The 52,148-nt window shown below is 53.6% G+C and carries 72 protein-coding genes (1 of these 72 running past the window's edge); 14 read left to right on the plus strand and 58 right to left on the minus strand.

Annotation, left to right across the window (positions count from 1 at the left end):
* Positions 1-450 precede the first annotated feature (450 nt).
* The 5 genes from GHO41_RS11565 to GHO41_RS11585 all read left to right on the plus strand — a co-directional run bounded on the left by GHO41_RS11565 (position 451) and on the right by GHO41_RS11585 (position 5,046).
* Positions 451-669, plus strand: coding sequence for a hypothetical protein (locus GHO41_RS11565; RefSeq protein WP_153433631.1), 219 nt, complete (start codon positions 451-453; stop codon positions 667-669).
* A gap of 275 nt (positions 670-944) precedes the next feature.
* Positions 945-2,918, plus strand: a complete 1,974-nt coding sequence (locus GHO41_RS11570) for a hypothetical protein (RefSeq protein ID WP_153433632.1) — start codon at positions 945-947, stop codon at positions 2,916-2,918.
* Positions 2,919-3,402: 484 nt separating this feature from the next.
* Positions 3,403-3,612 carry a hypothetical protein gene (locus GHO41_RS11575; RefSeq protein WP_153433633.1) on the plus strand — a complete coding sequence of 70 codons (210 nt, stop codon included), beginning with the start codon at positions 3,403-3,405 and terminating at the stop codon, positions 3,610-3,612.
* 712 nt (positions 3,613-4,324) lie between these two features.
* Positions 4,325-4,543 (plus strand): hypothetical protein, encoded by a 219-nt coding sequence (locus tag GHO41_RS11580; RefSeq protein WP_153433634.1) that lies wholly within the window; start codon positions 4,325-4,327, stop codon positions 4,541-4,543.
* Between the two features lie 200 nt (positions 4,544-4,743).
* Complete coding sequence (locus tag GHO41_RS11585; RefSeq protein ID WP_153433635.1) at positions 4,744-5,046, plus strand: hypothetical protein; 303 nt, start codon at positions 4,744-4,746, stop codon at positions 5,044-5,046.
* A 22-nt stretch (positions 5,047-5,068) separates the two neighbouring features.
* Here the strand turns inward: GHO41_RS11585 and GHO41_RS11590 are convergent, their stop codons facing one another.
* The 17 genes from GHO41_RS11590 to GHO41_RS11665 all read right to left on the minus strand — a co-directional run bounded on the left by GHO41_RS11590 (position 5,069) and on the right by GHO41_RS11665 (position 16,950).
* A complete protein-coding gene (locus tag GHO41_RS11590) occupies positions 5,069-5,341 on the minus strand; it encodes a nicotinamide mononucleotide transporter (RefSeq protein ID WP_178126501.1) in 273 nt (90 codons plus the stop codon).
* Between the two features lie 608 nt (positions 5,342-5,949).
* On the minus strand, positions 5,950-6,207 hold the full coding sequence (locus GHO41_RS11595; RefSeq protein ID WP_153433637.1) for a hypothetical protein: 258 nt from the start codon (positions 6,205-6,207) through the stop codon (positions 5,950-5,952).
* Positions 6,208-6,306: 99 nt separating this feature from the next.
* Positions 6,307-6,711 (minus strand): hypothetical protein, encoded by a 405-nt coding sequence (locus tag GHO41_RS30090; RefSeq protein ID WP_218580254.1) that lies wholly within the window; start codon positions 6,709-6,711, stop codon positions 6,307-6,309.
* Between the two features lie 121 nt (positions 6,712-6,832).
* Positions 6,833-7,960, minus strand: coding sequence for a hypothetical protein (locus GHO41_RS11600; RefSeq protein ID WP_371928901.1), 1,128 nt, complete (start codon positions 7,958-7,960; stop codon positions 6,833-6,835).
* A gap of 12 nt (positions 7,961-7,972) precedes the next feature.
* A complete protein-coding gene (locus GHO41_RS11605) occupies positions 7,973-8,311 on the minus strand; it encodes a hypothetical protein (protein ID WP_153433639.1) in 339 nt (112 codons plus the stop codon).
* A gap of 39 nt (positions 8,312-8,350) precedes the next feature.
* Positions 8,351-9,421 carry a hypothetical protein gene (locus tag GHO41_RS11610; RefSeq protein ID WP_153433640.1) on the minus strand — a complete coding sequence of 357 codons (1,071 nt, stop codon included), beginning with the start codon at positions 9,419-9,421 and terminating at the stop codon, positions 8,351-8,353.
* Between the two features lie 205 nt (positions 9,422-9,626).
* On the minus strand, positions 9,627-9,911 hold the full coding sequence (locus tag GHO41_RS11615) for a hypothetical protein (protein WP_153433641.1): 285 nt from the start codon (positions 9,909-9,911) through the stop codon (positions 9,627-9,629).
* 234 nt (positions 9,912-10,145) lie between these two features.
* Positions 10,146-11,129 carry a hypothetical protein gene (locus GHO41_RS11620; RefSeq protein ID WP_153433642.1) on the minus strand — a complete coding sequence of 328 codons (984 nt, stop codon included), beginning with the start codon at positions 11,127-11,129 and terminating at the stop codon, positions 10,146-10,148.
* Positions 11,130-11,161: 32 nt separating this feature from the next.
* Positions 11,162-11,710: a hypothetical protein gene (locus tag GHO41_RS11625; RefSeq protein WP_153433643.1), complete on the minus strand. Its 549-nt coding sequence runs from the start codon at positions 11,708-11,710 to the stop codon at positions 11,162-11,164.
* Complete coding sequence (locus GHO41_RS11630; protein ID WP_153433644.1) at positions 11,710-11,943, minus strand: hypothetical protein; 234 nt, start codon at positions 11,941-11,943, stop codon at positions 11,710-11,712. The genes GHO41_RS11625 and GHO41_RS11630 overlap by 1 nt, the downstream gene beginning before the upstream one ends.
* Positions 11,944-12,284: 341 nt before the next feature.
* Positions 12,285-12,548 (minus strand): hypothetical protein, encoded by a 264-nt coding sequence (locus GHO41_RS11635; RefSeq protein ID WP_153433645.1) that lies wholly within the window; start codon positions 12,546-12,548, stop codon positions 12,285-12,287.
* Between the two features lie 367 nt (positions 12,549-12,915).
* The gene (gene mvaT / locus GHO41_RS11640) at positions 12,916-13,299 is read right to left on the minus strand and encodes a histone-like nucleoid-structuring protein MvaT (RefSeq protein ID WP_153433646.1); all 384 of its coding nucleotides are present in this window, start codon (positions 13,297-13,299) and stop codon (positions 12,916-12,918) included.
* Between the two features lie 342 nt (positions 13,300-13,641).
* Positions 13,642-14,073 carry a hypothetical protein gene (locus GHO41_RS30335; protein WP_256678733.1) on the minus strand — a complete coding sequence of 144 codons (432 nt, stop codon included), beginning with the start codon at positions 14,071-14,073 and terminating at the stop codon, positions 13,642-13,644.
* 168 nt (positions 14,074-14,241) lie between these two features.
* Entirely contained in the window at positions 14,242-14,553 is a 312-nt protein-coding gene (locus GHO41_RS11650) for a hypothetical protein (protein ID WP_153433647.1), read from the minus strand.
* Positions 14,554-14,636: 83 nt separating this feature from the next.
* Positions 14,637-15,002, minus strand: coding sequence for a hypothetical protein (locus tag GHO41_RS11655; RefSeq protein ID WP_153433648.1), 366 nt, complete (start codon positions 15,000-15,002; stop codon positions 14,637-14,639).
* 52 nt (positions 15,003-15,054) lie between these two features.
* Positions 15,055-15,603, minus strand: a complete 549-nt coding sequence (locus GHO41_RS11660) for a hypothetical protein (RefSeq protein WP_153433649.1) — start codon at positions 15,601-15,603, stop codon at positions 15,055-15,057.
* Positions 15,604-15,732: 129 nt separating this feature from the next.
* Complete coding sequence (locus GHO41_RS11665) at positions 15,733-16,950, minus strand: hypothetical protein (protein WP_153433650.1); 1,218 nt, start codon at positions 16,948-16,950, stop codon at positions 15,733-15,735.
* Positions 16,951-17,151: 201 nt separating this feature from the next.
* Between GHO41_RS11665 and GHO41_RS11670 the strand changes: the two genes are divergently transcribed.
* Entirely contained in the window at positions 17,152-17,937 is a 786-nt protein-coding gene (locus tag GHO41_RS11670; protein WP_153433651.1) for a hypothetical protein, read from the plus strand.
* 79 nt (positions 17,938-18,016) lie between these two features.
* On the opposite strand, the gene GHO41_RS11675 is transcribed toward GHO41_RS11670, so the two are convergent.
* Positions 18,017-18,241, minus strand: a complete 225-nt coding sequence (locus GHO41_RS11675; RefSeq protein ID WP_153433652.1) for a hypothetical protein — start codon at positions 18,239-18,241, stop codon at positions 18,017-18,019.
* A 273-nt stretch (positions 18,242-18,514) separates the two neighbouring features.
* Between GHO41_RS11675 and GHO41_RS11680 the strand changes: the two genes are divergently transcribed.
* Positions 18,515-18,700 carry a hypothetical protein gene (locus GHO41_RS11680; protein ID WP_153433653.1) on the plus strand — a complete coding sequence of 62 codons (186 nt, stop codon included), beginning with the start codon at positions 18,515-18,517 and terminating at the stop codon, positions 18,698-18,700.
* Between the two features lie 40 nt (positions 18,701-18,740).
* Here GHO41_RS11680 and GHO41_RS11685 read toward each other — a convergent pair whose 3' ends face one another.
* Entirely contained in the window at positions 18,741-19,154 is a 414-nt protein-coding gene (locus GHO41_RS11685) for a hypothetical protein (protein WP_153433654.1), read from the minus strand.
* A 145-nt stretch (positions 19,155-19,299) separates the two neighbouring features.
* Positions 19,300-19,680 (minus strand): hypothetical protein, encoded by a 381-nt coding sequence (locus tag GHO41_RS11690; protein ID WP_153433655.1) that lies wholly within the window; start codon positions 19,678-19,680, stop codon positions 19,300-19,302.
* Positions 19,681-20,316: 636 nt separating this feature from the next.
* Between GHO41_RS11690 and GHO41_RS11695 the strand changes: the two genes are divergently transcribed.
* Together GHO41_RS11695 and GHO41_RS11700 are read left to right on the plus strand one after the other, a co-directional pair.
* Positions 20,317-20,544 (plus strand): hypothetical protein, encoded by a 228-nt coding sequence (locus GHO41_RS11695; RefSeq protein ID WP_153433656.1) that lies wholly within the window; start codon positions 20,317-20,319, stop codon positions 20,542-20,544.
* 130 nt (positions 20,545-20,674) lie between these two features.
* Positions 20,675-21,193, plus strand: a complete 519-nt coding sequence (locus GHO41_RS11700) for a hypothetical protein (protein ID WP_153433657.1) — start codon at positions 20,675-20,677, stop codon at positions 21,191-21,193.
* 95 nt (positions 21,194-21,288) lie between these two features.
* Here GHO41_RS11700 and GHO41_RS11705 read toward each other — a convergent pair whose 3' ends face one another.
* The gene (locus GHO41_RS11705) at positions 21,289-21,537 is read right to left on the minus strand and encodes a hypothetical protein (RefSeq protein WP_153433658.1); all 249 of its coding nucleotides are present in this window, start codon (positions 21,535-21,537) and stop codon (positions 21,289-21,291) included.
* A 106-nt stretch (positions 21,538-21,643) separates the two neighbouring features.
* A complete protein-coding gene (locus GHO41_RS11710; protein WP_153433659.1) occupies positions 21,644-22,084 on the minus strand; it encodes a hypothetical protein in 441 nt (146 codons plus the stop codon).
* Between the two features lie 216 nt (positions 22,085-22,300).
* Here GHO41_RS11710 and GHO41_RS11715 point away from each other — a divergent pair, with 216 nt between their 5' ends.
* On the plus strand, positions 22,301-23,104 hold the full coding sequence (locus tag GHO41_RS11715) for a hypothetical protein (RefSeq protein ID WP_153433660.1): 804 nt from the start codon (positions 22,301-22,303) through the stop codon (positions 23,102-23,104).
* A 281-nt stretch (positions 23,105-23,385) separates the two neighbouring features.
* Here GHO41_RS11715 and GHO41_RS11720 read toward each other — a convergent pair whose 3' ends face one another.
* The 8 genes from GHO41_RS11720 to GHO41_RS11755 form a co-directional block, all read right to left on the minus strand.
* A complete protein-coding gene (locus GHO41_RS11720; RefSeq protein WP_153433661.1) occupies positions 23,386-23,709 on the minus strand; it encodes a hypothetical protein in 324 nt (107 codons plus the stop codon).
* Between the two features lie 41 nt (positions 23,710-23,750).
* A complete protein-coding gene (locus GHO41_RS11725; protein ID WP_153433662.1) occupies positions 23,751-24,650 on the minus strand; it encodes a hypothetical protein in 900 nt (299 codons plus the stop codon).
* Between the two features lie 39 nt (positions 24,651-24,689).
* The gene (locus GHO41_RS11730) at positions 24,690-25,304 is read right to left on the minus strand and encodes a hypothetical protein (RefSeq protein WP_153433663.1); all 615 of its coding nucleotides are present in this window, start codon (positions 25,302-25,304) and stop codon (positions 24,690-24,692) included.
* A 167-nt stretch (positions 25,305-25,471) separates the two neighbouring features.
* Positions 25,472-25,774 carry a hypothetical protein gene (locus tag GHO41_RS11735; RefSeq protein WP_178126503.1) on the minus strand — a complete coding sequence of 101 codons (303 nt, stop codon included), beginning with the start codon at positions 25,772-25,774 and terminating at the stop codon, positions 25,472-25,474.
* A gap of 91 nt (positions 25,775-25,865) precedes the next feature.
* Positions 25,866-26,291, minus strand: coding sequence for a hypothetical protein (locus GHO41_RS11740; RefSeq protein ID WP_153433664.1), 426 nt, complete (start codon positions 26,289-26,291; stop codon positions 25,866-25,868).
* A 119-nt stretch (positions 26,292-26,410) separates the two neighbouring features.
* The gene (locus GHO41_RS11745; protein ID WP_153433665.1) at positions 26,411-27,133 is read right to left on the minus strand and encodes a hypothetical protein; all 723 of its coding nucleotides are present in this window, start codon (positions 27,131-27,133) and stop codon (positions 26,411-26,413) included.
* Positions 27,134-27,303: 170 nt separating this feature from the next.
* Entirely contained in the window at positions 27,304-27,876 is a 573-nt protein-coding gene (locus GHO41_RS11750) for a hypothetical protein (RefSeq protein ID WP_153433666.1), read from the minus strand.
* Positions 27,877-28,050: 174 nt separating this feature from the next.
* The gene (locus GHO41_RS11755; RefSeq protein WP_153433667.1) at positions 28,051-28,281 is read right to left on the minus strand and encodes a hypothetical protein; all 231 of its coding nucleotides are present in this window, start codon (positions 28,279-28,281) and stop codon (positions 28,051-28,053) included.
* 175 nt (positions 28,282-28,456) lie between these two features.
* On the opposite strand from GHO41_RS11755, the gene GHO41_RS11760 reads away from it, so the two are divergent.
* The gene (locus GHO41_RS11760; protein ID WP_153433668.1) at positions 28,457-28,672 is read left to right on the plus strand and encodes a hypothetical protein; all 216 of its coding nucleotides are present in this window, start codon (positions 28,457-28,459) and stop codon (positions 28,670-28,672) included.
* A 25-nt stretch (positions 28,673-28,697) separates the two neighbouring features.
* Here the strand turns inward: GHO41_RS11760 and GHO41_RS11765 are convergent, their stop codons facing one another.
* From GHO41_RS11765 to GHO41_RS11830, 14 genes are all read right to left on the minus strand, one after another.
* On the minus strand, positions 28,698-29,438 hold the full coding sequence (locus GHO41_RS11765) for a hypothetical protein (RefSeq protein ID WP_153433669.1): 741 nt from the start codon (positions 29,436-29,438) through the stop codon (positions 28,698-28,700).
* 174 nt (positions 29,439-29,612) lie between these two features.
* A complete protein-coding gene (locus tag GHO41_RS11770; protein WP_153433670.1) occupies positions 29,613-29,804 on the minus strand; it encodes a hypothetical protein in 192 nt (63 codons plus the stop codon).
* Positions 29,805-30,028: 224 nt separating this feature from the next.
* Positions 30,029-30,502 carry a hypothetical protein gene (locus GHO41_RS11775; RefSeq protein ID WP_153433671.1) on the minus strand — a complete coding sequence of 158 codons (474 nt, stop codon included), beginning with the start codon at positions 30,500-30,502 and terminating at the stop codon, positions 30,029-30,031.
* A 142-nt stretch (positions 30,503-30,644) separates the two neighbouring features.
* Complete coding sequence (locus tag GHO41_RS11780) at positions 30,645-31,007, minus strand: hypothetical protein (protein ID WP_153433672.1); 363 nt, start codon at positions 31,005-31,007, stop codon at positions 30,645-30,647.
* Positions 31,008-31,304: 297 nt separating this feature from the next.
* Positions 31,305-32,426 (minus strand): hypothetical protein, encoded by a 1,122-nt coding sequence (locus tag GHO41_RS11785; RefSeq protein ID WP_153433673.1) that lies wholly within the window; start codon positions 32,424-32,426, stop codon positions 31,305-31,307.
* A gap of 233 nt (positions 32,427-32,659) precedes the next feature.
* Positions 32,660-33,697, minus strand: coding sequence for a hypothetical protein (locus GHO41_RS11790; RefSeq protein WP_153433674.1), 1,038 nt, complete (start codon positions 33,695-33,697; stop codon positions 32,660-32,662).
* 348 nt (positions 33,698-34,045) lie between these two features.
* Positions 34,046-34,249, minus strand: a complete 204-nt coding sequence (locus GHO41_RS11795) for a hypothetical protein (RefSeq protein ID WP_153433675.1) — start codon at positions 34,247-34,249, stop codon at positions 34,046-34,048.
* A 183-nt stretch (positions 34,250-34,432) separates the two neighbouring features.
* Positions 34,433-35,470 carry a hypothetical protein gene (locus tag GHO41_RS11800; RefSeq protein WP_153433676.1) on the minus strand — a complete coding sequence of 346 codons (1,038 nt, stop codon included), beginning with the start codon at positions 35,468-35,470 and terminating at the stop codon, positions 34,433-34,435.
* Positions 35,471-35,731: 261 nt separating this feature from the next.
* Positions 35,732-36,397 carry a hypothetical protein gene (locus GHO41_RS11805; protein ID WP_153433677.1) on the minus strand — a complete coding sequence of 222 codons (666 nt, stop codon included), beginning with the start codon at positions 36,395-36,397 and terminating at the stop codon, positions 35,732-35,734.
* A gap of 107 nt (positions 36,398-36,504) precedes the next feature.
* Positions 36,505-36,897, minus strand: a complete 393-nt coding sequence (locus GHO41_RS11810; RefSeq protein ID WP_153433678.1) for a hypothetical protein — start codon at positions 36,895-36,897, stop codon at positions 36,505-36,507.
* Positions 36,898-36,992: 95 nt separating this feature from the next.
* Complete coding sequence (locus GHO41_RS11815; protein WP_153433679.1) at positions 36,993-37,400, minus strand: hypothetical protein; 408 nt, start codon at positions 37,398-37,400, stop codon at positions 36,993-36,995.
* Between the two features lie 236 nt (positions 37,401-37,636).
* Positions 37,637-37,828, minus strand: coding sequence for a hypothetical protein (locus GHO41_RS11820; RefSeq protein WP_153433680.1), 192 nt, complete (start codon positions 37,826-37,828; stop codon positions 37,637-37,639).
* 336 nt (positions 37,829-38,164) lie between these two features.
* Positions 38,165-38,449, minus strand: coding sequence for a hypothetical protein (locus GHO41_RS11825; RefSeq protein WP_153433681.1), 285 nt, complete (start codon positions 38,447-38,449; stop codon positions 38,165-38,167).
* A gap of 173 nt (positions 38,450-38,622) precedes the next feature.
* Positions 38,623-39,303: a hypothetical protein gene (locus GHO41_RS11830; protein ID WP_153433682.1), complete on the minus strand. Its 681-nt coding sequence runs from the start codon at positions 39,301-39,303 to the stop codon at positions 38,623-38,625.
* Positions 39,304-39,881: 578 nt separating this feature from the next.
* On the opposite strand from GHO41_RS11830, the gene GHO41_RS11835 reads away from it, so the two are divergent.
* Complete coding sequence (locus GHO41_RS11835) at positions 39,882-40,091, plus strand: AlpA family transcriptional regulator (protein WP_153433683.1); 210 nt, start codon at positions 39,882-39,884, stop codon at positions 40,089-40,091.
* Positions 40,092-40,241: 150 nt separating this feature from the next.
* On the opposite strand, the gene GHO41_RS11840 is transcribed toward GHO41_RS11835, so the two are convergent.
* From GHO41_RS11840 to GHO41_RS11870, 7 genes are all read right to left on the minus strand, one after another.
* Complete coding sequence (locus GHO41_RS11840; RefSeq protein ID WP_153433684.1) at positions 40,242-40,670, minus strand: hypothetical protein; 429 nt, start codon at positions 40,668-40,670, stop codon at positions 40,242-40,244.
* Positions 40,671-40,693: 23 nt separating this feature from the next.
* Entirely contained in the window at positions 40,694-41,152 is a 459-nt protein-coding gene (locus GHO41_RS11845) for a phage protein NinX family protein (protein WP_153433685.1), read from the minus strand.
* Positions 41,153-41,470: 318 nt separating this feature from the next.
* A complete protein-coding gene (locus GHO41_RS11850) occupies positions 41,471-41,698 on the minus strand; it encodes a hypothetical protein (RefSeq protein WP_153433686.1) in 228 nt (75 codons plus the stop codon).
* Between the two features lie 82 nt (positions 41,699-41,780).
* Positions 41,781-42,107, minus strand: coding sequence for a hypothetical protein (locus GHO41_RS11855; protein ID WP_153433687.1), 327 nt, complete (start codon positions 42,105-42,107; stop codon positions 41,781-41,783).
* Positions 42,107-42,634, minus strand: coding sequence for a hypothetical protein (locus GHO41_RS11860; RefSeq protein ID WP_153433688.1), 528 nt, complete (start codon positions 42,632-42,634; stop codon positions 42,107-42,109). The genes GHO41_RS11855 and GHO41_RS11860 overlap by 1 nt, the downstream gene beginning before the upstream one ends.
* A gap of 172 nt (positions 42,635-42,806) precedes the next feature.
* Positions 42,807-43,190, minus strand: coding sequence for a hypothetical protein (locus GHO41_RS11865; protein ID WP_153433689.1), 384 nt, complete (start codon positions 43,188-43,190; stop codon positions 42,807-42,809).
* Positions 43,191-43,317: 127 nt separating this feature from the next.
* Positions 43,318-43,584, minus strand: a complete 267-nt coding sequence (locus GHO41_RS11870; RefSeq protein WP_153433690.1) for a hypothetical protein — start codon at positions 43,582-43,584, stop codon at positions 43,318-43,320.
* A gap of 448 nt (positions 43,585-44,032) precedes the next feature.
* Between GHO41_RS11870 and GHO41_RS11875 the strand changes: the two genes are divergently transcribed.
* Positions 44,033-44,332: a hypothetical protein gene (locus tag GHO41_RS11875; protein ID WP_153433691.1), complete on the plus strand. Its 300-nt coding sequence runs from the start codon at positions 44,033-44,035 to the stop codon at positions 44,330-44,332.
* A 217-nt stretch (positions 44,333-44,549) separates the two neighbouring features.
* Here GHO41_RS11875 and GHO41_RS11880 read toward each other — a convergent pair whose 3' ends face one another.
* The 3 genes from GHO41_RS11880 to bamE all read right to left on the minus strand — a co-directional run bounded on the left by GHO41_RS11880 (position 44,550) and on the right by bamE (position 46,061).
* Complete coding sequence (locus GHO41_RS11880) at positions 44,550-44,930, minus strand: hypothetical protein (RefSeq protein WP_153433692.1); 381 nt, start codon at positions 44,928-44,930, stop codon at positions 44,550-44,552.
* 185 nt (positions 44,931-45,115) lie between these two features.
* On the minus strand, positions 45,116-45,400 hold the full coding sequence (locus tag GHO41_RS11885) for a hypothetical protein (RefSeq protein ID WP_153433693.1): 285 nt from the start codon (positions 45,398-45,400) through the stop codon (positions 45,116-45,118).
* Between the two features lie 283 nt (positions 45,401-45,683).
* Positions 45,684-46,061, minus strand: a complete 378-nt coding sequence (bamE, locus tag GHO41_RS11890) for an outer membrane protein assembly factor BamE (RefSeq protein ID WP_153433694.1) — start codon at positions 46,059-46,061, stop codon at positions 45,684-45,686.
* Between the two features lie 1,388 nt (positions 46,062-47,449).
* Here bamE and GHO41_RS11895 point away from each other — a divergent pair.
* Positions 47,450-48,484 carry a hypothetical protein gene (locus GHO41_RS11895; protein WP_153433695.1) on the plus strand — a complete coding sequence of 345 codons (1,035 nt, stop codon included), beginning with the start codon at positions 47,450-47,452 and terminating at the stop codon, positions 48,482-48,484.
* Between the two features lie 909 nt (positions 48,485-49,393).
* Here the strand turns inward: GHO41_RS11895 and GHO41_RS11900 are convergent.
* The 4 genes in view from GHO41_RS11900 to GHO41_RS11915 are tightly spaced (at most 19 nt apart) and all read right to left on the minus strand, a layout consistent with a single transcriptional unit that may run on beyond the window.
* Positions 49,394-50,659 (minus strand): hypothetical protein, encoded by a 1,266-nt coding sequence (locus tag GHO41_RS11900; RefSeq protein ID WP_153433696.1) that lies wholly within the window; start codon positions 50,657-50,659, stop codon positions 49,394-49,396.
* A 13-nt stretch (positions 50,660-50,672) separates the two neighbouring features.
* A complete protein-coding gene (locus GHO41_RS11905; protein ID WP_153433697.1) occupies positions 50,673-51,359 on the minus strand; it encodes a hypothetical protein in 687 nt (228 codons plus the stop codon).
* Between the two features lie 19 nt (positions 51,360-51,378).
* Complete coding sequence (locus tag GHO41_RS11910) at positions 51,379-51,684, minus strand: hypothetical protein (RefSeq protein WP_153433698.1); 306 nt, start codon at positions 51,682-51,684, stop codon at positions 51,379-51,381.
* Positions 51,677-52,148: the 3' portion of a toprim domain-containing protein gene (locus tag GHO41_RS11915; protein WP_153433699.1), read on the minus strand. It continues 896 nt past the right edge of the window; only the last 472 of its 1,368 coding nucleotides appear in the window; its start codon lies off the right edge, out of view — the gene reads right to left on this strand; it ends in the stop codon at positions 51,677-51,679. Before GHO41_RS11915 ends, GHO41_RS11910 begins: the two co-directional genes overlap by 8 nt.

Consider the following 52,148-nt stretch of genomic DNA (forward strand, 5'->3'; position numbering starts at 1 on the left):
CAAGCGCTTGGGCTGGAAGACGCCGTACGAAGTGCATACAGGGGTGAGCGTTGCACTTATGTGTTGAATTCAGGCCTTGTATATCTTCCACTCGAACAAGCCAAAATAAAGGTAGCCGCATACTGCAACCGCGATGAGTAGCCATTGCTTAAAATCAAGAACTTGGGTGTCGATGAACACCATCGCGATGCAAGCAATGGTAAAAGCGAGGGTTTGCAATTTACGCTTTGGCGGGGGCGGGGACGAAATTCTCATTTTGTATCCTAGGTTAAGAGCACAATCACAATACTATGAATTGTCGTTGCGATCTTCAATCCAACTCGTTGCATAAGCTTGTTGGTTATTGATTGCAAAGACTCGTTGCCGACAGCACTTGCTGCTAGAAAGGGAAGCCGCTCAGCATCAGATTGCCGGTGTTGCGCTGTACGACAGAAAAAGGAATCGTGAACAATGATGGTCGATCCAAAATACAAGCTTGAGCTCCTAGTCGCGTTCACCATTGGTGCAACCATGACTGGGTGTGGTTTCGTACTTTCTGCGGCATCTGCTTGGATGATGGAAACCGGCTGGGCTGTGCCTGCTGTTACGTTCTTGGTGTTCCTGGTGCCGCTTAAAGCCGCCATTTCCACGTATCGTGAAGTAAAGCCCACACTGCCTGGGCGCGGGTAGCCGGCACCCCGGCAGGGTGGCGTGGATTCGTAATAAGCAATTCCCTTCTGTACCGCACCTTGCGCCCGCGTCCTGCTGGCGCCTCCACAGACTATTGCTGTGTGCGAGTAGTAGTCCTCGGTGCTCCCGGTGATCATGCGCGGCTGATAGTTGGGTGCGATCAAATCACTCAACCCCGAGTCTGGGTTGTGACGATAATCTTGGCAGATCGATGACACCGCGTTTCCTGCGGCAATCTGAACTCCCTAACCGAAAACTGAATTTCTGGAGCAGGTATGTCCAATGGGTTTGAACCAGCTGTCATCCCGATAGTTGAAGTGGAACGTGTGATCACCGACTTCGAAAAGGTTGAGCTTGGCCAGTGGTACTGGGTCAAGAACGATGACGACGAAATGAAGCCGAACCTTCGTTGCGTCATGGAGGTTGGCTCGAACTATGTGAAGCTCCAATCGCCTGAATCCCGTAATGGGTATTCGTACTGCCGAATACACCGGGACGATTTCAACGATGAGCTTACTTTCGAGCCTCAAGCTGATCAGCATATCCAGCGGATGGTGAATCACTGGCAGCAGGCGTTGGCCGACAACATGGCCCGTATCCAGAACTTAACAGAAAGCCTGGGCATCGCGCCCCAGATCGGCCATCAGAGCGGTAATGGCGAGGGTAAATCTCTAGCGTTATTGTCTGCTCAGGTGGACGTGGAGCAATTCAAAAAAGCACTCATCCTAGCCAAGGAAGAAACACTGCCAGAGCTGTTCAAGCAGAACGGAAAGCTAAGTGAGGAACTGGCCCGCTGGATGGGCGCCCCCGGCTTGCCTATGAAGGCTAAGTTTGGGCCGATGAAATCGTCGGTTGATAACATCGAAGACAGACTGTTCAACATCCAGTTGTATTCCGGGATTTTGGAAACGATCTTCACCTTATCCGAAGGTGCGCCAGCATCGCGTGATGAGAAGCTTCGCATCATGCAGCGCCGTTTATATATGGACGAAGAATGCCTACTAGCCTATGAGTTGGGCGGCATGGAATTCAAAGATATTCGTGAGTTCGACAAATGGCTGGCCAAGCCTGAAAACCGTGATCGAATTCTGCCGTTCCAGCGCTGCATGGTGTCAATGCGGGTGCGCCGCGATGGAAAGGATAGGAGCCATCTGAACCTCAATGCCTTCGTGAAATTCGGGCTATCAAAGGCTGACAAATTCACCTACCTGATCGTTCGTAATGGCGAGCAGCTTTACCGGGTTTGCACAGAGCAAGACTTCGGCGAGCATATGTTTCCTGAGCGTGCCACATTCGATCCAACCGAGCCGTTGATGATGAAAGTTCGGTTCGAAAAGGTTGAGTCGATGATGAGCAAGCGTGAGTTCGACAGCATCATTGAGGCTAAAGAACACAGGGCCGCGCTACGTGAAAAATGGCAGCAGGACAACCCGAGGGAAGTCTGGGAATCGAACAATCCAACGCTCGACTGGCACTATTACAATCCCTATCGCGAGGGTCACAGCGACTTCTACCATAGTGACTGGCAGCCATTCGACGATTCGAGCAGCTTTTACGATCAGGGTTTGGAGAAAATCCAGGCTGAAATCAAGGAATACAACCGAGTGGCACTGGTCGTCCAAGGCCTGTTTGACCGGACGCATACGCTCATACCCCATTCGCCAGTACAGATGTGGCGACCCGCATCCTTTGGGGCTTCCGTCGAACTCATCTACGACAATTCGATGGTCATTCACTGGGGTGAAGCACCCGACATTCAGGCTTACATCGAGGCGTGTAATGCCACTGCTGGCCCGCGCAGTGTTTTCTTTGGCCAGGATTACCTGTGGTCCGTGCGCGAGGCCGAGCGGCAAAATAATAAAGATGCAAACAACTGGCGGTTATCTGAACGGAGAGGGCCTGAATACAAGGTGCTTCGACCCTATGGCGATCCTGGGCCGGGCCGCGTGTCTATAGCGAAGACTTGGGCACCTCGAAGCAAAACGGCTACGTTTTGTTGGCTGCGTACGAGCTCACCTCACAGCGACAAAATGGTGAGGGCTACGATCAAGTTGCCACTGGACAAGCTTTTCAACGTGAGTGCTTACAAACCGGGCGATTTCAAACAGTTTTTCAAAGACCCGAGAACACGGGCCAGATACCTGGAGTGGGCTCCTATGCTTTTGAGTGCTGAGGAATTCCACGCTGGGAATTTGAAAGTCACGCAACCCTACGATGAAAACGATAGGTCGGAACTGTTCCGGCGCTGACAGCCCGCAACCTAAAACCCAAGCATCGGCTTTCACGAACCTCACCAGCTCCCTATGACACGCCAGAGTTGACCGCATCATGGGCAAACCTAATCACACAAAGGACTTGCCCATGAATACCTCCAACCCCCTGATCTTTGCTGGCCTTTCGTTGATTGCGCTGATGGCAGGCTGCTCGGGCACAATACCCTCAGCCTCTGAGCCAGTATCCGCAACTGCGGCGCCTGTTCGAATCGTCCCGGTGTTCATCGTTCCGAATTGCTAAGTGCTGGCAGCTGAGTGTCATTGCATCTGGATCGAGCCATGGGGTTATCAAGCACCGGCCCCAGCAGAGACAAGTAACAAGCGTCTAAGCGGCATCGCCATCTGATCTGAACATGAAGTGACCCAAGCATGACAATCATGACAACTCCCCAGTCAGCTGTACTGACTTGGAAGGTGCTGAGCAATCTGCCGATACTCTCGCCAGTTCTGGAGTCTGAAAATGAACACTAATCCCAAGGTAGCAATGAAAATCGCTGGTGCAGTTATCACTGCCGCGTTGGTGTTCTTCGTCGCGCTGACACTGGCTACCATCATTGCAATCGGTAAATCGCGTGACCGCAGTGCGTGCTTCCAGGCAGTTCAGGCTGTTAAAGAATGTCCTGGCCGTAGCGCATGGGAGAACCTACTCATTCGGGCTACTGGCCTGTAACCATCGGGAGCACGACTCAAGAACTGCTCGATGTAGGAGAGGTGAAGTTTTAAGAGGGCGACAGCAACTGCATAGGGTTCGGTTGCGATGCTGATGCGGTTGGCGCGAACCTGTCGATCAACCACAAGCTGAGGCTCTGACATGAGCGAACCCATTGTCATCGTCGCGCACATCTCCTACATAGAATGTCCGCACTGCTCACATCCTGCTATGGGGTTTGTGAATGACCCTAGAGGTGGGTCTTTCCAGTGCGATAGTTGTGGGAAAGATTTCGAAGTGCCTTTGGATGCAAAGATTGATTTCGGCGGTTAACTCAAGTGCGATTCTGGCTGTCACTCCCGTTAAGCTCTCAGAGCACGCTGGAACTTAGAAGGTTAGATATTTTGTGTACTGTTAGCAGAGTTTTGTTTTTTTGTGTCGCTAGTATGTTGAGCGCTTCCGCTACAGCTGTTGATGAAGATGCGTCTGAAATGTGGGCTGAGCCTGAACAGTCAGCCGCTGGATTCATAGCTCGGAGTTTCAGTGTCAAGCCAGAGCAGGTGACAGTCACGATTATCAATCGCGACAAGAACAGCGCAACCGCTATTTCGAAAGTGCCTGGGTGGCCAACATGCGTTCTCGATCTTGTTCTAGCATCAGAAGTGAGCGCTGATGAAGTCTGGCTGGTCGGTGATGTTGCGTGCGACAAGACCGTTCAGGAGGATCATGGCTGATGGTCGTGTGGATGCCCGAGTTGTTGATTGAGCTATATGGCACTCTGATCGTCATGGTTGCGCTAGCCTTGGCGCAGCTTTCCATGCGTTTAAAGGCTGTTGGCTTTGTGATCAAATCAATAGGGGATTTCCGCGCATGCGCGGGAAAACCTCAATCTCATTCGGGTGCCGAAAACTCATCTGCGCCCCGTCAACACAAGCATGTCAGCGGGTTTTGATTCTCAATATCAACCCTGATTTGTGCGCAAGCAACCTACCGCGCCTGTAATCACTACTGGCATTGGCAATAGTCGAAACCTGACTGCTGATGGGAGAGTAGGGAGCGGGTCAATATATTTGTTCAGCTCAAAGTTGTTTGCGGATGTGGCATAATTCAAATCTTGGTTCTTTGTGGCCGGCTGTACATATGGAGTAAGAATTGAACGAAGTGCAATCAGTTGCGGCGTCCGCCCCGATTGGCTATCTAATGTTGAGTATCGCTGTAGTAACCGCAGTATGCGCAATTTGCGACTTCCTAGAATTTGGGGTGAAGCGAGTGGCTGAGAAGAAAGGGTTTAGCAATCCACAACTCCACGAACTCATGGAGAGTTTTCGAATGTGGGGGATGCGTGCAAGTACCTACAGCTTGGTGAAGGGTATCTTCTTCACTGCCATGTTGGTGTTTACTCTCTATGCGGGCAAGCCTGCCATATCAAACTTATTTGCCAGTTGGTTTGGTTGATACTGGCATAAGTGCCAGGAGTTCAACCACAGGTTGGGCTATCTGGTTCGGCCTGCTGGCGGTTGCGAATATGCGGCAGCCACACCCTCCAAAGTCCTAAGCAGTTGGTGGCAACGAAGCATATGTTGAGAAGCATGAGCCCGTAGGCACCGATCTTGACTGCATACACGGCCATGGAAAGGCTGGAAATGAGGAACAGCCACCAACCCCAAGGCGAAAGGCGAACGTTGCTCGCAATCAGCGTTGCCCCGGCGATACCACAGACTGTCCCAGTCCACTCCAGCAATTCGTTCATAGTCATGCTCGCGTTGTAGTGTGTTGTTGAGCCAATAATCAGGGCAGGGCACCAGTGTCATTAATTAATTGTCAGCATTTCTCAATAACCAAGATTGGCAACAACGATAGGCTTATTGATTGCGCCTAAAAGCAAAACACCAGCCTACCACTGGTGTTTCTCTGATGGTTTAGAGCAATTACAATTTATTGTTTTCCCAATTCTCATCAACCTTTTTGGCCATTTTGCGCTGTGGTCGTTTGTAAATCCAGTAAGCGATATACATAACGACGAAAGTTGATATTGAAATGATTGCAAGCGTGAACAGCAAGTCCATTTTTTATCTCTAAATGGTGATCTTGAATTAATAATACAACATGAGGATAAGAGGATGCATCAATAGTTTGCAGTGTTTGACAACTCTTTTTTAATAGGTATACAGATAAGTTCGGCGGGGGTAGGAATCAGTGCGGTTGTTGTTAATGGCCTAGGAGGTACAGGCAGCTAAAGATTCAGCGTTACAAGACTACTGATTCCATGGGGTAAGCCACAGAAATTGGAGAAGTGGGTTGCGGACATAAAGGGGGTGTAGTGAAGCCCCTGCTTATAAGGCAAGGGCGTTCAGTTGTTCAGAATGACTTCTCGGTGTAACAGTCGCCGGGCACCGTGGCTTGGCGGAACTCATCCTTGGTGATAATCGCAATGCACGCCAGAACGCCTCCCCCTTTCTGGCGACCGCATGTTAGCAGTATGCGGCTGGGGTCAGAGTTCTCGGAAAACTCCATCGACTGCTTGTTAAACGCGTACTTGGCGCGTACAGACTCCCTGCCATTCACTTGAATCACTTCGCTTTCGTGATGAACCTCGAAGACGTAGGCGTCGGTCATTGCGCGCTCCTTTGAGCAGGGTTGAGATAACGATATGTGCAACCAGCCTGTGCTCTGGAACGATGATCCTTACCCACAGTTGACGAAGGCCAAGGGGCTTCACGATAGGGGCTGCACCGCTCTCATCGGTGCAGGCAGGGCAAGGACTGGGGCAACGGCCGTAGCCTTGACCTGGGTAATCTGATGCTGCCATTTAAGACCGCGTACAAAACCTGCCCGGTAGCCAACAAATGCACTGTCAGTATCGGAGTCCATATATTTTAGGAAAACGCCATTCAGGGTCACAACCCCAAGTGGGAATCGGTATTCCGTGGAGGATTTGCAGGCCAGCTCGAAACAACCCCGAACGTACCCGGAAGTAGGCTTTTCCGTGGGGATTGGACATTCCAACTCCTGCATAGCAGTAACGATTATGGCTGCGTCAGCAGGTGTTGGAGCATCAGCTTGCGCGGCATCAATCAGTGCCTTTAGATGGGTTCGAGTGATTGCTATGAAGGCGGTCATGATGGCTCCAGTTAAGATTATTGGAGCCATACTGTGCGACGCTTCGCTGTGTCATCGAGGAAGGTGCGGTGAGTAGATTAAATCCTCAAACCCTAATATCAGGGTTGGGGGGGGCAAACACTCAACCCAGCTTTCTGTTGCCTTGGCGCCCGGCATTCTTAGGGCAACGCTCAGGGGGCAGGTACTGTTCCTTCGCTAGACCAGAGCGGGGGACTGTGATGATGTGCATCAAATATGGAAGCATCCCAGCGCATCCAGCTGCGCCCATCAATATGCCGCAAGCGATGCGGGCTTCTACCCATTGTGCGGGCAAGAGAATCATCAGTACGAGGGCAGACAGAACGCCCACAATGGACAACTGCCAAACACGGTGATCAACCTTGACGCCTTTCAGGTCAGTCATTGTTGTCCGTTGTGGCTCGGCCTGGAACTCGTCGATAGCTTTGATCGTATCGAGGTCAATCACAGTCACATGCCCGTATACTGGATGCCCAAGCGGGGAATTGAACCGAGCAGTATCAAACATTGCTTGCAATACATCAGCCGGGGCCGGGAACGTTTTGGGCCAAGGGTTTTCAATGGACACACCGTAAGCGTCCATCAGCGGACTCGTCCAACTTGGATTGGGGACGAACTCAACCCAGCGTCCATCTAGAACTGCCCATGTGGCTTCAAAGGCGCTGTCTTTAACAGAATACAAAACAATCCTGTCTGGCTCGGCATATGTCCACTCAGTCACCATGGCTGGGATGGATTCGATTCGCTCGCCTCGGAAAAAATCTACTCGGTTCTTACCTTCGCCTGGGGCGATCAGGCCAAGCGGTTTTATCCATGCGTAGCTAGCCGTATCGAGCGTACCGTTGAGCAAAGCGGCCTCGTTGTCCAGCTCGGCTCGACACTTAGCCTTTTCAGCAACGTCGAGGCTGCCACGGCGCCACTTCCAGCTACAACCGAGGGTGTTGGCGGTAGGGACTCGGGCCAGTACCGGGCTGTTGCTGCGCTCCAGAGTGTAAGCAAAAGGTACGATGCGGTGCAGAAAGGGGAAAGGTTCGGCAGGGCCATAGCCACCATCATGAAGATCACCGGCCAACATTTTGGCATCGTATTCGGCTACGGCTGCGTCGATAAGGGTCTTGTTTTTCACGACCGCTTGGGCTGCCCGGTTCATGGTCGTCGAGATACCCAAATCTATCTGCTCAATCGTTTCCGAGAGCTGGCAACCGCTGGTGTTCTCCGATGTATTTGTCACTAAGTGCATCCTCTACATATCTGTCTGCGGGATAGATCGCAAAGCTTTGACCTCGGTGGCAAGGGCGTTGGCCAACTCGAATACCTGATCCAATTTGCGCTGGTCGATGGACAGTAAAGCGTTGATCCGACCTACACGGTTGATTTCTTCGATCAGCTTCTCAAGCCGAACTTTGAATTTTGTAGCATTCAGCCCATGGGTCTTGACCGCTACCTTGGTGTCCACCCCTTCAACAAGATGGTCGCAAAGAGCAGCGACCATGGACGGGGAGTAGTCACTGTCTGCAATAAACTCTTTAAAAACATCTAATGGCAGGTCGCCTGGGGCGACCTTTCTCAAGTCGATAAGCATGAGGGTTATCCAGGTTCATTATGCGAAGGCTTATGACGATCAGGCTGCTGCCTGAACGCCTTGATTGCCTTCCTCGGTATCAACTGGGGTTGCGTCTGCTTTCTCAGCTTCATCCAGCAGAAGCATGAATTTATCCAGCGCCAGTCGAGTCGTTTCCGACAGGTTATCGTAAGCCGGATCGGCCTTGATTGTGCGAGCAGTCTGGAACAGAGCCAAACCATGTTTGCTCACGGCCTTTTTGACGTGGGCATTCGAAGCATGACGGGCCGTTAGTCGAATCTTGGCCGGCTTGGTGGCGCCGTCCTGCTCTGCACTGGCAGCAGGCTCTGGATTGGACAGCGCTTTCGATTGTTGCTCAGCCACAGCGCGCTTACGCATCAGTTCTAGTTCTGCGACTACTTTGCCGTTGCCATGGGCACGAAGCATTTTAATCCCTTCGGAAGCAGACAACTCGTTGGAAATTACAGCGTCCACAAGCCCCTTCGGAGCGCTGACCAGTCGCAACAGTCCTTCAACGTATTGAGGCTTGATGTTCATGCGGCGTGCAATGGTCTTTTCATCGATACCATTTTTCCACTGGCGCTTGCACAGCAGACCAATTTCGAAAGGTGCCAGCTCTTTACCCTTGTTCAGGTTGTGAACCATTACGTATAAATCATCGAGGTTCACCCGCTTGCCGTCGGTAACAACCACGGGAAGGGTCTGGATCGTAGAGCCTTTAATAATGGCTCGTTTTGTTCCTTCCAAACGGCAGTGACCATCGTAGACGTAAATACCAAGCACGCCGTCAATTTCGAGTACCAGCGCTGCCAGAGGGCGGGTATGGTTGAATCCTTCCTCAAGGATGCTGCCGGTCAAATAGTCGATGTGTTCTTCGAGTTCTGGACTCGGTAGACGCACATTGAAGCCGGGCAGCACCTTGATTGCACTGACAGGCACTTTCCACAAATCCGAACTGCCACCCGCACCTTTGATTTTGAATTCTTCTTTTTCAATCTTGGTGTCGTACTCGGCCTTAATGCTGGCCATGACTTTCTTCACACTGCCTGATACCAGCGTGAGGTCGAAAGACTCGATGCTTTGTTGAATTTGTTCGTTGAAGGCAGACATTGAGCTAATCCCTGTGTGTGAAGTTGATGGAGTAATAGTACCCCTAGGGGTGCTGTGCCACACCAATTAACACCCACAAGGGGTTAACTCGTCGAATCCGAGAATTGGATTCGAGGCATAGACTTGTGAGCGGATGCACATGGCACAGTGGCTACGGCTTCGTCGAGGCCTCATTGCAGAATGGTGCTGCTCAATGAGGTGAGTGTTACTTAGTCGTGCGGTAGCTGATTGAGAGTTCGCCTCGGAACGCCATGATGCTTCCGATAAGAAAGGCAGCTACGGGCGGGGCCATACAGTACAGGAGGGGTGTAATCAGATCGTTCCTGTTCATGAGCAGGAAGTCATAAGCAGGTGAATCGGGTGCTTTGAGCGCTGCCTGTACGATTGCGTTGTTCAACTTCGTAACAGATAGCAAGCTTCCCACAGCGAGCAAGATTGTCACCACTGACAAGACTGCGCCGAAGGCCACGGCACTCACATTTTTGAACATTGGAAAGCTCCAGGGTGAGGGAGCGCTGCTGGATGAATGGGCAGGCCCTCAATGTGCGATATAGGTTTGAAAGGCACCCTACTGTCACTGATGCTTGGCCCCGCTTCAATACAACTCGATGCAGTTACTACATGTTCCTAGGGGGCTGCTTGGAAGTGAGCCAAAACCCAGACATAAGGTCTGGGCATTGGGCATTGAGCACGACCCTACGAGTGACATGGTATCCAGGGTGGATTACTGATTACCCTTCGTTGCAATGGCTTGCCGGTGAGTCACCTTGCGCTTGGTCCCGGTTAGCAGATTTCGAATGAAGAACTCGCCGGGGGTGCTCCCTGCAAACCTGCGATGAGCTGTGACCTCCCCACGGATGATGTGACGGCCAACCTTGAACTCTGCCTGCGAGGTGACGGGGTAGGCGCGCTGAACAGCCGTAGAGAGCGCCTTGGCTGCTGCCTCATACTGGATGTACGCGCCATCCGGGTTCAGATCATCACGAACACCATCTGCCGCGTCAGCGGCCCTGGCGCTGACTGGCTGCTGTGCGAGAAAGCCAGACACCTCATCCAGTAGAGCGACAGTTTTTGGATCGCTACCTTGCGAGGACGCCACCGCAATCCATTCGTTGCAACGTGCCAGAAGCTTTGTACCTACCAGTTGAGACGGCAAGTCCTGCTCGGCAGTTTCCAGTCCTTTGAAGTCAGGATGTTGGGAGTCAGCTAGGTAGATTTCCTCTGGCGCATCCGGCCACTCATTGCGCAGTGAGTCAAAGTTCCCTTCGTTCCAGCAGCGCAAAAACTCCATTGGTGACTCGCAAGGGTTTGCAAGCATGTAACTGATTACCGCGTTGTACGCATCTTGCGCCTGAGCAACACCATCGAGGTGGCTTTTGAGGGCGTGAGAAAACTTCAGCAGCTCAGGGCCGGTGAGCCCTACGCCTTCCCGAATGATCCCCGCTGCGGCAATGCATTCAACGAGCGCTTGGTCAATGTGCAGGTGTTGTTGACGCAAAAGCTCGTCGGAAAATAATCCTTTCCCCCGGCCCGAAGTCCCAATGTAGAGAGTGGAAAACTGGGGGCTGCTATTGTTCTGCGATGCCGCAGCTAGAAGTTGGCGCAGGTCTGCTGTCGAGACTGTTGCTGTTGTGGTGCCCTCGCGATGAGCCGCCTCATAGAGCCGTGAAGAGGCGTCGGTGTTATCGGCGTGAACTGAGGTGTTCATAGTGTGTCTCCTGCATGAATTTGCAGTTAATTTCAGTGGAGCACTGAATGGGGGGGCGGCCCGGCTAGGTGATTCTCGGCGGCAGGGCCAGGCTGCTGACGATAAGCAATTTTGAAGTTGATCATGACCTCGCTAAATGTGGCGGCATGAGACGTGACCCACTCGTACAGCACGTCATCATTACGGTCGGCTAACTCCAGTCGGGCCTGCAATCTCAGGAACTCAGTTCGCTTCATGCCAAGCCATTGATCGAATGTGTTGAGGTCGATGACTCCTGCATGACGGATGAAAGCGTCAATGGGCTGATCGGCCAGAAACTGGGTTACAGAAAGCATGCCCGCAGCCTTCATGCGAATATCCAGTGAGGCATTTGAATCTAGTGCGATGGACAGCTTGCGAGTGGCTGCCAACTCGCTTTCAAGTTCAGCTACCCGGAGTGCCTGTTGGTCAGATACGGAAGTGAGCGACTGTAATTCTGAGCGAGCAGTCAAAAGGTCGAGTTGCGTGCGTTCTAGATCACTTGCAAGCACGTCACTGTCTTGTAAGGCGGGGTCAGCAGCACTGTACCGCTTGGCGGTCATCAGGCATTGCCCCCAACAAAAACATCACCTCGCTGACCGTTGGCCAGGGTGATCGGGTAGTGATAATGCACGCCTGCCATCTTGCAGCGCCCTAACTCAGTTACTCGGGTGCCGGAGTGCTGCTCGATGGTTCGGGTAATGGCGTTGTGTACCGATTCGGAGTCGGTAGGGTTGGCCAGCAACCTGTTGCCGTTGAACAGAATGTAGAAATCCAGATTGTTCTTCTTCCGCATAATTCTCACCTGGGCAATGAATTTGGTGTGCCCATCTTCTGCGCTCCAGGCATGTGTCAACAAAGCGGTAACGCCCCGTAAACCTATTGCTCAAACCCGAAGCTGCGGTTTGGGAACACAGCTCAGAAAAGCGTATAGGTCATTCGTTGTGAATTCAGCTCAACTCGCTGTACTTGCAGATGGGGAGGCTGCTGACTTTTGGGTCGTAATAGCCAGCACAGTGCCAATAGACATTAATCGGCATACGTCATGAAGGGTGAAGTAGGACTGAGCGGAGGGGAGGGCGTCCATGCACTCGACCGTGAGACTGAACAGCGGGAGCCAGCAATGGGCCAGTCTGGTCATCGTCCAGCAAGTATGCTGGTTTCATTGATTTCGTAGGTCTCGGCGTAGTTCATCAGACCCAATGCAACTCGATCCAGGTAAATGCCACACTCAGGGCAGAACTGGAACTCCTGGAAATTACCGTGCGGCATTAGATTGGAATTGGCGATCTTGCTTGAGAGCTCTACCTGGGATACGTAAGCGGCAAGGTGAGTGTTCCAGTAGCTGGCCGTGACCAACACATCTTGCAAGTATCCAACGGGGTGTTCGCATGCGGACATGGGGGTGAAATCCTAAATGGGCATCGTGGCAGATGCTACAACTTGCCGAATGATCTTCTCTCGATCCGAACTTTGGCGTTTGGGTGAGGGAAGGCCGGCTTTCACTTCCTTGGATCGCAAGCGGCGAATTGGCATAGGCCATTTGATTTAAATCTGATCTTAGCGACCGGGGACGCTCTGTTCACTCCAACTCTGCGCACTTACTCGCTCCAAGCGATATGGCCAAGGCAGGTAGTAGGTAGGACAGGCGGGGAAATGATAGGCGGTAGGTTTGGGGCACTGGGCCATCAAGCCACTGCTGGGTTAAACAATATAGCTAGCATAAAAAAGGGGAGCTCAGAAGCTCCCCTTTGAGTGGTCAATCAGATCACTCGCTTACAGTGGCCCAGCTTTCGACCAGATCGGAACCGTGCTCTGCCTTCCATTCTTTCAGGGTCTTGTGGTTCCCGCCCTTGGTTTCAATAACTTCGCCGGAGTGCGGGTTCTTATAGGTCTTCACCTTGCGCGGGCGGCGAACACCCCCCGAGGATTGGTTGCTGACGGTATTTGCTTTCGGCTTGTAAGACGACTGAGGGTCGAGCAGTGCGGTAACGTCACGCAGGCTTTTCTGATACTCGCCCATCAGGTTGCGAAGCTTGGTCTCGAACTCCATTTCTTTCTGGAGGCCTTCGTTGTTCTTCAAGCTTTCGAGGCGTTCTTGAAGCTCTTTGATTGCGCCTTCGGTCTCGCGGTATTGATTAATTAGGGACATGTCACACTCGCATTCGATGGGAAGTTGGTGGGAATCAAAACAGATGTTGTTGTTGCCAGCAACACAACTTGTAGCAGTTGTGTGCTACAGCTTAGAGGTAGCCGCAACCATAGTTCGGAATGGACTAAGCCCCTACTAGATGAGCTTAGAGAGGCATTCGACACATTGTCAGTGCGCTACGAGCCACGCTCAGCGCTTGGTTAGGTGAGCACGCATCCAGTCGTCGCACATGAGTGCTGAACTAGTAGGGTGCATCACTGTGATTAACAAAGGGCATTATGCCCTCAGCTGACTTCCAGTGCCCATCATCGGACATTCATACATCAAATTCGCGATGTGTGGTCATAGGTAGCTCTCCGTCTTTGAAGTTGGTGCCGGCTGCGGGCCAAGCAGGTAATCGCCTTCGCCCAACCACGATTGCTCTGCACCGTTGAACGATTTGAATTTGCCAACCAACTTGTCCTGGTTGATCAGGACTGGACGCGGCTCACCGCCATTTTCGTAGTACCAGTACAGTCCGGCCTCTACGGGGATGGACGTGTGCTTGGGCAGGGGGATACCCGCAACAGCATTCACCAGCCCAAAGCCTTCCCATGCGCCACGCACCCACTCTACGGCGTAGCGGCCATTACGGTTGCGCTCGTTCAGAGATTTCAGCAGGGCATCGCCCTTGGAATACCCGAAACGTTCGACCGCGATTGTCTTGATCGAAGCATCAAAGTCTGGACGGAGGTGATCCAGCGGCTCCGGTGGAAAGGTTGCCCAAGTATCCATTATGAAATTCCTTTTGCGAGCCTCAGTGATGCTCGGGAGAGTTGGCTAAATGACGAAACTATCTTCCCACTGAGTGCCTAGTGTCATCGGCTCCGCTGAGTAAGGAGCGTGAAATGCTAAAACTCGGCCTTGGGTACTGAAACTTCGCGGAGCTTGAACGGAGTCTTGTCACAGGCTGAGAGAGGCAGGGTCAATCTGGAGTTTCTTGGCCCAGTCGTGCCCGTACTGTACAACCTCGGCGGCCTCTTGAGGCTCCAGCGTTTTGACCGCTTCAACCTTGTGCTGCAAGAAGGTTGCCTGACCCGATTCACGGGGCACGATGCGAATGAGTTGACCAGTAGTCGCTGGCTCAACCAATTTGGTGCCGACCCATACTGCGCCTTGAAAGGGCTGGCAGTCGATCACGATGCCTTCGCGTACAAAGAACTCGGTGAAGTCCTGGCCATTGTCTACAAAAGTGATTTTCTGTACGTGCGCCACTCGCTGTTTTCCTTTTTAGATTGCCAGACCCAGGCCCGATCCTGGGTTTCGGCGATAACTATGGTGTTTGGGGCCTTGGTTCATTACTGCTCAGTTGCGGTGAACGTTACTCGACCTTTGCCCCATCCAAGCAAGTCATTCGCTGAGGCTCGACGACGAGCTTCTTCGTTTGCCTCGCTCTTGCTGTCGGCCACGATTCCCCCGAACGGTACACCGTCTACTTCGTCCCACGCGGGGTGTTGGAAGCGCATCATGACGTTGAAGGACTTCTGCTGGGGGGCGGACTCTACAGGCGCAACCTTTTCACCTGCCAGCGCGGGCTCCTGTGGTGCCCGCAGGCCCAAAGCAACTTCTACTTCTTCAAGAGTGCCCTCGAAGGGCTCTTTGGCATAACTGTTGACGTAGGAGTAGAACCTGCCGTTGCTCAATTGACCGATTGATGGGTGCATTGCGGGTCTCCAGGGCGTTCAGTTTGCCCGGCGTACCGGGCGCTACTGGTAATTAGATTGACTGCTGAGCTAGAGCAGCCTGTCCGTCTTCCCACGCTTTGCTCAGCGTGGGATGGCGGGCTATCAGAGTTAGAGGCTTTAAGTTGCCGGCATAGAAACCGTGCAGGTATACCTTTTCCAGCAGCGGCTTTATTGGGTCGAGCGTCTTTACCCTGGACGGAAGGAAGGCAGCAAACTTTTGGATGGCCTTCATAGCGAACTGTGCCTTGGCAAGTTCGATGCAAATCATCATTACATCCGTGGTCGTCAACTCAGTCGGCGGTGCCGGCAATGGGTGGCGATCATTTCCCCAGGGCTCGCCTGTTGTGAAGTGCTTGCCAACCTCTTTGAGCAGCCACTTGTGGATAGAGCCGCCGTTCTTTGCAAGTTGCTCTAGGTGAGCATCAGCGGCTTGGCCAGCACTGTAGGCAGAGCTGTCGTCTGACCATGCGTAGTACCAGTCATGGTTCAACAGCTTGAGGTAAAACTCCGCAGGTGTGATCAACTGGGCAGTCGGTGGCTTTGGCTGGGGATGGTGGAACGAATGGGTTGCTGGATTCATGGGTCATAGCTCCGGCGCGGTACGCCTTGTTGATGGAGCTATCTTCCCTCTGGAGTTGCTGTGTCATTGCCGTGGGAGGCAACAACACGCAATTGCTCAAGGCCGGGAATCAGAAGCGAGATTGACGCGTCAACCCCGGTGGCCGAACTTTAAGCCCAGGGCCGATTGACGGAAGAAGTAAGGAGTCGCCCGGCATTGGTGGTGAAGCTCGTCCTTGGTGCCTATGAAAACGATTACCAGTCGATTCCGGTATAGATCGTGAAGGCCAAGTGTGAGGATTTGCCCAATGTCCTGCACCGTGAAAATCACCTTGCGTTCTCGAAGAGTAGGAAAGGATGCGCGAGTCCTAGCCCAGTCATACTGTGCTGCTTCTTCCACAACACAGATTCCGCTTGGAAGTTTGTTCGTGTCCAGGGGTTCCCGAGGCATGGGATTTAAAAGGTCACGATCCGGCAGTACGACTTTTCCGGGCAGAGCTCTTTCAAGCATAAAAGTTTTGCCAGTGCCACAGCGCCCAACGACCACGACTCCGTAACCGCACTTGGACAGCAGCTTAATGCGCAGGCCGTGCAAGCGAGCCCGGATCGCCCCAAACCACAATGGGCCACGGTTGAATGGACTGGCATACAGTGCCTTAGGGAATGCGTAAAAGACTTTTGGATGGTCTTCTTCTAACACACCGCGAGGTGCACCAAACCGGACTACGTTCTCGGCTTCTTGCTGTTGGAGAAGTGGGTTATCAGTAGTGGTCATATCGCCTCCTGTCGTACAGGAAATTTGGGTAGAACTCAGTCTATCCGCGCTTGCAGCTTCGCCGCCTTCCAACCCATTGCACTTGCTGACACCTCCAAGCAGGGCGCGTGTGCCACCGTTAATGAGATAGGCAGGTACTCGCACCATTGGTGATTGGGACTTCCTAACAAGGTGTTTGGCGATCATGAAGCGCAGCCCGGCAACGAGGATCGTGGGTCCGGTCAAGTAGCCCAGAGCCAGTTCCGGGTATTGGGGACTGTATTCAATCCACTCTTCAAGCTGACCGCTTGAGAGATTGCGGGAGTCCTGCGCCATCCATAGTCCACGCGGATGGTGGCCGGGCGAGTCAACGTGGCGAGTTTGGATGCTTTCGCGCTTAAGCAACGGGTGCCCAACATGCGGAGCGGTCGATGGAGAGTAGATTTCTCCAAACCCAGATGGCTCCTGGGTGCGCCGGACATGGGAACCATCAAATTCGACCTGAATCCCCTCCATAAAGGCCGTAAGCCAGTCGATCATGATGGGAGTAATGCAGCAAACTGAGACTTCGACCAGTTGGTTTTCGTCGTTTGCGGCTGTGTCGCTTATGCTCATGGCGCGTGCTCATTGGTTATTGGAATGAGCACAGATTGAGGTCGGGGATGGCGTGTCATCGGGAGCGCAGGTAATTTCTGAATACCTGCATTGGGAAACCGAGGGGATCACGGATTTAACAAGTTCGGGCCGCGTATTGCGGTTAATGATCACCACCCCCGTTTTGCCAACATAAGCGTATCGACTAAATGAGCAATGGCAATGGAAGATGATCGCGCAGTAGAGCTGTACACAGCGTTTCGCGGGAACTACCGGGATAAGCTAGTACGTACCATCGTTTCAAGTCCAGACCTTGCTGGCGGCGTAACTATGCCGGCAAGTACGTTGTTGATGTACAACCAGATTGTCTCAGACAACCTACGGGAGCTTTCGAACAGCATCAATGACTTCTGCCGTTGGATCAACATGCTTTCAGCCTGGGCGCCGATCTACGAAGCTAGTGAGCAAGATGAGCAGTTGAGCCTGCTGGTCGAACATATCTCGCCGTTCTCCGCCCTTGCCCTGGGAGCCCCGCAAGCACTTAAAGGCAGAATGATATTTGCTGCTGCAACTGCATGTGGCCATGCAAATTATCAACTCTCACCGGGTTCTCCTGAACTCCAATGGGATGGTAGAGGGCACCTGACTATGAAGAAGGCATCCACCCTCGGCCAGCCATGGGCAAATTGGCGGCTCTTGGCTCCAATTCTCGGCGAATTGGGCCACGGTCCAATATCGGAAGAGACTGATGATTACCGAAACCAAAAGGAGCATGGCCACCCACGTAATATTGGGCTGGGCATCACGGTGTTTGTTTCCGTAGAAGATCATGCTGAGGGCCGAACTATGGGGTTTGGCTCAAAAGATGCCATATCGTTAGAAACGGTCATCGGTGTTGCTGTCGAGCAACATGGCTTGGTAGTGAGGGCCTATGAAGCGCTTTGCAACCTTGCGCGTGAGCAGTTTGATGCTCTCATGGTGGCTGGCACACTCAAAGCCACCCTTTAAAGCAAAGATGCCTGGAGTGCGATTGCCGCCTTGGCCAATCCTCGCGGGAAAGCCCTCAGCCCAGGAGCAGGTATTCTGGTTAGCTGCCGGTAGTCCCGATGTGTTGTGCCAGCGCGGGATCAGACTCACTACCAAAACCGCTATCCAAGGCTGCACCTACGCTGGAAACAAAAGCAGGGATTTTGAGCCGGTTACGCTCAGCAGTGATGATTTGAACGTCAAATTGGCCTTCTGTTGCCAGTTCTGAGTCAGGCGCGTAGCCAAGCCGCTGACGAAGTGAGAAGGGGATTGAACGGGTCTGCATGGCGTACCTCACAAAAAGCGATGGCCCATGCTATGGACAAACTGTGGATGGTTCCACCCAACCCATCCCACTTGCTCAAGCCGCTAAATTTCCGCGCATGCGCGGAAATCTACCTTGACCAAGGCCGGGGCTGAGGGCGGTCCTATCATTATCAAGAACGGTTGTGCTTGATATTCATATCAATCTATATAATCAGCTTCAATCAGCCCGGCACCATCGTCGGCTTTGTCAGAACCAAGGCGCGGTTTCCGCGCCCGCGTAGGAGGGACACCCATGCAGACTGAGCAGCAAAAGGAACAAGAACGCCTCAAGTTCAATCGGGAGTATTTCGAGGATGGTTGTCTTTGCATCCTCACGTCGAAGACGCTGCAACCCTGCCCAACAAATATGCCCGACGACGAAGCGGTGGTGTTCTACGAGAAGAACTGTAAGTGCTCGCGAAACTACATGCCAACTTGAAAGGGTATCGCGTCAAGAAGAGTAAATCCCCGTTCAGCAACTATGTACTTAAGCTACCCCGGATGATGCCGGTGCTGTTTGGGATTAGGTCCGGCACTCGATGACCGTTCCACTGTTTGAGGTCTGATTTGACGTGCTGCACTGCCGCATCGATAGCAGCGCACAAACTGGGCTGGTTGCCCAGGCAGGCCATGGCCCGTTCGTGGAAGGTGTCGCACACGTAGAAGAACCAGAACGAGAGCTTGCCAGCATTGATGCTGACTGCAAGACCCTGCCAGTCGTTGGGGTACTCGACAAGTACAGCGGCATTGTCCGCAGCAGGCCCGTGGATGGACCCATCGCCGAACATGAAGGGTAGGGCTGTGTGGTTTGCCTGCTCCAGTAGCTTACGCTCGCACGGGAGTGTAGCCAGCACCTTGCTCAGTGCGACTTCGGCAATCTGGTAGTCAGTCATGGGGGCGATCATAGGGCATCCTTGAAGGGCTCTGCTTAAGAGAGTCCATGATCAAGAGTGATGCCCGGTGTCATCGGTCAAAGCTGCAAGTCGTCAGCCCCGAGAATTGGAATCGAAACGCCTGCAGAAGGCAGCAGTGTTGTTGTTAGGCAAAATGTTGGCCATTGACGCTTTCAGCTTGGGCCTTGTTTAGGGCAGCGGTGAAGCTGGCAAGTATTTCTACGGCTTCAAGGCCGGAGTACAGCTGCTCGATGCTTGCCCCAGGCGGTAGAGCAGTAATCGCTTCGTCGAGCGCGAGCTTTTGATCCGGGGATAGGGTCATCCCGGCAAACTGCTCCAGGAAGCGGGCTACAAACTCCCGGTTGTCACTCAAGCCGCCAGCCCGAAGTGGTGCAGCTGCTAGAGGAAAGTCTTCGGCACGAATACGACCGCTTTGAATACCTTCAAAGACATTTTCGAAAGCAGCATCAAGGCGTTTTTCGTCGTTCACGAATGCTTTCATTTCTGTGAAATCCTGCTTTTCCATCTGGTTGCTCTCCCAAGCCTGTTACCAGTTCAAACTTTGCTCAGCAGCGTAGGCGTAAATGGGGTTCAGCGCTACACCCTGCGGAGGTTGACTCATGGGAAGTGTACAGGCGCTGGCGTCCAACGGATAACCAACTCCAGCTAGACGGGACAACGCTGGTGCTTAGGTGAGGTGATATTTCGAGCAAACGCGGAAGTCGTCGAAGTCCAGCTGTGTTGCTTCACGCAACTCACAGTTCGGCCCGATGAACACCGCCCCGTTCATGGGGTTGTGGCCACCGCGACGGACACTCCCAGCCAGGACGCCGAGCATCGTTGGAGTCGCGTCGATCCGGTATCAGAGTGTATGGCCATTCAATACAACGTACTTGGCTTGTGGGGCAGCTGGAGTGACGTTGGTGGCTTCAATAGCGGTCATGGCGGAAACTCGTTTTGAGGTGGTCAGGCTTGGCCTTTGCGTGGCGACCATTCTCGCCGGATGGGTGATGTGTCATAGGGGGTTATCTCAAACTTCCTCACACCCAAGGTTTGGGATTAGGAAAGTTAGCTAGCCCATGAGATAGGGCCGTTGCTGTAAAGCACGTATGCTTCGAGTCGAGGTTCTGATTTGTTCAAAAACAGTCGTCAGGGGTTGGATATGTTGTCGAAAAAAGTGAATGACGGTATCGCACAATTGCTTGATCGTGTGAAGGTCGCCACCACCAGCACGGAAGTGGATGCACTGATCAAAGAGGCACATGCGTGGGTCTCGTTTGCAGAGATTGAAGAAAAAACTTCACGGATTACCAGGTCGGAAGGGAGAAAGATTTCTGACTGGATCGACCAAGTAGGACTCCACCGGACCATCCAATTGGCCAATTCTTGAATCCTATCTGAGGATTTGGTGGCATGGGGAAACCCCAATAACTGACCATGAACTACACGGGGTTGAGTGGTTCGGCCTGATAATGGATTGTTAAAATTCAGCCTAATCTTTAGCTGTCAGCGAGTGTTGCATGAGATTTTTCCATTGGGTCGCGTTTTACGTATTGATCTTGGGTGCGGGTATTCTGGCGATTACGGTTCTTCGCGTTTCGTTTTCGGGATTGGGTATCAATGATTTTTTGCTGTTCATTGCAACTACCGGCATCGCTTTAGCTTTGTACGCCCTGGGTTGTCGTGAACGCAGTAAGACGGTAGTGCTTGATGTTAGGCCGAACGAAATCGGCGTCGAGGGAGAGCAAACCTTTGGCTTTCCCTTCTCGGCGCACGGGCGCTTCGTTACCGATGCTGACTTGCTTGATAAAGCTTTTGACTCTGTAGCCGGTAGACTGGGCGCCAGTGGTGGGAAATTTATGTACCTTAAAGAGACACCACTTGTTCGGATTTGGCCCGGTGAACCTGGGATCACTAAACTGGAACTGGATGCTGTTGCCCATGCCGTTAGAACCCACTTCAATGAGCCCGAATTCGAGGTCATGGAAAGGGAGGGCCTGTTAATTCATCCCTCTCCGCAGTCTACGCCAGAGGTCTGAGCCTTTCTGGTCCAGGAGTTCACGATACTCGCTGACAGCAAAAAGCCCGCACGTTACGCGGGCTTTTCATTGGGGCGCTGGATGTGAACGTGGGCTCAGAACTCCAAAACGCCAAGTTCTACCAGAATGTCTTTGATTTCCCCGTATGCGCCACTGACTTGCTCATCAAGGTTTGTGCCGCTGGCCAGTGCGGATTTTTCTACCCGGCCCTTATCTACCTCATCGAAAACATCAGATGCCAACGCATCAATCGACAACCCATGTGCGTTGATGATGCGGTTCGTATGGCTATGGAGAACGCTTTCTACGTCATCTGCGGTTATTGCAAAGGCTGTGTGTGACATTGATCTTCCTGCTGTAGAGCTGTGAGATATTGAATCGTTAACCGCCACATCAGCAGCGGTCAGCAGTGAATTTTGGAGCGGCTACCAACATGCTTTGCTGTTAGGACTAAAGCTCACCGTCTTCGTCATAATCGGCCCAGATACCGCCACCCTCAGGTAAAGAGTCGTTCCCGTGGACGCCAACAAGGTATTCCCCCGCGAAGTTGTCGGCTTGGTTCTTCACCTCGCCGCCGCAGAAATTACAAACCACCTTTGCGATTTGAGTCATGAAACTGGCAAGCGAGGTGCTGGACACCAACTCGCCGTCAACCATGGGGTTGGTCAGAAGTTTGCTGACGATTTCGGCCAATTCAACAAGGTATTCCTCCGTGAAGTCGTCGGCTTGGTTCCTCACCTCGCCGCCACAGTAATCACAAACTACCTTAGCGATTTCAGTCATGAAGCAGGCAAATGTGGTGCCGGACACCAACTCGCGACTAGACGTGGGGTTGGCCAATAGTTTGCTGACGATTTCGGCCAATTCCGCTGCGTTGATTTGCTTGCTCATGCTTTTCCCTCAGGGCGATTTTTGATGTGGTAATTCTCAGCCACTCGCCGCTGTGTCATTGACGTATTGCCGAAGTCCTCGAATCCAAATTTAGGAACTCACACCCTGCGGGAGCCACCTCTGTAAGTTGCTTAGGTGTAAGTGGTGCGGATTGAGTGGCAGCGTCATCACACCGTTCATAGAATCAGAAATCGTTCATATCCCTAGACAACAGCCATGGCCAATATGCCGTTTGATGAACTATTTCAGGACGAAATCCATGACCTTATGTTCATGGTCGGTAGCCCATCGCACGCCGTGGTGTTGGGCCGGATCGTTGTCGCAATGCAAAAGTACCAAGTCGCATTGCGCAAGGCGCGGGTGGCGGGGAATGTAGATGTGCTGCGAGAGATTGCTTTGGTCACGCGCTTCCTAAAGTACGAAGCCTCGGACCGTGTGAGCATCAAATTCGAGTACCTAGTGGTTGAGGCGTTCGAGACGCTGTGCGGTTCAGATGCCGTAGGTGAGTTGCTGGACTACCAAAGAGGCTTCATTGCAGAGCATCAGGGTGCCGAGTGGGCGGCTGTGCCTGACTGCCACAAGCTTGAGTTGGAGTATGAGGAAGCTGGTCTTTGCCAGGTTCCCAGCTGGGGAGTTGAGAGTGGTAGAGCTAACATTTTCCAACAGACACGTCTGCGGCTCGGTCGGCATCATCGGTTCAGACTGGCCAGAGAAATGAACAGGGCGTATCTGAGTGGCGACCGTCATCTGGGATTGCGCCTGAATATGCGTTATCAGGTCGCTCGAAAGCTGATTGGCCCACTGGCGAATATTGAGTGCAAAAGTAATGCACTGACAATGATCAAGACAATGCACGGGGTGCTTACAAGTCAGCGGGTATTAACCTGGGTGAAAGCCAATAGCCTGCTTTCAGAGTACGAGGGTCTGAGGACTTCAATTCAGGCATACAGCTTTACAACACCAGAAGCTGCCGGGAAGCTAGGGGGCACTGCGAAACGCAATTCGTACTTCCCAGTCTGAGGTAAACGTCTGTATCCGCACGCCTCGATCATCAAGCGAGGGCTTTTGTAACGCAGGATTTTAGGCCAAAAAAAGCCCGCGTTTATGGCGCGGGCTTTTGTATGGTAGGAGGACGCTGAGGCTTTAGGCTGATCCGGTTAGAGCTATCCGATGGTTAGCAAGCCGGGCTCTAGGCTGTCCTCCACAGCCTGCAAACTGAATTTATACTCACCTTGGTGAGGCGTCAACGGAGTTGGCCCCAGATTTAGTATCTAGCGCCCCCCGGAGCTGTTGCTGACTGCTTACTCGGTATGGGCCAACCATTTCTGCACAGCAGCTGGTATGTCTACCGTATCGCTGTACAGGGCCTCTGCAAGGCTGCCTGACTCAATATCCATCAGTGTCTCAAGCCACACGCAGCCGTCCCAGTTGTCGCCCTCGTCAGCGTGCTGGAGGGCGATCTGAGCTGCTGCGGTCTCAGCGTTGGTCAACAGCACATCGTAGCCGATTGAAACGATCGATTGATCCAACCGTTCCTGATTGGCCTCACCGTAGCGAAGGATGGAGTGGAACAGCAGGCCAACATCGTAGGTGTCTTTCGTCGTGCGATTGTTGGTAGTGATCATGTTTAAACCCTCGGGCAGTTGCTTGGTTGAGGTGCCCAGTTTCAGGGTGTATCGGCTGTGTCATTGCAGATTGCCGAAAGTCGTGACCCCCCAACATAGGAGGTGACGACCGGCTTCGCGATTAATTCGGTGCGAGTGTCAGGCACCAGCTCCCGCAGTAGTGAGGGGATTACGACTGGCTGCTGGCCGAACAGATAGTCCTCGGCGCTGTCCTTGTCAGCTTGCTGGGGCTTGCTCAATGCCTCTTTGAACCGTAACGCGTTGAACTCGTCGCCTCGGTCGGTGGCTTCGTCCAGAGCGTTCTGGATCAACCATTGGTCAACACGCTTTATGGTATTGCCTGCTTTGCGCTCGGTGTCGATGCCGATCTTGGGGAATGACGTTGTGAGCCTGCCGGTGAGTGTGCGCACTACCTCACCTTCGGCAAGGCTCCCGCCTACGCGTCCTTTGGACACGCGGTTAATCCCGTGAGCTCGCGCATGTTTCTCGCTTTCAAACTCCGTATAAAAGCGCATCAGTTCAGCGGCGCCACTTTTAAAGGTGACGTGGATCGACAAGTGACCTGTCAGTCCTGCCAGATCGGCTCTGCATTCCTTCACCCACTTGTCACCATCAGCCCTCCAGTCACCGGCCCGAAGTTGCGTGTAACTCAGAACATGACGGCCAAAGTGATGATTTGCTGCCCCTTGACGGGCACGGCGCAGCCCCTCGGTATGGGCCGTAACGATGGTGTCAGGCTGAACTTCTAATGTGATGCCACTCTGGTGAAAGACACCCATGCCATCAGGCATGATCCAGCCTGAGAGTTGGTGGCCGCTTGTGGAGAAGCGGCACTGCACTCCGGCTTGATCGAGTTGATTGATGGTGTGTTGCAGCCATGTCATGGGAAAGCCCTGGTAGTGGATATTGCATCCATCATCAAGGGCAAACGGCTGTGTCATCAGGGTGAGCTTATGTTTCGTAGATAAACCACTGGCATATCAAGGCTCAAGCTTGGGAATCGCTAGAATTGCAGGAATGTTTGTCAGCACGTCCTCACTCAAAGTTGCAGAGTAAGAATCGAGCTTTCCTTCACGCGTAAGCCGCTGAGTCAGTGCGCCAGCCACGCCTACGATAGTAATCTCAAATTGCTCTACCAAGTCCGCTGAGCGTTTCCACAAACGGTCGTAGATTTGCTGCTTTTGCTCCGATGCCTCGTCGGGGTCAAGCGTTCCAGGGTGCTGGATATTACGGAGCATTGCTATTGCTTCACGGGCCTTGCCGTAGTCGCTTTCGCAAGTGATGCCCTTGATTATTACTCCTGCTCGTTCGCGATCCGCGCCTCGGATAGGACTGCTATCTCGCGGAAGTGTCTCTGCTATAGCGCCCGCGAAATTGACCACTACGCGCCTCTCAAGGTAGCGCCGTACTTGCTCAATCGACTCGAAAGGTTCTTCGAGGTAGATCGTGGCTCCGGCTTTGTGGCCATCATGACCTAAAAGCGTGAGTGTGACTTCGCCAGAGGTGAAACCCATGGCCTTGGCCATCACGTAGTGACCCATTTCATGCTGAGCAACTATGCGTGCCCTATCGCGTTGATGTGGTTGAATCATCATGGAAATCCGGTAGCCATTATTTAGATAGTGCGCCACCAGTTGCGGTGTCGCGGAGTGCCTTCATGTTGTAGCGCGATTCGCAGGTGCAGTGGATGAGGATGTTGCAACCTCTCAGATCCTCACTTCACAGGGCTAGGGTTGGGAATTCACGCCAGCCGGGCCATTGGCTATGCGGGAGTCCGTTCAGGACGGAACACGCATTTACTGTCGTCGAAGTGGGCGATGACCTTGCCGTTTTGATCGAAGTATTTGACGTTCCAGGTCGGATGGCAGTTGTGCAAGTTGTCACCGTGCTCTAGCTGATCGGTGAACCGCACGTCGAGGTTAGCGTTTCGGTTGATGCCCTCAATTGTACCCATGACGCCATTGACCTCGACCGTCATCCCCAGTCGGGCAAACTCAATGCTGCGACAGCGAATCATGTCTTCCAAGAACTGTTCGTCCTTGGTCATTTGCTGTGAGGTGGCCATTTCAAATCCTTGGAGTTGGGGCGCCGTCAAAGCGCCCCGTCTAACTACTTGGTTGAAGTTTCCCAAGTAGGGAGGGTTAGTGCGTGAACTTTCACGCCGCTACGCGGGATTGGCCGGAGCGGCATTGCTTTCGGTGGGCAGCGAATTTACCACGCGGCAAGCGATCTTTATTGCTGAGCTGGGCACTCCACTCCTTGAACGCCACGCTCGCCTCGCGTTCAACAGGTGCTACCGGCACTGGTTCAGCTGTCACAGCCTTGGATTGCTGTATTGCTTTGGCCTTTGGCGCCGAAGTGTCCAGGGCAGCTGCTACTGGTTCGGTGGCTGGCGTAGCTTTTACTACTGGTGCTGGTGCTGGTGACGGAGCGGTAGCGGCTGCCGGTGCTGCTGAAACGTAGGCTTCGGATTTGCAGCAGGTTTTGCAGGTCACATCAGCTGTGATCGAGGTGGCGTTAGCGCTGGTCGCAGCGCGGCCACAAGCGGTTTTCTCGGTGCTAATGGTGTAGTGCAGAGCCATGATTCTATTCCTATGTGCTATGTGCCCCTGTAGGGGCTGGTGGATCAGTAGTGTTGATCAGGCCATGCCTGTGTCATCGGCATGGCCAAAGGGTTTTCAGAAGATGCTCAAACCCCAGATTAGGCAGCGGCGGCGTTAATTGTACCTGCGAAGGAAATGCTTTCCTTGGGCGGGGTACTGGCCAGCACTGCCTGAATACTCAGGGCCTCGATGCGCACCAACTCGCGCTCAGCTCTCGCGGCGGCGTCCCGCGTTATGAATGTGAAGTCTCCGGGCTCGTTCAGCCCTTCCCGGCGTGGGTCGCAAGCGATGCGCCATTTACCATCTTCATAATTGTTACTCACGCACCCAATAGCACCGCTTGGATAGCGGACGTTGGTGACGTACCAGCCCCCATGCCGCCATTCAGAGTAAGACGGTCTCCATTGTTCATCGGTGTCCAGGGCATCAGTAAGGTTTGTCAGATTTGCTGAACGCCAGCTTGCAGCACCGGATTGGAATTTAACCGTGAGTACCAATGTGACAAGCCTGCTGGCTTCATTCGCGCTGCACATCAGCAGCATCGTGCCATCCTGCTCTAGCCTGACCTCGCCCTGCGAGCTCGGGCGAGTTGAGTAGTGTTCCAGCAGAAGTTTTGATGCAGTGGCGACACGGGCACGCATAAGTCCAACTTGATCGAGAGTGGCGATGGACTCTGGATCAAAGGTCAGTTGGCCAAATCCGGCGTAATCGACGCCGAACCCATCGGGCATGATCCAACCATCGCGTTCCGCACCCATACTTTGGAACTTGCATTTGGTGCCGAGGGTTTCGATCTGCTGGACTGTATACTTATGAGTCACGGGGGAGGCCCTATCTTTGATTGATAGGGCATATGTTGAGGGGTGAATTACTGTGTCATCGGCAGGCAGTAAAGAATGCTGCTAATAGTGAAACCCATTCTTGGGATTTGGTAGCGCTAGGTATGCTCAGCCTCAAATACAGCTTAAGAGGTAAAGGTATGGCATCGGGCCTATTGCTGTTCGGCATCATCGCGATTGAACAGGTAGCCACCGAGCGCTCTAAGATCACCCTTACCGCACGCAATCTCGTCGAGAATTTCGTCTGCTGCGTAATCGGACATTCGAGCCATGCCCTCAACCTCTATGCGCAGATAGTCCCTGCTGACACTTTTGTGTTTCCGTCGATAGAGAGACAGGTGGGCGAGGGTGCCTGCAAGCATTATCGCTTGGCCGCAATCATCAGTTGATAGGCCGAGTTGCTGGGCAGCGAGCAGGATGGCCATTGCATTCAGCTCAATGGTGCCCGCCAACCTATGCTGGGGCAGAGAGCCCCGCGACAGTAACTCCTGGGTTGCGTGGATCACGTAGCCCAGCGCAGGAGCTGTTTGGTGGTTTGTAGCGTACCACTCGCCCACCAATTTCATCTGAGACTCGTTGGCGCCGGTTTCTGCAAGTGGCGTGGACCACATGTCGTAAGAGGACTGTCGGAGCTGCCGTTCCTCTGGTAGATGTGCCAGTTGAGCTGCAAAAGCTTTTACCAGCTGGTAGCCCATCAGGCTCACTGGTTCTTCGAAGATATTCATTGATCTATTGCCTATGAATAATGGGCGAATCGCGAATGAGTAATGCGTTTCGTCCAATGGATAATTAGGAAGCAGTGCCGGGCTTGAGTTGCTTATTTACTGTCTAGCAATCGTGTAGGGCCGTGGCAAAACGAGACAGCCCTTACCTGAACATCACGCTTCCCCCTACGGGGTTTACAGCACACCAAGGTTTCGGAGGTTTTCGGTCTGGGAGCGGCGCCGCATTTCAAGCTGAACTTCCCACAATCCGGGGTGGCGGTCGCCCAGAACGTAGTGGGTGTTTTGGGTTTTCACTTCACCCTTACGGGCAAAAGCAATGGGTGAGGTCTGGATCACAACTCCGTCCACCTCGCCCATTAGGGACACGGTGTTACCCGTGGTAGGGATGATTCTCCAGTTGCTCATGTTCTTGGTCTGCAAGTTAGGGTTCCTGCAATGGATCGAGGGGGATACATCACAGTGGAACCCAGGTAGCCCCCAATCCAGAGATAGGGGTTTGACGCTGCTATGCAGCGGCTCGCTGCCGTGCAGCACTTGCGAGAATTTCGGGGCATACCACACGCCACACTGGAGCATCTGCATGACCTGCCACTTCTTTTCGGCCAGTGTCTTCGAATTTGCCGGAGGACAGATATTCCGATACCAATTCTTCCGGGAGATTCCACACAGGTATGCAGATTTCGTCTTCTGCCAGCTCAGCGTGAACGAGGTTGGTGGTGAGCACTCCCCATGGTTCGAAGCCATCTATCAGCTCCAGGGCCAGACGCATATTTCCGTAGAGGCGGGTGTTCAATGAGAATCGGTCAATAGTCACGCAGTGCTTACTCAGGTTGGTTGTCGATTGTGTTTTTACCGGATTTTGGCTGCTCGATAATCTGGGCGGGCGACTGGTTACGTAACGCCTCTATTCCGGTACGCAGCGCCATATCGTTGACATAGGCCTCCAACTCGATTTTGCCGGATGTGACCATCTTTTCCATGGCGCCGGCCATTTGCTTGTGCATGAACGCCATGCTGTTGGGCATTCCCACGCTTAGGTTGCTGGCAAGACCAAGCAACTCCTTGAGCGTGCTTTTGTTGGCCTTCCCGTCTTCTACCGCCGCTTTGAGGCGTTCAAGCAACTCGGTTGCGGTGGCAACATAGCCCTCGCAACGCTCCCGGATTTCGCGGTCGAATTCCTCGGTCATGGTTTCAGTTGAAGCGATGCCCGGCATTCGCTCAAGGACGCTTCCTTCTGGTGCCCGGCAGTCGAACGTGATTGGAACAGCTTCTCCGTTGTGCGAACTAACCATTGAAGCCCACTGGCTCTCAGACATGTGAAACGAACAAACCTGTGTGTCACTGTGAATCCAGTCACGATTCAGATGACGATTGAGGTGCGCGGTGTTCAGAGTGACAGTGATAACTTTGCGGTGGTTCAGGTCTGACCCGAACAGTTCCATGCCGCCAGCGGACGCATTCCCTTTAACGATGCTGATTGTGCCGAACGCTGGGTGAGTGTAGAGCTGACCGCCCATGGCGCCTTCTTGTTGCTCAACCTCAGGTGCTTGCTTCTCGAACATGCTGAATTCCTATGCCCAATTTCTGGGGCTTTATTTGTCTGTGAACAGCAGTCTAAAACCCCAATCTTCCCCTTGGGAATGCCGGTGTTTGGCGATTTCCGAGGGAGGGGAGAGCGAGCATTTCCCCATTGGCGGGACCACTCGCTGCGCCATAAGCTTTGCTGATCTGTAAGCTTAAGCGAGGTTGATCAGAAGGTCTGCAATATCGCTGATGCTCAAGCCGCCGTCGCGGTACTCGACGATTTCAGCCTTCTGAGCATCGGTGAACTTGCTCGGGTCGAACGGGACGCGCATCCCCAGCTTTTTCATTTCCTGCAACTCAAGGGTGACTTGCTCGATCAGTTGCTGAGATTCGTTATTGCTCATGGTAATGCCTCTGGAGTTGTTTGGTTGACGTGTCCACTCTCAACCCAGATTGGCTGTGTCACCGGGTAAGCCTCGAAGATCGCCGAGATATGTCACTTCCCGATCTAGGCATTCATGTTTGCATTGCGAATGCAGGCAATGTCTGGGCCGCTGGCTTTTAACCGATGCAGTACAAGCAGTCTCGTTGCACCAGCCTTCCTATATCGCTGGCAGCACAGCGTACATCACTGCTCGTTTTCATCCTTGAACGATTTTCTCAACTCCCGTTTCTTAGACTTAATGTAAATCTCAAGAGCGTTAGCGGCGCAAATAAGACCGACTGAGCCCAGAAGGGCACTCATAAAGTTCTCACCTATCATTACGCTCTTAACCGCCATGTAAGCAAAGATTGCTGCCATCGCAATAAATATATAAATGTATTTATTGTGACGTGTATTCGAAGTTGCAGGCCAGCTACCTGAGCTTGAGATTGCATCGGGTCTACTAGCACGCTGTTCTGCCAGAAGGCGTGCAGCTTCTTCGTCCGTAGCTGGCAAAGACGGCAGTTTCTGCCAAACATCGAAACTGTTTGTCTCTGGATTGAAACCTGACCCCCATACAGAGCCATCATCGGCCAATGCTAGAACACCGGGGTGATAGCTACTGCCGCCTGAATGCCCAGGCGATAGAGCTGAGATTTGTGTGATTTTTCTTGTCATAAAGCGGTTCCTTTTTTGCTCCGAGGAAATTTGAGTTCTGCGTCCGTAGAGGCTTATCCAAGAATCTGAATTGACCTCCACCCTGAACGCCAATGCTTGCTTGCGGCATGAAGGCTGGCGCTTTCATTGGGGCCGCAGATAATTATTCCGGTGTCTCCCATACCTGGGGCTCGCCGAACACTCGCGTGGCCGATGCTTTGCAGGCGGCGATTGTCGCGTAGGTGCGAGGAAACTCAAGCCATGCCTTATTGAATTGCAGATACAGGCCGCTGGCAGGGACAATTCCACGTAGGCAATTTTCTACGAAATGAGCTTGTTGCTCAGGCTGCCACACATGACCGCGCTGGAAGTCCGGGCAAAGTTCCAAGCCTTGGTAATCGTTACCAAGCTCTACCATTGCGCGCTCTAAGTTGTCCCAGCGGTAGTCCGCTTGCCAACGAGCTGCGGTCAGGGGGTTCACCAGCTTGACCAGTTCTTGCTCGAATTCAGAGAGTTCGCGTGCCATGGGTTGAATCCTTGTCTGTGACCACGTGCAAGGGCCGTTGCGTGATGTGGCCAGTATTGAGCGCATCACGCTTGTGTCATCGGTGCAGGGGTTGGATTGCATCATTTTCCCAAAGCCAGAGGAAGGAATCGAGGAATAGGATCTACAAACGGTCGTTTCCTAAACAAAATCCAGCGCGGCTACTACTGGTCGGCGGGGGAGTAATTCCCGATTCAATATAGTGCTCAGAACCAGCCTTTGGGTTTTAGCGGGAGCGAGATTTTCCCGCGCATGCGCGGGAATATCGGAGTTCTATGGTTAGCCACACTCCTGATCCTTCGGGGATGCCTTGGCCTGCGGTTCAGCCAGCAGAGTGCGTCCACACGTCATTTCCTCGGTGCTAGACCGTCGCTCTATGTTAGTCCCCGCAGCGGCAATCCCATTACGGTTGCGTCGTTTGAAGACAGTGGCATGCGATATTCCTAGCTGATTCGCCAACTTGGAATCCGTCATAGTGCCCAATAAGTGCTCTTTATCGTCCGGGAACGGTAGCGAGCGTGGTAGCCCGTAAGAATCAATTCCTTGGGCAATGCGTACCTTAGCAACAAAGCTGTTAGATACGCCTACCATCGCCGCAATCTTGCTGTCAGAGACTTTGCCCAGCAATGCAGCAGCGTCTCTGGGAAGCCGGTTCCAAACTTCAACTCCCAACTCGGTTCTCCACCGGGTAATAACCTGTGGAGATACTCCTATCTGTTTGGCCAAACGCCCATCAGGCATTGTGCCTAGCAAAGGGCGAACTGGATCAGGTAGCGCCATCCCGGATGAAATGAAAAGAGGTATTCCGAGTTTCAGTCGATGGGTATGGATCGTGGTATTTGTTACGTTGAACATACGAGCTAATTCTGCGTCCTGCATTGTGCCAAGCATTGGGATCGCTTTTGGGGATAGCGCGTTGTGCTCGATTGTGGCTTTGATCTGTCTTCGACGCCGATACTTCGAAACCGCATTGGCGCTTACTCCGATTTCTTTCGCTATCTTCGCGTCAGTCCATTTCCCAAGATGGTGAATCAGATGTTCAGGCATGACTATTGGGTCGCGCTTGGGCTTTCGTCCGACGATGCCTTGTGACCGGCGTTTATGGCTCACTGTGTTGCTGGATAAGCCAAGCAACTTAGCAATTTCACTGTCCGGCTTGGTGCCCAATAAACCAAGGGCTTCCTTGGTCCAGTTAAAATTTGGTCTTCGCTTGCCTTCACGCGCTCCTGGCTTGGGTTTGAATGGTTTGATCTTGAGTTCTTGTCGCTTAAATTGGACGGTTGCGGCTTTACCTCCAATATGCGCGGCTACAGCTCCATCTGACATTGTTCCAAGAAGAGCGATGATTTCTGGGGTCCAGTCATATTGGACGCGAGCGTAGGGTTTTTTCCCTGTAGTCATGAGTGGTCCATAAGAAAGTGAATGGAGCAATCCTGCCAACTAATGCAATTCATTGCTTCTCAACTCTATGCAGTTTCTTGTAGTGGATGTGATACGCCCGAGGAATAGCCAAGCATGGATTCCAAAAATGACACCTGGGAAATGGTTGATGGCAGGGCTGGACTTGCTCGCGACCAAAAATTTCCCATAGCGTTTCCTGCTCCGCGCAGACGTGGGGCAGATTCTGGGCGGGATCAGGCAGAAAGAGGGTACAGCTGCTCGGTACGGGCACTCTCGCTGAATACCCACTTGGTGTGCTCAGATGGAAGGCTAGTCGCCCAGTACAACAGGCTTTGGTCTTTAGGGATGTTCATCTGGATTCCATTCCCGACTACGCTGTGCGTGGTATCTGCAATGATCCGGTCCAAGTCCCGCTGTGCCCATTCCTTGAGTTCAGCCAAATTCTCCACAACGATCTGAGTGTCACTAGGTACGACGCTGGCGCTGGTAATAGCTTCACGGTACGCCTTGATGCGATTCCGGTACGAGCCCGGCTCACTCAACTCTGCTTTGATGAGGCCGCAGATGAAGCTGGACAGATAGCTGTAGGCGTAGCCCCCGTTGAGGCATCGCCACTTACCGTCTTCTGCGAGAATCAGGTGTTTGCTCATGCTGCCACTGACTTTCATGAAGCGAGGAACGTCTACTCGGTAGGTCTTCGCTTTGATCGGGTTGTAGCCGAGGGCTTTGTTGCGCAAACCATGTACCGGCACCGCGTGCGAGGGAATGATTCGCCATGCACCGCAGTGGGCGCCATCATAGATAACGCTAAGCGCTTCGTGGTCGGTATGCAGCGAGGCCAAGGAACATTCGTTGGTGCTCTCCAGGTCGTTGAGAATACGGGTTTCACCTATTGCTTCGAGTCCTGCCTTGACTCGCTCAAAGTCACCCTTCGGAATTGGCGAGGTCCATGATGTGCCCACTGCCAATTCGTAAATGGAGTCTTCCATTTCGACGGGGTTGGCCAACTCTTTCATCCAGCTAGTTATGTAGCCTTCTGCCTTGGTGGTGCGGCCATTGCCACCCAAAAGGCTACCGCCCTCACACGCTGAAGCTGACATGAACACGCGAGCCATCACTGCCTCGATGCCACCTATCAGCTGGGCATTCCAGTTCGGCGAGTGCGGATGCACGTTGGATTCATGGGTTCGCTCGAATAGAACGTAGACGGGCTTGCCCTGAGTCCCTTTGAAAGCGCCAACCAATTTGCCGGTGGATACGGTATTACCCATGCGTCTAGCTCCAAGTCATTCGGGCCAACCGGCCCTGCTTTTTGATGTGGCCAGTATCCCGGTGAGTTGCGCGTGTCAGTGGTCATAGGCCATCTGAATCACCAATTCGTGACTCCACAAGCTGGGGCCTGGGAGACGGAACGCGCAACAAGGTCGTAGGGGGAGGCAGCTTAGCCGCACTGGGATATGGGGTCTGGTGGTTAGGATGGAGCTGGCGCTGGGTTGGATGAAAACCTAATGTGGCACCTGGGGATGGGGTAGCGTGCTGCACCGAGGCAGATTGCCTGCCCCGCGATAGAACACTTAGACACGGCTGCTAGGTTGGCAGGGCATGTCGATTGAGTTGGTTTACTCCTGCTGGTGTGCGAAAGGGTCGTAGTCAGCTGGGCGACTGTTAGTAATCGCGAGGAATTCTTCTGCGGCTTCAATAGCTGATTTCAAGCTGGCTATCAGCACTTTTGAGGAACGATACGCCTTGTAGTCAACGCTCTCATCTTCATCGCGAGCCTTCCACTGAGCGGCGTCCAGCAGCAATTTGAGCTGTTCAATCATGGGTGTATCTCCTTGGCCTGATTTGATTCATTAGTTTCTGATTTACCAAGTATCGGGCAAGAGCTCCTGTGTCATGGCTCCCAGCAAGAAACTATCGCAAACCCTCAACCCTATATACGGGAGTCGAGGGAGGCATCAACTATGGGCTGCTGTCAGCACCTTGTAGTGTTGCAGTTCGGCGTATTAGCTAGCCAGCAGACAAAGCTGCTCGGTCGGTGCGCTAACAGGTGTACTGCCCAAAATCCACTTGGTGCATTGCTCTGGAAGACCTGCCACCCAGTACAAGTTGTTGTAATCGGTAGGCACCGGAATGTGGGCCTCATCGCCAACGATGGTGTGTGGCGTTTCCCGTAGAGCACGATCTACCGTATCTCGCTTCCACTCATCGAGCTCGGCCTTCAAATCCACGATGATCATGGTGGACTGGTGGGGGACGATGCTGGCGCTGTTCATGGCTGCGCGGTAGGCCTTGATCCGGCTACGGTACGAGCCCGGCACGCGTACTTCATCCTGCCAAAGGTTTCGCACAAAGTCCCCGATGTAGGAGTGGCCACCGCTCTCGCAGCGCCAATGGCCATCCTTGCCCTGGATCAGATAGCTGCCCATGTCAGCGTGAATCGTTGCAAAACGCGGTGTTTCCAGCTGCTGGACCTTGGCTTTGGAAGGCTTGTAGCCCAGTGCGAGGTTGCGCGGGCGATGCTCGGGCACTTGGTGAGCCTTTATGATCTGGTTGGCCCAAACGTTAATGCCGTCGAAAATTGCGGCCAGTGCTTCGCTGTCGGCGTACAGGGAGGCGGAGACGGACCCGGCTTGAAGGCCAGCAATGAATCGGTCTGCTTTGGCTAGCAACAGGCGTTCCTTGGCTTTCTCGAAGCTGTCTGCCGGGATGGCCGCTTCCCAGTATTTGCCAACCGTGAGCTCGAACGAAAGGTCTGGCATTTCCACTGGGTTGGCCAACTCGCTCATCCAGCCAGTGATGTAACCTTCCGGTGTGATGTATCGGCCACCAGCGCCTTGCAGCATGCCCCCTTCGCAGGAAGAAGCGCAGAGAAAGATGTTCTTCAAGGTTGCAGCTAGGTCGCCGATCATACGGGCGCTCCACTTTGGCGTTCTTGGGAACGAATTCGACTCGTACGTTTGCTCAAACATCACGTAGACAGGATTGCCTGTAGGACCTTCGAATGCGCCAATCAGCTTGCCGGTGGATACGGTGGAACCCATGTTTGTAACTCCCAGTCGATTTGGCCGTTGGCCCTGCGTTTTTGATGTGCCCAGTATCCTGGCGGGCGCCGCGTGTCATCGGCTGGGAAGCGCCAATCTCTCAACTTTGCCGGTTCCACCATTGGCCATTGAGGATCAGCCAAACTGCGGAATAAAATTGTGGGGAAGGGGGCCGGCTTGTGCTGGTGGTGCCTTCTTGAATAGCAAATGAAAAAGCCCCCGGCACCGAAGTGCGCAGGGGCTTTCCTGACGGCGTGGGGGTTAGGCGAGCTTGATGTTCGCCATTTCCTCTACAACTTTCTCAAACTTGCCAGCGTCATTGTGGAAGGCATCGTAGGCGTCAAATCCCCTGTCCTGGAACGAGTTGTAGATCGAGCCTTTACCGAAAATAACAAAGCGACCTGAACGAACGTAACGCGTTACGAGGCGAGCGCCTTCGGGAGCCCCTTCGTCCCAGGTGCTGCGAGATTCGAACGACCCATTGCTCAGTTCGGTGAGTTCTTCTGCATAGCCACTGTGGCCTGCATAGTCGCCTTGAGGCTTCAAGGGGCCGCACTCCAAGACAAAGTTCGCCTCATGGCCGTACGATCCAGGATTCCAGAAAGCCAGCTTGAGTGGGATGGCGATGTGAGCGTACGAATCTAGCCGGCCTTCCTCGACCGCCCACTCCAGCTCTCCCTTGCTGTTCAGCCGCGCACCACGAATGTCCATCCCCCCACCTTCTGGGTAGAACATGTGATTGACAGGGGTAGAGATAGCGTTCAGAACCAGAACAATATCAGTCGGGTTCGTCCATTCGGCCTTGGCCGGAACGGCGCCGTTGAAGACTCCACTTACGACCTCAGCCCATGTCTGGCGCAGTTCTGACTTCCCATCATCGAGCATGGTGATTTCCTTGCGATATTGTTTGTGAGGATGGCCAACCATTGGGTCAGCCGGGCCGCAAACTATAACGCTGGAACTCACACAGTGCAGGCGTTTTCAGCTTGATTGGTACTCAGTGCAGATGGGTGCTGCGTTGTATGGGGGGCTGATTAGAGCTGATTAAGTCGCGCCGTGCTACGCGCTGCCAGTGTTAGCATTTTTAGATAGAACGCGTGCAACTCGTCGAACTCGGGCTCGTAGCATTCTTCGCGGGAGTCGGCGAGGTATCTCAGTTCCAGATTCACGGACGGATGCAGCTTGGCGCGAGCCTTGTAGATGGGGGTTGAGAATTCACCCATGGAATCGTAGTAGCTGCCGTCCACCTCGACGACGGCATGTGCCCACGGCAACGGCCCACGGTTGACGACTGTAACCATCTTGCACGGTATGCCGGGTGACAGCAGGTCGTATAGCGCAGCGGCAAAGACCGAGCATGTGTCCACCTGGGCGTCCTTGCGGGTGCGTCCTATCTTCGCCGCCTTGATCACCGCTTCAATGTCCAATTCCTAACATCGGTTTCCAGATGAGCTGATTTTCCGCCGTGCTGACGGGTGATTGCAAAGCCCCGCTGCGCAGGCGCACAGGGCTCAACATGCGGCTATGCGAAATCGAGGTTGTAGCCTTCGAGGTTCACCACGCCGAACAGTCGAGTTTCCAGGGTGTCTGGCACTGTAGGGCCGAAGACGCTCCATACGATTGCGTGACGGTAGGCAGCAAGCGGGTTGGTGCAGTAGATCGGGGGTAGTGGAGTGGAATGACGATCGCTCGGGGCAGGTAGCGTGACCATCCAACGCCCGTCCCCAACATCAGTAGTGCTGATTCGGAGGCCCATCACCGTTGGCCATACCAACGCCACGTCCTTTTCAGGTGAGAAGATGCTGCCCTTGTAGACGATCCCGCAACCCCACTCATCGAATGGGACGCGAAGGTCTTGGCCTTCAACGCCGCCCAAAGCAAGCGCCACAAAAAGGTTAAGCAGGTCGCCTCGCAGTTCAAGAGTGTTCATGATTTCTATTGCTCCTGGGGCACGTCATTCGGGGGTAGGTGTCCATTCTCCCCGCTCAATCCATGTGTCACTGATCGTGGAAGCTGACCATGATAATTCCTCAAGCCCGTTCCTAGGGAGCGAGACCGCTGCACATCCTTGTCGAATGAATTGCCCAGAATGAACAAGCCCCCGGCGATTGCGTCGAGGGCTGTGGTGTTGATCGCGAGGGAAGTGCCTGTAGAGCCCTAGAGCGGCTACCGAGCGTAGCGTGATGCGTAGGCGAGGGCCGACTGCTTGCTACTGTGGCCACCATCGTTCCACTGCGACCCGTCAGCGAACTGCACGGTCACTCGCCAATCGGTCTTGCCCGAGCGCTTGCCTGTGATTAGGTCTTTGCGGGCTGAGTGAGCCTCGATCTTCTTGACATGCTTTTCGTTGATCACCATGTAGCTTCCTCACTTCCGATTTAGGGCTATTGGCATTGCCGATCCAGTGGAGCTTGGCGCGGGGTTACAGGACACCAGCTGCGTGGGTTTGAAGTTGGGCTGGCGCCCATCACCCTCAATCTGCCGGCCAACGGTAGCTTGGCCCTCAAGCTCCATGACGCACACCCGCAAGCCGGTTGCGCGCTTGTCCAAGTGGTAGGTGGTGCATACGCCTAGCACGTCGAGCCGCGCTCTGTTGAAGGCTTGGGTTTCACAGTTTGAATGTCGAAGCACCAGATGAATGTGAACGGTAGGGCTCCGCTAAGGCTGTCAGCGACACATAAGCCTGGAACGCTACTACAGATCGCCAGAAGCTTTCAGCGCCTCATAGGCGACCTTGAGGATAGGCTTCTGGTCAGCTGCATTCGTGGCGGTGTCCATCTGGTCGTACGCGGTGAAGGTGTCCCACCAGACGAAAAACGCTTCGAAGGTCGGTGAAGGGATTTGCTCGCAGTCGGTCCCTTGCTTGATGGCTTCCATCAGCTCAGGAAGGGTTGGGATTCCTTCCTGGTCAGTCATAGAAGTGCCCAGCATTTCTGCGATGGCTTCTTGGTAGCGCTGCTCGAAGTCGATGTTGGTCATGTTCAGAAGTCTGTGCCGAAGGCCGTTGATTTGATGTGTCCAGTATCCGGGCACAACGGCTGTGTCATCGGCGGGCATGGAACAAATCAGCAAGTCCTCAGTTCCTAATTTCCAACTTGAGGGTAGCCGCGGTGCTGCTCATGCCAGACCGGGCCGTTTCAAGCAGGCAGGTATTACGACTGCGCCGCCTCTTTGGCCGCGTCGTTTATGTGGAGCAGAGCAGCCATCAACTTAATCGAAATGGTGGGCCGCGTAGCCGACTCGTCGAACCGAGTACCAATGAGGGAGACGATTTCTACAGCCTTGGGCTTCACGCCGATTTCATCGGCGATATGACGGCGAACCTGACGCTTGAGCTTGCCGAGCGGATAGGCCTTGGTACTCTGTTGGCATTTGGTATTCGAGCCCACAGAAATGATCGAGCGGCCTCCAATGATCGATACGAGATAGTCGGTAGAAAGACCTGGAGACGCTACCCAAACCTTCATCGGGATTCCGCTGGTTTTTGCATATTGCTCCATCTGAGCGATCTGCCCTTCGTTGTAGGCGACCACCACGGGGTTCTCCATTAGGGTGTCGCTATGGCAGACGTGAAGGGTTGGAACAGCCACGCCTTCCGCAATGAGTTCACGCATTGCCATGAGCGCCAGAGACACCGTTACAGAGCTGTCTTTGCCGCCACTCCACATCGCGACGGGGTAACGGCCAGCCAGCACCTGGGCTTTGATGGCAGCGATAGCAATGGCGACCTTTTCGCTCCGGCTCAACTCGACGACTGGCGCTGGGGTAACGGTTTGCACGCCACCGTTATCGGTAACGTCAAAGAGTACGATGGTGGTCTGCTGCATGCCCATGTCGGTGATTCCGTGGCTTGATTTCGATGGGGTAATCATCAGCCCTGAACGGCTGTGTCATCGGGCGTAGGCTTGGCAAAATCGAAATTGCTCGACCTCCATCCTGGGAAGCGAATGTCTAGCCCAATCCGCCACCGATCCTCGCAACTGAGATTGAGGAATGACGTTGCCGGCCCCGAGTTTCCAATCACCTTCTCTGATTAGCGTGCCCACCGCGCTCCACGTCCGACATTACAAATCCGCTTCGGCCAAGGCATCCAATCTGGATGCAGTTGCGCAGGGCAATCTCTCCCGGACTAGAAAAGCTCGGCTCCTGTAATTGGGTGCCGCAGGTGAGGACGTGACCACAGCGAACCCTCTCAGAGGTGGTCAAATTATTTTTGGGGAAGTCTGCTCAAACTTGGGGAACCCCAGGCTTTTCTCTCATTGATGCGATCAAATACACCCGCCTGATCCGCATCGAGGCAAGGGGGTTAAGAGTTTTTTTGGCATTTGCTACCAAAAAATGGCAATTGCCTAAATTTCCAAGCAGAGATGGGTTCAAATCCAAGCATTCGATCTGATGAGAGGCTGTACTTATGGAAACTGTTACTCCCTTACTTCTCCGCCTGCCGCAGGTCAGCACAATGATAGGCCTGAGCAAAAGTCAGATTTATAGGCTGATCAATTCCGGCGAGTTTCCAGCGCCTACAAAGCTAGGCGAAAATTCCGTAGCTTGGCCTACGATTCAAGTCCATGCCTGGGTTGCCGCTAAAATCGAAGCTTCCAAAACCGAGTCTCAGATTTGAAGACTGTGCAACGATCCCAGGTTATCCAGATGCAGGGGAGTGCGCCTTGTGCTGAAAGACACTAGGTAGAGTTGGGTGCTATTTGGCCTTGAACAATAGACCTTGCTGTAAACCCCCACGCGTGCAGTTCGCGGTCCAGCCATTGAGTCATTACGAGGTCGTCAGCTTGAGGCCTTTCCGGGCGGTGAAATTCGGGCAGCTGTAGCCGGGCGCCGTTTTCAACACCGCGTGGAGCCCAGAATCATCGCTGACAGTGACCGCGATTTCGCATCCGGTAGTTTTCAGAACAAGCTCCGCTTGGATGGTGTCGATGAAGTCGCATACGCTTTTGCCAACCCACCAACGGCAGTTCTTGCAGATGGAGGCTGCACGTTGTGCTGCCACCGTGCGTGCGGCGTGCAGCTCGTCGAGCAGCGTTGCAATGCCAGAGTGGCTGAATGGCCCGAGCGCACTGGTAGCATCGCACCATCTGTCGGGCTCGTTGTGAACGCCTACGCTCAGGTACTGCCAGCCACTGTCGGTCTTGCGCAGGTCCAGACCACCGACCTGCATTGTTGGGGATTCATTCATCTGGTTCATTCTCGAAATCACTTTCTAGACCTTCACGCTGCCGCATGAGCCAGCCATGCAGGCACGTTCATGACAGTGGCTTGAAGCTTGAACGCCACGATTGAGCGGCATGCGGCGACCATCATGCCGTCATAGGTTTGGAAACTTGTCCCGGTGTCAAAGCAGTGCGCGCTTCCCCAGAACGTCCCATCATCTTTGCCAGATTCGTGGTTGCCCAAGGTGATCGGGTACTTCATGAGCAGCGGGCCCAGCTGGTTCCAGTTGGTGGAAGGGCTGTAGTGCCCAGCTGCGTCACGGCTTGCCGGCGAAGGATGAGGGCCGATGTTGAGCATTACGCCAATTGGCTTCTCATCCCAGACCCAGTAGCCACCATTGAAGGTGTTACCGAAGTTCATCGGGTCGCGGCGGATCGGCAGACCTTCGATTGTGGCTACGGCCCAGTCCAGCGCCTGCCCGATCATATCGGCGATGTTGACTTCAACCATTTTCATCACGGTGATTCCTGTTCGTTTGATGTGCCCATTCTCCCCGTAGAAGTGAGGTGTCATCGGTGGTGACGATTAGAATGGCAAAACGCTCAGCCCCCAGATTGGGATTTGTGGTCAAACAAAAGCAGGCACTCCAGCGCTAGTTGGCATGGACCTGCGGCCCTTCAAGGGAGCCGCTTCCCGCAGGCATATCATCCTTGTGCAGAAAGCGTTGGCGGGAGTAGGAGGGATGGGACGCTTGCAAGTTTGCTTCGTTTGTCCTGGAGTAATGGACGGCAGTTGCTCTCAAGCTTCACTGCCAATGCCCACCCATAATCGGTATCAGATTTGGCTTTCTGGCTTCGAAATTAAGGTGCGAATTTTCTTCACAGTAGACTTCATGTGCGTTTCGCATTTCTTTTGCATTTCGGGCTGCGTCAAACGATTACCTTGTTTATCCCAGAACAGCTCCCCCTGTTGTGTGACTATGCCACACGACTCGAATGACTCGGCGTAGCGCATGTGCGCCCAGATCAGCTTTGCTACTGGATCGACTTTTTCTTTTGCCATCAGTTGCTTTCCTTTTGCGTTTCGAAGTCATCGGCGGTTCGTTTGATGAGGGGGTCCGGTGAAGGTGGGTAGTCTGCCGGTGTTACCAGCAATAATGAACGTGGAAGAAGGTGCCGGACAGGGCGCCGCTGCCTACTGCTGCCGCTATCACATCATCGACGTAGAAGTGCAGGTGCTGCCCGCGCCTGTGCTCGATGACCTCAAGGCCACGCAGCTGCCCGATAGTGATAGGTGTGTCCACAGCTACATCAGCGAAATATGCCGACTCACCCTTGCAGTGCCAAGGCCGGTTGATTACCGAGATTTGTGCGTGAGCAGGGCAGGTGGGTGCAAGGTGGTGGGCAATCCATTCGATGATGGCTTCTGCCCCTATGCCAATGACGGTGCTTGTCTTCATCGCATCAGCCATCAGATGCGTTCCACTTCGTCGATTGCTTTGTGGGCTTGCCGGCGAGCTTCTTCAAGCTCATCCGATGGTAGCTCCCCAATGCCGGTAAAGACTACGGTTCCTTCGTGCTGCAACAACGCTTTGAGCGCAGCAAGTAAGGTGTCGCGCTGATGTTCCGCTTTGACCGTCAGAGCCACTGCATCAGAGGCGCCGGTAACAGACAGTACGCCTAGGGCGAGCAGTTCAACGTCGAATACGGCGTGGACCTTGTGCCCTGGCCAGATGCCCTCATAGGTAGCCCGCATCTTCGCCCGGAAGACTTCAAGCCGCCCTTTGAATGCCTTCGCATCGAACGCAATTGAGTTGAGCAGCCAGCTCGGAACCAACTCTCTCGCAGATAAGGCGCTGGTAGTTTCCGCATGAGCCCAGATGTGCAGTGTTTTCACACACTCGAATGTGGCTTCAATTTTGTAGGTTTCCAGAACGTTGCTGGCGCCGTCGATATGACTTTCCGCAGCCTGCACGCTGGTGGAGGTGTTGGTTCCCATGGTTGTCCCCTTGATTGAGCGAGTGATTAGCATCACTTGCGTAGAAGGGTGTCACCGGGGTTCCGATGAAAACGCTCAACTCCTATTCTGGGCGGTGAGCCACAGTGAGTCAGTGCGCGTAGCACGGCAGCATGCAAACCCATGCAAACCCATGCAATCGCGGGCGACCCGTTCATGCGGCCTTGTCGAAGCACGTCCGGTGATACCAAGCGCCGCCAATGCAGAGTTGGGTGTCCGTTGCGTCCGCTACCAGACCTGTGCCCGGTACGTTGTCGCCAACGGAGTACTCACGGGTGGGGAGGGGAATTCCAAACACCGCGTGGCCACCGGCTGGAGCGTGTAGGTCTTGCGGGCGGGTAATGGCGTACTTGGCAACCAGTGCTCTAATCCGATCACCGGCTTTGAATGTGGTCTCAGCGCAATACTGGGCGTTGTGAAGCCACATGCCGATGGACTGTCCGTCGAAGCGCTGAATACCTGCCTCACGCTTCCTCAGTGTGTGCTCAGTGCCCCGTAGCAGGCCTTGGAGAGTCTTGTAGCTGGATGGGTGTGCCATGTGGTGCTGCCCCTTGAGAGGCCGTTGAGGCCTGTTGAGAATGGCGTCCAGTATCCAACAGCCAAGAGGGTGTCTTTGGATTGCGTGGTTAATGCTCATCCCCCAGCTTGGCATCTTGGGGTTGCGATCACCCAGCCACGCCAGTGCCGTCTAGTTTCGTCATGTTAGGTGCAGCAGCTGGCGCCACATTCATTTTTAGATGTGAGCGCAAAGTTATGTAGCACGACACAGCACCCAAGCCGGTAAGCAACATGGCGGAGAAGTTCAAAGCAACAACCCAACCACTACCATCTTTGACGAAGTAGCTTGCTAAGCTGAGGGCAAGGCTCGCTACGGAAATACCCATGAAGAAGATTGCGACAGCCATTGACTGTAGGGTGTCTAAAGCTTTCATAAAGAACCTCATGTATTTGCATTACGGCGAGCTGTATCGGCTGCCCAGGTGTGGTGTAGGAGAAAAGTAGTTGGCGGACTCAAGGGCTGCTCCGCCTGAAAGACACTGCTTGCAAAGCCAGCGCTGCTGATCAGCAAAACCCATCAATGGCAGGTGAGTATTGAAGGTGCAGCTAACATGAGTGTACGGGAAGCAAGCCACCTACAAAACCGCTACTGATTCAGGGAGGGAATAGCGCTGCGCTGCCCCCCAACCGCAAATGCACGGTTATAGGTCACATCCCCACAGGCAGTGCTTGGATTTGAGGCGGTTCCTCGCCCCCGCCGAGCCATTTCACATCTGCAAATGCAACAGGTTCAGCGGTAGCAGTGCAACCCAGCCGTTACAATAAGTGATCACTGCACTCCAACTGGTGCATGCCGAATCCCAAAGATAGGAACCTACAAGAATGCTTCAAGCAGTCTTGAATCCAACTACTGCAATCAAGCCGATGTGTTTATTGACTGCAATAACAGTCATGGCCCTGGTGGCGAGAATTCACGGCACTGACAAGGCTGTAAGGGAGGCCGGCTTTCGCGTGCTACCCAGATTGAAGCCTGCCTACATGCCTGTGGTTTTGAAGATCATTAATGCTCCTGCACCGTTGGCTCACATGAACCAGTTTGTGGAGACCCTGCCGGAGCACATCCTTACGATGAAGGTCAGCGCACCAGCCATGCCGATGCTGGATGTGGGGTTGAGGTATTAAATCTCTCATGCGCTACCAGCCGGGCCATGCCCACGGGTGGCCGGGGGCGATGTGCAGAGTTTCGGTATCCAAAGTGCTGTTCAGCCCGGAGCATATCGTTGTAATCACGCTCCCAGCAGGCCGCTTCATTCTCTGCATGCCATGCCTCGAACTCTGAATCGTCGAGGCTGTACAGATGCACGTCAACGCTCCCTGCCTGTACAGGCAGCGATTTGCGTTAAATGCAGCCAGCCAACTCCCGCCCAGCGTCGATAGCTGCGTCAGCCTGATTGGTTGTGAGGTTGAAGTTTGTGGCGATGGTTCTCGCGCCGTCGCCAGAATCAGTCATGCGATATGCATCTAGGCAAACCCCGACCCCGTAGTTCTTGACCGCCCGCTTGGCCTTGGCTGATAGGTTGTCAGCGCCAGTGCCCGTCCCCTTGTCTGCTTTGTTGGCCAGGATCACACGCCCATCTTGAACAACCAGCACACAGGCATTCGGATGCTTGTCCATGAAGCGGTTCGCGCTTTTGGTGCCGGAGTCCGAGTCAGGGAAGTCGGCGACAATCAGGTAGGTGTAGCCGAGGTGTTTTTGGAATTTCGGTTCGTGCTTTGACATTGGTGTCTCACAGCTGGTTAGCGATGACTCATGATCACTGTCCAAGGCCTGTGTCATTGATTCCATGTGTCATTGCCGCCACTTCCTCGATACCGATATTTGGCCGTGAGAGATTGCGGTGTAGGGGGGAACGCACTAGCTGGCACCCTAACTCCCTTCGCTACTGTACCAAGCGTTGCATGGGTCTATGCACGCAGCGCAGCGTAGTACCCGCGAGCCCATTTCTCAGACGATTTCAGGCCAAGGCATGCCAAGCAAATGTCGGCCTCCTTCCACCCGTACAGGTACTTCTTGAGGACGGTAAAGGAAACCGACTTCTCAGTGTCGGGATGGCGGGCAATCTCCACCTGCAATATACGCAATTGCGCAAGCTCGACACCAAGGCTGCAATCTAGGCTGTCGAGGAATGTCTCAACGAATGGGTTCCCGCTGTTGATGATCGCTGCTTCGAGTTGCTTGGCCATGTTCATGGTGTATCCGTTAACCGTCCTGATGCCCATCAGAGTTCTCCCTGGAAAGAATGGTGAATGAGAGAGGACAGGTTACGACCTGATTGAAGGTGTCATTGTCGAGGGGATGTGGAGCTGAGGAATGTTCACATCCGCACATTGGATGCGAGGATTGGTATTGAAGGCGTGGAGGCGTGGAGGCGTGGAGGCGTGGAGGCGTGTGGGGTCGAAGGGTAGACCTCGGTTGAGGTTGTGGATGGGGCGCGGTGTAAGGGGGCGCCGTAGACACCCCCTACTTGCGGTGTTACATGCCAGCTGCTTTCAGCAAGGGATTGCCTGCTGAGCCTGCGCCGCCATTGGTCTTGTATGCGTCAACCAGCTTGCCGGCACGATTCCACTCGAAGACTGCCGATTCATTTTTGTTTTTTGCGAACGGGAGCGCTGCGATCAGGGAGTAGTCGTACTTCCAAATCTCCTTGCCAACGACTTCGCTCTTGGAGGTCGGGTAGCCCAGCGCATTCACCACCTGCTTTTGGGTTGCCTTCGATGCCTTCAATTGCTGGACCTTCTCAGGGGCGATGTAGGTGCCCACTTCGTAGTCCAGCGGAGTTTTGCCGCCTGCACAGCCGCCCAGCATCGAGACGGTTAGAGCTGCTGCTACCAAAAACACTACCTTTTTCATTCAACTTCCTTACTTTCAATTTTCTAACGCCACTGTCTGTGGCGTAGATTTCTTGGCCTCTAGGCCAGCGACCAAGATAGGGGCTTCGCAACCTAGGAACCACTCAACATGGTGCGTTCACTATGGCTGCGTTGACTGCTGGCAAGTCATCCAACCTGGGGCAATTCAATGAAACTGGTTGTCGCTTGGTTAGGCTACCCAGCCAAACCGCTCTGTCATAGGCGACTAGGCCGTTACCGGGGCAAACTGTCAGAGGCTGCGTTGGGAAGTGACATGCAGGTGTTCGACTCGACAAACCCGAGCACTTCATTGGCATATGCCCACCAGATTATTTCTGCGCGCTCAATGGTAAATCCGCTTGAACATGCCGTGCTCCAGTGGGGAATGCTCTCATCGTCGTAAGCGTCGTAGTGGGTGACTTTTACCGCATAGAGTCCGTAGGTAGTTGTATGCGCAATTAGGGTTGGTGACTCGCCCTCGATCAGCTTGGGCGTGGTCGCAGGGGAGTGTCTGACCATCCTTGGAGCTGGTGCCCTTTCTTGGACTGCCATTGGAAACCTCTCATAGCTCGATTTGGGTGTTGCCAGGGTAATTGCACACGGCATGTGTCAGCGGGGGGCAGGCCATCGGAAGCCAGAGTCACGACACTTGCTTGTATTGAAGTGGAGCAGTCTTCTAATGAGAGAAAGGCCCGTATGGGCCTCTATGCTGCTTTCTGTCTGGCTAGGCAATGTGCGTCGCTCTAGCGTTGTGATCACGCAGCCACGGGGCTCTCAAGCGGTACATCGTGCGATATGGGTGTCCGCTTGCCCCATAGCCAGAGTGATAAGACGCGGAAGGTGGGCTGTTGTGGGTGGAAGGAGCTATGCACGACCACATACCAGCCAGAGTGGGTATGACATTCTCCGCGATGGCAATGCTCGTTGTTCCAGTCCGTCAACTCCTGACTCCCAAACTGGAAAACGGGAGTGGTTGTTGCGTTTGCAATCACAAGAATCTGTTGCGGGGTCATGGGCATCACCATCGTTCAAAGGATGGCTCAATGTACTTTGCTCACGGCTGTGTCATCGGGCAGTTCCGAGTAACCGCATAAACCCTAAAACCTAATACTGGATTCGTGCCCGCAACCTCAGAAGCGGTTCTGGGGAGTGGGCCACCTGATGGATGCGTGGGTATCGAGGTCTGATCGGCTTTCCACCCTGCATTGCAGTTGAGTGCTGGCGCTGGCTTGAAATCAATCCATGCGAACAATCTTTCACCGCATGGCTCTGCAATCCTCAAATCGCTGCCCTTAGCCTGAGCACTATGAAGTCATGAGGGTGCTAAGTGCGCCCATAGTCAATGACTCGCCTAATCCCGAATCTGGGAATCGAGGCTTGCGAGGGAACATGAACGAATCAGCCTGTATCTCCGACCTTCTGCATTACGAACTCGACCGTCACCAGTGGCTGCTCGACAACAATGGCTCACTCAATGGTTTCACGACTCAGCATGGAAGCCTTTTGCAGGAGCAGGTCGCCGACGCACAAGAACTCAAAGCTCACCAGATCATCCCAGGCAGTATCAATGCCCTGGTGCTGAACAATGAAAACAGGCTTGCACTTGGTCAGGTACTCAACACCTATACGCCTGAGTTCGTAACAGTTTCAGCCTGTGATGTGGATGTGGCTCGGGCGTTTGTCGGTCGGTTGTTCGCTACCCCCCTTCCAGATGTTCAGGTGATACGTGTTCCAGCGAATGTGATGCAACCCTCAGCGCTGGGTACGGTGTATAGCAATGGAATGTGCAGGCATCTAATAGTTGTCCCTGAGCAGTCATTCGACCCCATAGGTGTGTTGGTAAGACAGTTCGCTATCGCAGCTCACTACACGCTGATGCGTGGGAAGCCGGGCTTAGCCTCGATGATGAGCGACGATCTTACCCAAGCTATCGTTGGTCAGTACGCAGTGCTCAGATTTGCGATGCAGAACCCTGACAAATGCTCAGTCATGCGACATTTGCAGCTTATGGTCAGCTGGGAGTTCGCCAAAGGACTGATCAAAACGCCCGAAATGCCGATGGGTTTTATCGCTTCCGAGTTGGGCGAGCAGTTGATGCTCGCCTACGGTACAGGGATGTTCCGAGCAATCGTTCAAGACCTTTATGAGAGTGCAATCAACGGACGTGCAATTTGGTTCGGCAGCATCAACTTTACTGGTGCTGCGCTGGCGCTGTTTGTTGGCAACGACGACCAAGGAATGAGCTCGTTAATGAGTAATGACAGAGGCGACAGGAAGCTTGGTGAAAAGCTCAAGGCTGCATTCGGAGGGAGTGACGCCCCAGATTGGTTTGATCGTGTGCAAGAAGTATTCAATAGAAATCTGGCGTCCTTAACAGAGGCAGCCATCACCGAAGGTGCTGATTCCGATCTGGCTGAGGTCTGAGACAAACAACGTCCTGGGGAGGCCGCGTTGCTTGCGCGGCCAACAAGCAGAATCAAACAATGTGCCCACTGCCAGTCAACCAGCCACAAGCAAGGCTGGGGTTAGCCACTCACGGCAAGCACGATCCCTTCTACAGGCCCATGCAAGGGCTCCTAATTCCGATGCCCAGCAAGCCCCGGTTTTAGAGTTTGGTGGAGTCCAGTGCGTACCTAGCGAGTTTCAGCCGGACGCTTGGGTCATGTTGATGCCTCGTTTTGAAGGGCGCCCCAGTTGGCCCCCTAAAAAACCAGTGTCAGCGGTAATGCCCAAAAAATCGTAAAGCCGACAGATGGGGTGTGAGCTGTAGGGCCAGACCTCGGGATATGGGATTTAGTCTGGATTGTCGAAACTCAATATCGGAGCTTAGGCCTCATGGCTGGGCCTGGGAATTGAACCCTGGAACCACACCGTGGCTCCCGAGGCCTCGGTTAGCATTCTCGGGCTCCGCGTCGAGGCTCAATTCCGCAAGTGGGCTTTGGCGTCTGAACGGCAGCGAAGATTCCGTGCATCAATTTCAATCGTTTTGAAGAATCACGGTAAAACGCAAAGCCTCGCCCTCACTACTGAACTACACCAGCGTCATTGCAAACAACACAGTGCAGGACAGCAGCTCGTTATTGGTGTCGGTGACGTGCCAATCTTGTTCTGAGAATGCTCGGCAGTAATGGACAGACGCCGCCATAAATTTAAACGATGCTTATTCGGAGGTGAGGATGGCGTAGAGTTTAATTGCGCATTCAGCGGTGGGAATATTGAGTGGCGTAAAGACATTGGTGTGTCTTACAAAGATGCCGGCGCTGCATCCTATGACTCCAAGAAAAAAGGGCGTAACCGCGTAACGGTTCGCCCTTTTTATGAACTTGTTGAAAGCTAAGCTGAAAGCCTGTGCAGCTTAGTATGGTGCATGGCTTCACTTTCCTCATGATCTGCAACATGCTTAGAGTGCCTTGACGGCTGTTGCGTTATGTCAGTGGCGGTGCATGACAGTTCATCAGCGCTGTCCTGGTCTTCAAAGGCAACTTCCAGCGTTACCTCTTGATGATCATCATGGGTGAGCAAATCCTTCAACAGTATTTCGTTGTCGTCAAAGCGGGCAACTGGAAAACCTTCTGGCATTGTTACACGGTCGAGTTGGCTGCGAATGTCACCATAGGTCAGTACGCTTCTTGTCCTCATCAACTTCACAAGGTCCAGCAATACACTGTGATTTGCCACACAGGTGGCATGGCAGCGGTCAAAGATGTTCTTGCGCAACATCGCAATTCGGGACGCCTTGATCTGAGCTTCGTATTCGTTGATCGGCGCAGAGTTAAAAGTCCGATCAGGACGCAAGGTCAAATACTTCGCTGCTAGCGCATCAAAGGACGTGAGGTCATCGAGTGCTGCCTGACTTGAAGATTTGGTCAGTACCTGCTCAGCTGCACTGCCCATCATCAGCATGTGAAGTCGCCAGTACATGAACTCTTCGGTGTGGATCAGATTTGCATTGCTGTACACACGGGCAACGCGCTCATTGGCATCTAGTTCAAGGCTGAATGCGTCATCAAAAAGGATGTTGGACCCGGTGTAGCCAATGGCGCGGCCCGCCTGATGTGCTAGCAGGCGAGTGAGGTCAGCCATTGTCACTTGGAATGTGGGTTGTTGTGCGAGTGTCGGCTTGAACCCTGGCGTCATCGCTAAGGAATTAGCTGTCCCTTCCTGATCTACATTCTCGGGCTTCCCTGGTGCAGTGAAGTAGTAGCCGATCACAACCAGCACGGTGGCCACCACACTAGTTGCAACCATCCCAAGGTTTTGTCCTGCGAATTCTGTTGCTGGTTCCCAGCCGATGAAGCACAGCCAAGACATGCATGTAATGGCCCACGTCAGATTGAGGCCGGCCACAACACCCTTGCTGACGGCTTGCGCCACCTCGCCAGACTTAGCGACAAGAATGTTGCGTACGAGCATAACGATAGCAATGACCAGAGAAAGCATAATCGCTGCGGTGCAGGCATTTGAAACAAAGCCAGTCGGCTTCGCGTCGTAGCGAAAGAAGGCTAGGACGTAGAGCGACAGGAAGGCAATGTTCAGCAAGCAAGCAATTGCCCACTGAGGCAACAAGCTGCCAGCATCCTTTAGATTGTGCATTCTCATAGTCTCACCGTTGTTAGAGCGCTTGGATGTTGGCAGGTACTTCTGCCATCGGAGATACCGGGGCTACAGCATGTTGCTTTACTGGCACCGCGTGTTCGCCTGAGGCAGTTGCTGGAGCAGTTGCTGGAGCAGTTGCTCGCTGCGATTGAGCCGGGGCAGGGGCAGGGGCAGGATTTGCACCAGATACTGGCTTCTGAGCGACTGATTGTTTCGCCTCAATGGCCGTCTGACCATTTGCCCCCCCGTTGCCTTTGTTCTTATTACGATTTCGGGTTCGCGGTTTGCTGGCCTCACTACCCGGCGCAGTGCTTTGAGCGCTGGCTTGAGCAGCAGCAGAGGTAGCAGTCAGAACTTTGTTCCCACCAGTAGTTTGATTGCGTGCATCACGACCAGTGCGAACCTGAGATTTTCCGTTCTGGCCAGTGCTCCGATCATTCGGGTTGTTGCGACTGGCGTTATCGAGTTCCTTTTCGACCGATGCCATTTCAGCTTCGAAACGCGCAATTGCTTGAATAAAACTATCAATGGCGCGATTCGATGGATCGCGCACAGCTGGCCGAGCCATTGGGACCTGCATGGATCGAAGATCGATCCGCGAGGCACGGATGGTCAGTTGATACAACCGTGCGGTCATAGCGCCAGTGATGGTGATCGAGCGCTGGGGCAAATTGATAGTGGGTTGGTTCTGGGCATCAGCCATTATGTGTCTTCCTATGGTGTTAATCGGGAATTCCGAGTGTCCGCAGCAACTTCCATGTACTAGCTTCTTCGGTGCAACTCTTGAAGATGCTGGTCAAGTCGCGGCTGTGTTTCAAAAGGGATGCGGTGTCATCTGTGACGACTGCCCCCCACGCATCTACCCAAAAAAGGTGAGCGACTTTGTAGGGCAAGTAGCAAACCTCTACAGCCCGGTAATCTGGATCGCGCTGGTAAATCTTCACGAGGTACAGAACGATCATGACCGCAAGGATCAAGTGAATGATTTGCTTTAAAGGTCCGCTTTGAGAGGGGGCGGATTCAGACATCCGGTTGTTCCTTTTCAATTGTGATGACGTGTCCTGTGCGGCGGCGAACGTTCGAGATAGCCTCGTCCATGGTTAGGCCGGCGCTGAGTAGATTGCTGAATAGTCGTCCTGCTTCTAGCCGCAGGTCAGGGCGCACGCCCAAAAGCACTGCGTACTTGTCGAAGACGATTCTGGAGGTCTGGGTTAGCGATTCCGATGTTGCATAAATTCGGTTAATAGCTTGGAGGTCTGGAGAGGCTACGTTGTAGAGCTGCCTGAGCATCAAGGCCATGTACCGACCCGCATTCATGCGCTTGACGACCAATGTTTGAAGTACGTCGATTTTGCCCGAGCGGAGCAAGGCATCTGCATCGTCCATGCCGGCCCCGAGGGGTATCACGGAAACAACGATGTTCAGGGCCTCGCAGTTGCGAATGGACGTAAGAGCACCATTCCAACCGGCTTGGTCTCCATCAACCATATGG

This window comes from Pseudomonas sp. FSL R10-0399 (assembly GCF_009600165.1).
In the GTDB taxonomy this organism is placed as follows: Bacteria; Pseudomonadota; Gammaproteobacteria; order Pseudomonadales; family Pseudomonadaceae; genus Aquipseudomonas; species Aquipseudomonas helleri.

Excerpts from the sequence above, each read along its gene's own strand:
- GHO41_RS11675 (WP_153433652.1), bottom strand. The coding sequence starts at position 18,241 with ATGCAGACCCGTTCAATCCCCTTCTCACTTCGTCAGCGGCTTGGCTAC.
- GHO41_RS11660 (WP_153433649.1), bottom strand. The coding sequence starts at position 15,603 with ATGAATCCAGCAACCCATTCGTTCCACCATCCCCAGCCAAAGCCACCG.
- GHO41_RS11575 (WP_153433633.1), top strand. The coding sequence starts at position 3,403 with ATGAACACTAATCCCAAGGTAGCAATGAAAATCGCTGGTGCAGTTATC.
- GHO41_RS11795 (WP_153433675.1), bottom strand. The coding sequence starts at position 34,249 with ATGATTGAACAGCTCAAATTGCTGCTGGACGCCGCTCAGTGGAAGGCT.
- GHO41_RS11840 (WP_153433684.1), bottom strand. The coding sequence starts at position 40,670 with ATGAACCAGATGAATGAATCCCCAACAATGCAGGTCGGTGGTCTGGAC.
- GHO41_RS11750 (WP_153433666.1), bottom strand. The coding sequence starts at position 27,876 with ATGAATATCTTCGAAGAACCAGTGAGCCTGATGGGCTACCAGCTGGTA.
- GHO41_RS11910 (WP_153433698.1), bottom strand. The coding sequence starts at position 51,684 with ATGTCTGAATCCGCCCCCTCTCAAAGCGGACCTTTAAAGCAAATCATT.
- GHO41_RS11740 (WP_153433664.1), bottom strand. The coding sequence starts at position 26,291 with ATGGCTCTGCACTACACCATTAGCACCGAGAAAACCGCTTGTGGCCGC.
- GHO41_RS11880 (WP_153433692.1), bottom strand. The coding sequence starts at position 44,930 with ATGTCAAAGCACGAACCGAAATTCCAAAAACACCTCGGCTACACCTAC.
- GHO41_RS11620 (WP_153433642.1), bottom strand. The coding sequence starts at position 11,129 with ATGAACACCTCAGTTCACGCCGATAACACCGACGCCTCTTCACGGCTC.
- GHO41_RS11710 (WP_153433659.1), bottom strand. The coding sequence starts at position 22,084 with ATGAGCAAGCAAATCAACGCAGCGGAATTGGCCGAAATCGTCAGCAAA.
- GHO41_RS11705 (WP_153433658.1), bottom strand. The coding sequence starts at position 21,537 with ATGTCACACACAGCCTTTGCAATAACCGCAGATGACGTAGAAAGCGTT.
- GHO41_RS11755 (WP_153433667.1), bottom strand. The coding sequence starts at position 28,281 with ATGAGCAACTGGAGAATCATCCCTACCACGGGTAACACCGTGTCCCTA.
- GHO41_RS11900 (WP_153433696.1), bottom strand. The coding sequence starts at position 50,659 with ATGAGAATGCACAATCTAAAGGATGCTGGCAGCTTGTTGCCTCAGTGG.
- GHO41_RS11695 (WP_153433656.1), top strand. The coding sequence starts at position 20,317 with ATGTTGTCGAAAAAAGTGAATGACGGTATCGCACAATTGCTTGATCGT.
- GHO41_RS11735 (WP_178126503.1), bottom strand. The coding sequence starts at position 25,774 with ATGGCCACCTCACAGCAAATGACCAAGGACGAACAGTTCTTGGAAGAC.
- GHO41_RS11615 (WP_153433641.1), bottom strand. The coding sequence starts at position 9,911 with ATGTTCAAAAATGTGAGTGCCGTGGCCTTCGGCGCAGTCTTGTCAGTG.
- GHO41_RS11760 (WP_153433668.1), top strand. The coding sequence starts at position 28,457 with ATGACCTGCCACTTCTTTTCGGCCAGTGTCTTCGAATTTGCCGGAGGA.
- GHO41_RS11805 (WP_153433677.1), bottom strand. The coding sequence starts at position 36,397 with ATGGTTGGCCATCCTCACAAACAATATCGCAAGGAAATCACCATGCTC.
- GHO41_RS11815 (WP_153433679.1), bottom strand. The coding sequence starts at position 37,400 with ATGAACACTCTTGAACTGCGAGGCGACCTGCTTAACCTTTTTGTGGCG.
- GHO41_RS11830 (WP_153433682.1), bottom strand. The coding sequence starts at position 39,303 with ATGGGCATGCAGCAGACCACCATCGTACTCTTTGACGTTACCGATAAC.
- GHO41_RS11605 (WP_153433639.1), bottom strand. The coding sequence starts at position 8,311 with ATGCTTATCGACTTGAGAAAGGTCGCCCCAGGCGACCTGCCATTAGAT.
- GHO41_RS11685 (WP_153433654.1), bottom strand. The coding sequence starts at position 19,154 with ATGACTGACTACCAGATTGCCGAAGTCGCACTGAGCAAGGTGCTGGCT.
- GHO41_RS11570 (WP_153433632.1), top strand. The coding sequence starts at position 945 with ATGTCCAATGGGTTTGAACCAGCTGTCATCCCGATAGTTGAAGTGGAA.
- GHO41_RS11905 (WP_153433697.1), bottom strand. The coding sequence starts at position 51,359 with ATGGCTGATGCCCAGAACCAACCCACTATCAATTTGCCCCAGCGCTCG.
- GHO41_RS11780 (WP_153433672.1), bottom strand. The coding sequence starts at position 31,007 with ATGGCACGCGAACTCTCTGAATTCGAGCAAGAACTGGTCAAGCTGGTG.
- bamE (WP_153433694.1), bottom strand. The coding sequence starts at position 46,061 with ATGAAAAAGGTAGTGTTTTTGGTAGCAGCAGCTCTAACCGTCTCGATG.
- GHO41_RS11850 (WP_153433686.1), bottom strand. The coding sequence starts at position 41,698 with ATGGCAAAAGAAAAAGTCGATCCAGTAGCAAAGCTGATCTGGGCGCAC.
- GHO41_RS11680 (WP_153433653.1), top strand. The coding sequence starts at position 18,515 with ATGCAGACTGAGCAGCAAAAGGAACAAGAACGCCTCAAGTTCAATCGG.
- GHO41_RS11580 (WP_153433634.1), top strand. The coding sequence starts at position 4,325 with ATGGTCGTGTGGATGCCCGAGTTGTTGATTGAGCTATATGGCACTCTG.
- GHO41_RS30335 (WP_256678733.1), bottom strand. The coding sequence starts at position 14,073 with ATGGATACTTGGGCAACCTTTCCACCGGAGCCGCTGGATCACCTCCGT.
- GHO41_RS11785 (WP_153433673.1), bottom strand. The coding sequence starts at position 32,426 with ATGACTACAGGGAAAAAACCCTACGCTCGCGTCCAATATGACTGGACC.
- GHO41_RS11820 (WP_153433680.1), bottom strand. The coding sequence starts at position 37,828 with ATGGTGATCAACGAAAAGCATGTCAAGAAGATCGAGGCTCACTCAGCC.
- GHO41_RS11670 (WP_153433651.1), top strand. The coding sequence starts at position 17,152 with ATGGAAGATGATCGCGCAGTAGAGCTGTACACAGCGTTTCGCGGGAAC.
- GHO41_RS11770 (WP_153433670.1), bottom strand. The coding sequence starts at position 29,804 with ATGAGCAATAACGAATCTCAGCAACTGATCGAGCAAGTCACCCTTGAG.
- GHO41_RS11860 (WP_153433688.1), bottom strand. The coding sequence starts at position 42,634 with ATGGGAACCAACACCTCCACCAGCGTGCAGGCTGCGGAAAGTCATATC.
- GHO41_RS11835 (WP_153433683.1), top strand. The coding sequence starts at position 39,882 with ATGGAAACTGTTACTCCCTTACTTCTCCGCCTGCCGCAGGTCAGCACA.
- GHO41_RS11845 (WP_153433685.1), bottom strand. The coding sequence starts at position 41,152 with ATGAAAATGGTTGAAGTCAACATCGCCGATATGATCGGGCAGGCGCTG.
- GHO41_RS11720 (WP_153433661.1), bottom strand. The coding sequence starts at position 23,709 with ATGATCACTACCAACAATCGCACGACGAAAGACACCTACGATGTTGGC.
- GHO41_RS11610 (WP_153433640.1), bottom strand. The coding sequence starts at position 9,421 with ATGTCTGCCTTCAACGAACAAATTCAACAAAGCATCGAGTCTTTCGAC.
- GHO41_RS11590 (WP_178126501.1), bottom strand. The coding sequence starts at position 5,341 with ATGAACGAATTGCTGGAGTGGACTGGGACAGTCTGTGGTATCGCCGGG.
- GHO41_RS11855 (WP_153433687.1), bottom strand. The coding sequence starts at position 42,107 with ATGGCTGATGCGATGAAGACAAGCACCGTCATTGGCATAGGGGCAGAA.
- GHO41_RS11790 (WP_153433674.1), bottom strand. The coding sequence starts at position 33,697 with ATGGGTAATACCGTATCCACCGGCAAATTGGTTGGCGCTTTCAAAGGG.
- mvaT (WP_153433646.1), bottom strand. The coding sequence starts at position 13,299 with ATGTCCCTAATTAATCAATACCGCGAGACCGAAGGCGCAATCAAAGAG.
- GHO41_RS11765 (WP_153433669.1), bottom strand. The coding sequence starts at position 29,438 with ATGTTCGAGAAGCAAGCACCTGAGGTTGAGCAACAAGAAGGCGCCATG.
- GHO41_RS11635 (WP_153433645.1), bottom strand. The coding sequence starts at position 12,548 with ATGTCCGCATGCGAACACCCCGTTGGATACTTGCAAGATGTGTTGGTC.
- GHO41_RS11725 (WP_153433662.1), bottom strand. The coding sequence starts at position 24,650 with ATGACACAGCCGTTTGCCCTTGATGATGGATGCAATATCCACTACCAG.
- GHO41_RS11690 (WP_153433655.1), bottom strand. The coding sequence starts at position 19,680 with ATGGAAAAGCAGGATTTCACAGAAATGAAAGCATTCGTGAACGACGAA.
- GHO41_RS11700 (WP_153433657.1), top strand. The coding sequence starts at position 20,675 with ATGAGATTTTTCCATTGGGTCGCGTTTTACGTATTGATCTTGGGTGCG.
- GHO41_RS11565 (WP_153433631.1), top strand. The coding sequence starts at position 451 with ATGATGGTCGATCCAAAATACAAGCTTGAGCTCCTAGTCGCGTTCACC.
- GHO41_RS11865 (WP_153433689.1), bottom strand. The coding sequence starts at position 43,190 with ATGGCACACCCATCCAGCTACAAGACTCTCCAAGGCCTGCTACGGGGC.
- GHO41_RS11775 (WP_153433671.1), bottom strand. The coding sequence starts at position 30,502 with ATGACAAGAAAAATCACACAAATCTCAGCTCTATCGCCTGGGCATTCA.
- GHO41_RS11630 (WP_153433644.1), bottom strand. The coding sequence starts at position 11,943 with ATGCGGAAGAAGAACAATCTGGATTTCTACATTCTGTTCAACGGCAAC.
- GHO41_RS11715 (WP_153433660.1), top strand. The coding sequence starts at position 22,301 with ATGGCCAATATGCCGTTTGATGAACTATTTCAGGACGAAATCCATGAC.
- GHO41_RS11875 (WP_153433691.1), top strand. The coding sequence starts at position 44,033 with ATGCTTCAAGCAGTCTTGAATCCAACTACTGCAATCAAGCCGATGTGT.
- GHO41_RS11895 (WP_153433695.1), top strand. The coding sequence starts at position 47,450 with ATGAACGAATCAGCCTGTATCTCCGACCTTCTGCATTACGAACTCGAC.
- GHO41_RS11730 (WP_153433663.1), bottom strand. The coding sequence starts at position 25,304 with ATGATGATTCAACCACATCAACGCGATAGGGCACGCATAGTTGCTCAG.
- GHO41_RS11655 (WP_153433648.1), bottom strand. The coding sequence starts at position 15,002 with ATGCACCCATCAATCGGTCAATTGAGCAACGGCAGGTTCTACTCCTAC.
- GHO41_RS30090 (WP_218580254.1), bottom strand. The coding sequence starts at position 6,711 with ATGACCGCCTTCATAGCAATCACTCGAACCCATCTAAAGGCACTGATT.
- GHO41_RS11665 (WP_153433650.1), bottom strand. The coding sequence starts at position 16,950 with ATGAGCATAAGCGACACAGCCGCAAACGACGAAAACCAACTGGTCGAA.
- GHO41_RS11825 (WP_153433681.1), bottom strand. The coding sequence starts at position 38,449 with ATGACCAACATCGACTTCGAGCAGCGCTACCAAGAAGCCATCGCAGAA.
- GHO41_RS11595 (WP_153433637.1), bottom strand. The coding sequence starts at position 6,207 with ATGACCGACGCCTACGTCTTCGAGGTTCATCACGAAAGCGAAGTGATT.
- GHO41_RS11625 (WP_153433643.1), bottom strand. The coding sequence starts at position 11,710 with ATGACCGCCAAGCGGTACAGTGCTGCTGACCCCGCCTTACAAGACAGT.
- GHO41_RS11870 (WP_153433690.1), bottom strand. The coding sequence starts at position 43,584 with ATGAAAGCTTTAGACACCCTACAGTCAATGGCTGTCGCAATCTTCTTC.
- GHO41_RS11800 (WP_153433676.1), bottom strand. The coding sequence starts at position 35,470 with ATGGGTTCCACCGTATCCACCGGCAAGCTGATTGGCGCATTCGAAGGT.
- GHO41_RS11885 (WP_153433693.1), bottom strand. The coding sequence starts at position 45,400 with ATGAACATGGCCAAGCAACTCGAAGCAGCGATCATCAACAGCGGGAAC.